General features: G+C 57.2%; 79 protein-coding genes and 1 pseudogene (2 of these 80 running past the window's edge). 31 read left to right on the top strand and 49 right to left on the bottom strand.

Annotated elements, in window-relative coordinates:
* The 13 genes from NMB39_RS14110 to NMB39_RS14050 all read right to left on the bottom strand — a co-directional run.
* A protein-coding gene (locus tag NMB39_RS14110) for a phage tail tape measure protein (protein ID WP_494339010.1) crosses the window boundary here: on the bottom strand, positions 1–420 show its start. 2,634 nt of this gene lie to the left of the window's left edge; only the first 420 of its 3,054 coding nucleotides appear in the window; the start codon lies at positions 418–420; its stop codon lies off the left edge, out of view.
* Positions 421–447: 27 nt separating this feature from the next.
* Positions 448–750: a DUF1799 domain-containing protein gene (locus tag NMB39_RS14105; RefSeq protein ID WP_122300144.1), complete on the bottom strand. Its 303-nt coding sequence runs from the start codon at positions 748–750 to the stop codon at positions 448–450.
* A 17-nt stretch (positions 751–767) separates the two neighbouring features.
* A complete protein-coding gene (locus tag NMB39_RS14100; RefSeq protein ID WP_494339011.1) occupies positions 768–1,148 on the bottom strand; it encodes a phage tail assembly chaperone in 381 nt (126 codons plus the stop codon).
* Positions 1,149–1,151: 3 nt separating this feature from the next.
* Complete coding sequence (locus NMB39_RS14095; RefSeq protein ID WP_494339012.1) at positions 1,152–1,808, bottom strand: phage tail protein; 657 nt, start codon at positions 1,806–1,808, stop codon at positions 1,152–1,154.
* Positions 1,809–1,886: 78 nt separating this feature from the next.
* Entirely contained in the window at positions 1,887–2,147 is a 261-nt protein-coding gene (locus NMB39_RS14090; protein ID WP_267864082.1) for a hypothetical protein, read from the bottom strand.
* A 52-nt stretch (positions 2,148–2,199) separates the two neighbouring features.
* The gene (locus tag NMB39_RS14085; RefSeq protein WP_494339013.1) at positions 2,200–2,616 is read right to left on the bottom strand and encodes a phage tail terminator-like protein; all 417 of its coding nucleotides are present in this window, start codon (positions 2,614–2,616) and stop codon (positions 2,200–2,202) included.
* Positions 2,613–3,269 (bottom strand): hypothetical protein, encoded by a 657-nt coding sequence (locus NMB39_RS14080; protein ID WP_076954204.1) that lies wholly within the window; start codon positions 3,267–3,269, stop codon positions 2,613–2,615. The genes NMB39_RS14085 and NMB39_RS14080 overlap by 4 nt, the downstream gene beginning before the upstream one ends.
* Complete coding sequence (locus tag NMB39_RS14075; protein WP_494339014.1) at positions 3,266–3,634, bottom strand: hypothetical protein; 369 nt, start codon at positions 3,632–3,634, stop codon at positions 3,266–3,268. Before NMB39_RS14075 ends, NMB39_RS14080 begins: the two co-directional genes overlap by 4 nt.
* A gap of 46 nt (positions 3,635–3,680) precedes the next feature.
* Complete coding sequence (locus NMB39_RS14070; RefSeq protein WP_494339015.1) at positions 3,681–3,854, bottom strand: hypothetical protein; 174 nt, start codon at positions 3,852–3,854, stop codon at positions 3,681–3,683.
* A 32-nt stretch (positions 3,855–3,886) separates the two neighbouring features.
* The gene (locus NMB39_RS14065; RefSeq protein ID WP_494339016.1) at positions 3,887–4,390 is read right to left on the bottom strand and encodes a DnaT-like ssDNA-binding protein; all 504 of its coding nucleotides are present in this window, start codon (positions 4,388–4,390) and stop codon (positions 3,887–3,889) included.
* A gap of 59 nt (positions 4,391–4,449) precedes the next feature.
* Positions 4,450–5,055, bottom strand: coding sequence for a hypothetical protein (locus tag NMB39_RS14060; protein ID WP_494339017.1), 606 nt, complete (start codon positions 5,053–5,055; stop codon positions 4,450–4,452).
* A 26-nt stretch (positions 5,056–5,081) separates the two neighbouring features.
* Complete coding sequence (locus tag NMB39_RS14055) at positions 5,082–6,047, bottom strand: major capsid protein (protein WP_194438079.1); 966 nt, start codon at positions 6,045–6,047, stop codon at positions 5,082–5,084.
* 12 nt (positions 6,048–6,059) lie between these two features.
* Positions 6,060–6,788 (bottom strand): hypothetical protein, encoded by a 729-nt coding sequence (locus NMB39_RS14050; RefSeq protein ID WP_494339018.1) that lies wholly within the window; start codon positions 6,786–6,788, stop codon positions 6,060–6,062.
* A gap of 142 nt (positions 6,789–6,930) precedes the next feature.
* Here NMB39_RS14050 and NMB39_RS14045 point away from each other — a divergent pair, with 142 nt between their 5' ends.
* Entirely contained in the window at positions 6,931–7,449 is a 519-nt protein-coding gene (locus tag NMB39_RS14045; protein ID WP_494339019.1) for a hypothetical protein, read from the top strand.
* On the opposite strand, the gene NMB39_RS14040 is transcribed toward NMB39_RS14045, so the two are convergent.
* The 5 genes from NMB39_RS14040 to NMB39_RS14020 are packed head-to-tail and all read right to left on the bottom strand — an operon-like array spanning position 7,446 to position 12,328.
* Positions 7,446–8,534, bottom strand: a complete 1,089-nt coding sequence (locus NMB39_RS14040) for a minor capsid protein (RefSeq protein ID WP_494339020.1) — start codon at positions 8,532–8,534, stop codon at positions 7,446–7,448. The two genes, NMB39_RS14045 and NMB39_RS14040, sit on opposite strands and share 4 nt — an antisense overlap.
* The gene (locus NMB39_RS14035) at positions 8,509–9,927 is read right to left on the bottom strand and encodes a DUF4055 domain-containing protein (protein WP_494339021.1); all 1,419 of its coding nucleotides are present in this window, start codon (positions 9,925–9,927) and stop codon (positions 8,509–8,511) included. Before NMB39_RS14035 ends, NMB39_RS14040 begins: the two co-directional genes overlap by 26 nt.
* Positions 9,924–11,225, bottom strand: a complete 1,302-nt coding sequence (locus tag NMB39_RS14030; protein ID WP_494339022.1) for a terminase large subunit domain-containing protein — start codon at positions 11,223–11,225, stop codon at positions 9,924–9,926. The genes NMB39_RS14035 and NMB39_RS14030 overlap by 4 nt, the downstream gene beginning before the upstream one ends.
* On the bottom strand, positions 11,212–11,673 hold the full coding sequence (locus NMB39_RS14025) for a DUF2280 domain-containing protein (protein ID WP_494339023.1): 462 nt from the start codon (positions 11,671–11,673) through the stop codon (positions 11,212–11,214). Before NMB39_RS14025 ends, NMB39_RS14030 begins: the two co-directional genes overlap by 14 nt.
* A gap of 31 nt (positions 11,674–11,704) precedes the next feature.
* Entirely contained in the window at positions 11,705–12,328 is a 624-nt protein-coding gene (locus NMB39_RS14020) for a putative metallopeptidase (protein WP_494339024.1), read from the bottom strand.
* A 75-nt stretch (positions 12,329–12,403) separates the two neighbouring features.
* Here NMB39_RS14020 and NMB39_RS14015 point away from each other — a divergent pair, with 75 nt between their 5' ends.
* Positions 12,404–12,835 carry a hypothetical protein gene (locus tag NMB39_RS14015; RefSeq protein WP_494339025.1) on the top strand — a complete coding sequence of 144 codons (432 nt, stop codon included), beginning with the start codon at positions 12,404–12,406 and terminating at the stop codon, positions 12,833–12,835.
* A gap of 166 nt (positions 12,836–13,001) precedes the next feature.
* Positions 13,002–13,403, top strand: coding sequence for a hypothetical protein (locus tag NMB39_RS14010; protein ID WP_494339026.1), 402 nt, complete (start codon positions 13,002–13,004; stop codon positions 13,401–13,403).
* A 26-nt stretch (positions 13,404–13,429) separates the two neighbouring features.
* Here the strand turns inward: NMB39_RS14010 and NMB39_RS14005 are convergent, their stop codons facing one another.
* The 3 genes from NMB39_RS14005 to NMB39_RS13995 form a co-directional block, all read right to left on the bottom strand.
* Positions 13,430–13,684, bottom strand: coding sequence for a hypothetical protein (locus NMB39_RS14005; RefSeq protein ID WP_494339027.1), 255 nt, complete (start codon positions 13,682–13,684; stop codon positions 13,430–13,432).
* On the bottom strand, positions 13,681–13,872 hold the full coding sequence (locus tag NMB39_RS14000; protein WP_068967234.1) for a hypothetical protein: 192 nt from the start codon (positions 13,870–13,872) through the stop codon (positions 13,681–13,683). The genes NMB39_RS14005 and NMB39_RS14000 overlap by 4 nt, the downstream gene beginning before the upstream one ends.
* 201 nt (positions 13,873–14,073) lie before the next feature.
* Positions 14,074–14,349, bottom strand: coding sequence for a hypothetical protein (locus tag NMB39_RS13995; RefSeq protein ID WP_068967235.1), 276 nt, complete (start codon positions 14,347–14,349; stop codon positions 14,074–14,076).
* Between the two features lie 122 nt (positions 14,350–14,471).
* On the opposite strand from NMB39_RS13995, the gene NMB39_RS13990 reads away from it, so the two are divergent.
* Positions 14,472–14,810: a YceK/YidQ family lipoprotein gene (locus NMB39_RS13990; protein ID WP_068967236.1), complete on the top strand. Its 339-nt coding sequence runs from the start codon at positions 14,472–14,474 to the stop codon at positions 14,808–14,810.
* A 70-nt stretch (positions 14,811–14,880) separates the two neighbouring features.
* On the opposite strand, the gene NMB39_RS13985 is transcribed toward NMB39_RS13990, so the two are convergent.
* The 13 genes from NMB39_RS13985 to NMB39_RS13925 form a co-directional block, all read right to left on the bottom strand.
* Positions 14,881–15,225 carry a hypothetical protein gene (locus NMB39_RS13985; RefSeq protein ID WP_068967237.1) on the bottom strand — a complete coding sequence of 115 codons (345 nt, stop codon included), beginning with the start codon at positions 15,223–15,225 and terminating at the stop codon, positions 14,881–14,883.
* Positions 15,222–15,560, bottom strand: a complete 339-nt coding sequence (locus NMB39_RS13980) for an MFS transporter (RefSeq protein ID WP_068967238.1) — start codon at positions 15,558–15,560, stop codon at positions 15,222–15,224. The genes NMB39_RS13985 and NMB39_RS13980 overlap by 4 nt, the downstream gene beginning before the upstream one ends.
* 188 nt (positions 15,561–15,748) lie before the next feature.
* Positions 15,749–16,255, bottom strand: a complete 507-nt coding sequence (gene llpB, locus NMB39_RS13975; RefSeq protein WP_487383170.1) for a lectin-like bacteriocin LlpB — start codon at positions 16,253–16,255, stop codon at positions 15,749–15,751.
* An 8-nt stretch (positions 16,256–16,263) separates the two neighbouring features.
* Positions 16,264–16,449 carry a zinc finger domain-containing protein gene (locus NMB39_RS13970; protein ID WP_370589388.1) on the bottom strand — a complete coding sequence of 62 codons (186 nt, stop codon included), beginning with the start codon at positions 16,447–16,449 and terminating at the stop codon, positions 16,264–16,266.
* A gap of 511 nt (positions 16,450–16,960) precedes the next feature.
* Positions 16,961–17,506, bottom strand: a complete 546-nt coding sequence (locus tag NMB39_RS13965) for a hypothetical protein (RefSeq protein ID WP_494339028.1) — start codon at positions 17,504–17,506, stop codon at positions 16,961–16,963.
* Entirely contained in the window at positions 17,503–17,829 is a 327-nt protein-coding gene (locus NMB39_RS13960) for a Lar family restriction alleviation protein (protein WP_145916471.1), read from the bottom strand. Before NMB39_RS13960 ends, NMB39_RS13965 begins: the two co-directional genes overlap by 4 nt.
* Positions 17,826–18,470: a recombination protein NinG gene (locus NMB39_RS13955; RefSeq protein WP_068967242.1), complete on the bottom strand. Its 645-nt coding sequence runs from the start codon at positions 18,468–18,470 to the stop codon at positions 17,826–17,828. Before NMB39_RS13955 ends, NMB39_RS13960 begins: the two co-directional genes overlap by 4 nt.
* Complete coding sequence (locus tag NMB39_RS13950) at positions 18,467–18,982, bottom strand: hypothetical protein (protein ID WP_494339029.1); 516 nt, start codon at positions 18,980–18,982, stop codon at positions 18,467–18,469. Before NMB39_RS13950 ends, NMB39_RS13955 begins: the two co-directional genes overlap by 4 nt.
* On the bottom strand, positions 18,979–19,776 hold the full coding sequence (locus tag NMB39_RS13945; RefSeq protein ID WP_494339030.1) for a hypothetical protein: 798 nt from the start codon (positions 19,774–19,776) through the stop codon (positions 18,979–18,981). Before NMB39_RS13945 ends, NMB39_RS13950 begins: the two co-directional genes overlap by 4 nt.
* Positions 19,763–20,740 (bottom strand): phage replication protein, encoded by a 978-nt coding sequence (locus NMB39_RS13940; protein ID WP_494339031.1) that lies wholly within the window; start codon positions 20,738–20,740, stop codon positions 19,763–19,765. Before NMB39_RS13940 ends, NMB39_RS13945 begins: the two co-directional genes overlap by 14 nt.
* 1 nt (position 20,741) lies before the next feature.
* Positions 20,742–21,590 (bottom strand): BRO-N domain-containing protein, encoded by an 849-nt coding sequence (locus NMB39_RS13935; RefSeq protein WP_494339032.1) that lies wholly within the window; start codon positions 21,588–21,590, stop codon positions 20,742–20,744.
* Positions 21,591–21,725: 135 nt separating this feature from the next.
* The gene (locus NMB39_RS13930; protein WP_069868611.1) at positions 21,726–22,151 is read right to left on the bottom strand and encodes a phage regulatory CII family protein; all 426 of its coding nucleotides are present in this window, start codon (positions 22,149–22,151) and stop codon (positions 21,726–21,728) included.
* 80 nt (positions 22,152–22,231) lie between these two features.
* Positions 22,232–22,444 (bottom strand): transcriptional regulator, encoded by a 213-nt coding sequence (locus tag NMB39_RS13925; RefSeq protein ID WP_069868613.1) that lies wholly within the window; start codon positions 22,442–22,444, stop codon positions 22,232–22,234.
* A gap of 82 nt (positions 22,445–22,526) precedes the next feature.
* Here NMB39_RS13925 and NMB39_RS13920 point away from each other — a divergent pair, with 82 nt between their 5' ends.
* The 5 genes from NMB39_RS13920 to NMB39_RS13900 all read left to right on the top strand — a co-directional run bounded on the left by NMB39_RS13920 (position 22,527) and on the right by NMB39_RS13900 (position 24,746).
* Complete coding sequence (locus NMB39_RS13920) at positions 22,527–23,195, top strand: LexA family protein (RefSeq protein ID WP_494340591.1); 669 nt, start codon at positions 22,527–22,529, stop codon at positions 23,193–23,195.
* A gap of 19 nt (positions 23,196–23,214) precedes the next feature.
* Positions 23,215–23,448, top strand: coding sequence for a hypothetical protein (locus tag NMB39_RS13915; RefSeq protein WP_494339033.1), 234 nt, complete (start codon positions 23,215–23,217; stop codon positions 23,446–23,448).
* The gene (locus NMB39_RS13910; protein WP_494339034.1) at positions 23,445–23,663 is read left to right on the top strand and encodes a hypothetical protein; all 219 of its coding nucleotides are present in this window, start codon (positions 23,445–23,447) and stop codon (positions 23,661–23,663) included. The genes NMB39_RS13915 and NMB39_RS13910 overlap by 4 nt, the downstream gene beginning before the upstream one ends.
* Positions 23,664–23,755: 92 nt before the next feature.
* Entirely contained in the window at positions 23,756–24,253 is a 498-nt protein-coding gene (locus NMB39_RS13905) for a hypothetical protein (RefSeq protein WP_494339035.1), read from the top strand.
* 274 nt (positions 24,254–24,527) lie between these two features.
* A complete protein-coding gene (locus NMB39_RS13900; RefSeq protein WP_494339036.1) occupies positions 24,528–24,746 on the top strand; it encodes a hypothetical protein in 219 nt (72 codons plus the stop codon).
* Between the two features lie 68 nt (positions 24,747–24,814).
* Here NMB39_RS13900 and NMB39_RS13895 read toward each other — a convergent pair whose 3' ends face one another.
* Positions 24,815–25,072 (bottom strand): hypothetical protein, encoded by a 258-nt coding sequence (locus tag NMB39_RS13895; protein WP_494339037.1) that lies wholly within the window; start codon positions 25,070–25,072, stop codon positions 24,815–24,817.
* 221 nt (positions 25,073–25,293) lie between these two features.
* Here NMB39_RS13895 and NMB39_RS13890 point away from each other — a divergent pair, with 221 nt between their 5' ends.
* From NMB39_RS13890 to NMB39_RS13830, 13 genes are all read left to right on the top strand, one after another.
* The gene (locus tag NMB39_RS13890; protein ID WP_494339038.1) at positions 25,294–25,869 is read left to right on the top strand and encodes a hypothetical protein; all 576 of its coding nucleotides are present in this window, start codon (positions 25,294–25,296) and stop codon (positions 25,867–25,869) included.
* A gap of 165 nt (positions 25,870–26,034) precedes the next feature.
* Positions 26,035–26,286, top strand: a complete 252-nt coding sequence (locus tag NMB39_RS13885) for a DUF1654 domain-containing protein (protein WP_494339039.1) — start codon at positions 26,035–26,037, stop codon at positions 26,284–26,286.
* A gap of 738 nt (positions 26,287–27,024) precedes the next feature.
* The gene (locus NMB39_RS13880) at positions 27,025–27,222 is read left to right on the top strand and encodes a hypothetical protein (protein ID WP_058410608.1); all 198 of its coding nucleotides are present in this window, start codon (positions 27,025–27,027) and stop codon (positions 27,220–27,222) included.
* A 21-nt stretch (positions 27,223–27,243) separates the two neighbouring features.
* Complete coding sequence (locus NMB39_RS13875; protein WP_494339040.1) at positions 27,244–27,669, top strand: hypothetical protein; 426 nt, start codon at positions 27,244–27,246, stop codon at positions 27,667–27,669.
* A 19-nt stretch (positions 27,670–27,688) separates the two neighbouring features.
* Positions 27,689–27,955 carry a hypothetical protein gene (locus NMB39_RS13870; RefSeq protein ID WP_494339041.1) on the top strand — a complete coding sequence of 89 codons (267 nt, stop codon included), beginning with the start codon at positions 27,689–27,691 and terminating at the stop codon, positions 27,953–27,955.
* Entirely contained in the window at positions 27,933–28,169 is a 237-nt protein-coding gene (locus tag NMB39_RS13865) for a hypothetical protein (RefSeq protein WP_494339042.1), read from the top strand. The genes NMB39_RS13870 and NMB39_RS13865 overlap by 23 nt, the downstream gene beginning before the upstream one ends.
* Positions 28,159–28,386 (top strand): hypothetical protein, encoded by a 228-nt coding sequence (locus NMB39_RS13860; protein WP_494339043.1) that lies wholly within the window; start codon positions 28,159–28,161, stop codon positions 28,384–28,386. Before NMB39_RS13865 ends, NMB39_RS13860 begins: the two co-directional genes overlap by 11 nt.
* Positions 28,387–28,443: 57 nt before the next feature.
* Positions 28,444–29,574, top strand: coding sequence for a coiled-coil domain-containing protein (locus NMB39_RS13855; protein ID WP_494339044.1), 1,131 nt, complete (start codon positions 28,444–28,446; stop codon positions 29,572–29,574).
* A 54-nt stretch (positions 29,575–29,628) separates the two neighbouring features.
* Entirely contained in the window at positions 29,629–30,609 is a 981-nt protein-coding gene (locus NMB39_RS13850) for a RecT family recombinase (RefSeq protein ID WP_494339045.1), read from the top strand.
* Positions 30,606–31,274: a lambda exonuclease family protein gene (locus NMB39_RS13845; RefSeq protein WP_494339046.1), complete on the top strand. Its 669-nt coding sequence runs from the start codon at positions 30,606–30,608 to the stop codon at positions 31,272–31,274. Before NMB39_RS13850 ends, NMB39_RS13845 begins: the two co-directional genes overlap by 4 nt.
* 2 nt (positions 31,275–31,276) lie before the next feature.
* Positions 31,277–31,519: a hypothetical protein gene (locus NMB39_RS13840; protein ID WP_494339047.1), complete on the top strand. Its 243-nt coding sequence runs from the start codon at positions 31,277–31,279 to the stop codon at positions 31,517–31,519.
* Positions 31,516–31,986 carry a hypothetical protein gene (locus NMB39_RS13835; RefSeq protein WP_494339048.1) on the top strand — a complete coding sequence of 157 codons (471 nt, stop codon included), beginning with the start codon at positions 31,516–31,518 and terminating at the stop codon, positions 31,984–31,986. The genes NMB39_RS13840 and NMB39_RS13835 overlap by 4 nt, the downstream gene beginning before the upstream one ends.
* A gap of 69 nt (positions 31,987–32,055) precedes the next feature.
* Complete coding sequence (locus NMB39_RS13830) at positions 32,056–32,397, top strand: hypothetical protein (protein WP_274358462.1); 342 nt, start codon at positions 32,056–32,058, stop codon at positions 32,395–32,397.
* Here the strand turns inward: NMB39_RS13830 and NMB39_RS13825 are convergent.
* Both NMB39_RS13825 and NMB39_RS13820 read right to left on the bottom strand, forming a co-directional pair.
* Positions 32,366–32,620 carry a hypothetical protein gene (locus NMB39_RS13825; protein ID WP_274358461.1) on the bottom strand — a complete coding sequence of 85 codons (255 nt, stop codon included), beginning with the start codon at positions 32,618–32,620 and terminating at the stop codon, positions 32,366–32,368. The two genes, NMB39_RS13830 and NMB39_RS13825, sit on opposite strands and share 32 nt — an antisense overlap.
* Positions 32,621–32,971: 351 nt before the next feature.
* Positions 32,972–33,157: a hypothetical protein gene (locus NMB39_RS13820; protein ID WP_056847740.1), complete on the bottom strand. Its 186-nt coding sequence runs from the start codon at positions 33,155–33,157 to the stop codon at positions 32,972–32,974.
* 442 nt (positions 33,158–33,599) lie between these two features.
* Here NMB39_RS13820 and NMB39_RS13815 point away from each other — a divergent pair, with 442 nt between their 5' ends.
* Both NMB39_RS13815 and NMB39_RS13810 read left to right on the top strand, forming a co-directional pair.
* Positions 33,600–33,743, top strand: coding sequence for a hypothetical protein (locus NMB39_RS13815; RefSeq protein WP_494339049.1), 144 nt, complete (start codon positions 33,600–33,602; stop codon positions 33,741–33,743).
* Positions 33,744–33,799: 56 nt separating this feature from the next.
* A complete protein-coding gene (locus NMB39_RS13810) occupies positions 33,800–34,033 on the top strand; it encodes a hypothetical protein (protein ID WP_056847738.1) in 234 nt (77 codons plus the stop codon).
* 211 nt (positions 34,034–34,244) lie between these two features.
* Here the strand turns inward: NMB39_RS13810 and NMB39_RS13805 are convergent, their stop codons facing one another.
* Positions 34,245–34,514: a hypothetical protein gene (locus tag NMB39_RS13805; RefSeq protein ID WP_494339050.1), complete on the bottom strand. Its 270-nt coding sequence runs from the start codon at positions 34,512–34,514 to the stop codon at positions 34,245–34,247.
* Positions 34,515–34,632: 118 nt separating this feature from the next.
* Positions 34,633–35,298 (bottom strand): hypothetical protein, encoded by a 666-nt coding sequence (locus tag NMB39_RS13800; protein WP_494339051.1) that lies wholly within the window; start codon positions 35,296–35,298, stop codon positions 34,633–34,635.
* 48 nt (positions 35,299–35,346) lie between these two features.
* Here NMB39_RS13800 and NMB39_RS13795 point away from each other — a divergent pair, with 48 nt between their 5' ends.
* The 3 genes from NMB39_RS13795 (at position 35,347) to NMB39_RS13785 (ending at position 39,153) form a co-directional block, all read left to right on the top strand.
* Positions 35,347–37,389 carry a DNA cytosine methyltransferase gene (locus NMB39_RS13795; protein WP_494339052.1) on the top strand — a complete coding sequence of 681 codons (2,043 nt, stop codon included), beginning with the start codon at positions 35,347–35,349 and terminating at the stop codon, positions 37,387–37,389.
* An 826-nt stretch (positions 37,390–38,215) separates the two neighbouring features.
* Positions 38,216–38,944 carry a hypothetical protein gene (locus tag NMB39_RS13790; RefSeq protein WP_494339053.1) on the top strand — a complete coding sequence of 243 codons (729 nt, stop codon included), beginning with the start codon at positions 38,216–38,218 and terminating at the stop codon, positions 38,942–38,944.
* Positions 38,941–39,153 (top strand): hypothetical protein, encoded by a 213-nt coding sequence (locus NMB39_RS13785; RefSeq protein ID WP_078468267.1) that lies wholly within the window; start codon positions 38,941–38,943, stop codon positions 39,151–39,153. The genes NMB39_RS13790 and NMB39_RS13785 overlap by 4 nt, the downstream gene beginning before the upstream one ends.
* 345 nt (positions 39,154–39,498) lie before the next feature.
* Here the strand turns inward: NMB39_RS13785 and NMB39_RS13780 are convergent, their stop codons facing one another.
* Positions 39,499–39,690: a hypothetical protein gene (locus NMB39_RS13780; protein ID WP_494339054.1), complete on the bottom strand. Its 192-nt coding sequence runs from the start codon at positions 39,688–39,690 to the stop codon at positions 39,499–39,501.
* 176 nt (positions 39,691–39,866) lie between these two features.
* Here NMB39_RS13780 and NMB39_RS13775 point away from each other — a divergent pair, with 176 nt between their 5' ends.
* The 4 genes from NMB39_RS13775 (at position 39,867) to NMB39_RS13760 (ending at position 41,866) form a co-directional block, all read left to right on the top strand.
* Positions 39,867–40,085 (top strand): hypothetical protein, encoded by a 219-nt coding sequence (locus NMB39_RS13775; RefSeq protein WP_494339055.1) that lies wholly within the window; start codon positions 39,867–39,869, stop codon positions 40,083–40,085.
* A gap of 2 nt (positions 40,086–40,087) precedes the next feature.
* Positions 40,088–40,297 (top strand): DUF4224 domain-containing protein, encoded by a 210-nt coding sequence (locus NMB39_RS13770; RefSeq protein ID WP_056847731.1) that lies wholly within the window; start codon positions 40,088–40,090, stop codon positions 40,295–40,297.
* Entirely contained in the window at positions 40,298–41,332 is a 1,035-nt protein-coding gene (locus NMB39_RS13765; protein WP_494339056.1) for a site-specific integrase, read from the top strand.
* A 357-nt stretch (positions 41,333–41,689) separates the two neighbouring features.
* A complete protein-coding gene (locus tag NMB39_RS13760) occupies positions 41,690–41,866 on the top strand; it encodes a DUF3606 domain-containing protein (RefSeq protein ID WP_494339057.1) in 177 nt (58 codons plus the stop codon).
* 33 nt (positions 41,867–41,899) lie between these two features.
* Here NMB39_RS13760 and NMB39_RS13755 read toward each other — a convergent pair whose 3' ends face one another.
* The 9 genes and pseudogenes from NMB39_RS13755 to pstS form a co-directional block, all read right to left on the bottom strand.
* A complete protein-coding gene (locus NMB39_RS13755; RefSeq protein WP_494339058.1) occupies positions 41,900–42,811 on the bottom strand; it encodes an ADP-ribosylglycohydrolase family protein in 912 nt (303 codons plus the stop codon).
* A 461-nt stretch (positions 42,812–43,272) separates the two neighbouring features.
* Entirely contained in the window at positions 43,273–43,581 is a 309-nt protein-coding gene (grxD, locus tag NMB39_RS13750) for a Grx4 family monothiol glutaredoxin (protein ID WP_057023954.1), read from the bottom strand.
* A 363-nt stretch (positions 43,582–43,944) separates the two neighbouring features.
* Positions 43,945–44,970: pseudogene (locus tag NMB39_RS13745) on the bottom strand (IS66 family transposase).
* Between the two features lie 285 nt (positions 44,971–45,255).
* Entirely contained in the window at positions 45,256–45,882 is a 627-nt protein-coding gene (locus NMB39_RS13740) for a hypothetical protein (protein ID WP_057024100.1), read from the bottom strand.
* Entirely contained in the window at positions 45,882–46,580 is a 699-nt protein-coding gene (locus NMB39_RS13735) for a hypothetical protein (RefSeq protein ID WP_057023955.1), read from the bottom strand. Before NMB39_RS13735 ends, NMB39_RS13740 begins: the two co-directional genes overlap by 1 nt.
* A 55-nt stretch (positions 46,581–46,635) precedes the next feature.
* On the bottom strand, positions 46,636–47,397 hold the full coding sequence (pstB, locus tag NMB39_RS13730; RefSeq protein WP_043047778.1) for a phosphate ABC transporter ATP-binding protein PstB: 762 nt from the start codon (positions 47,395–47,397) through the stop codon (positions 46,636–46,638).
* Between the two features lie 75 nt (positions 47,398–47,472).
* A complete protein-coding gene (gene pstA / locus NMB39_RS13725; RefSeq protein WP_057023956.1) occupies positions 47,473–48,366 on the bottom strand; it encodes a phosphate ABC transporter permease PstA in 894 nt (297 codons plus the stop codon).
* Positions 48,363–49,331 (bottom strand): phosphate ABC transporter permease subunit PstC, encoded by a 969-nt coding sequence (pstC, locus tag NMB39_RS13720; RefSeq protein ID WP_057023957.1) that lies wholly within the window; start codon positions 49,329–49,331, stop codon positions 48,363–48,365. The genes pstA and pstC overlap by 4 nt, the downstream gene beginning before the upstream one ends.
* A gap of 75 nt (positions 49,332–49,406) precedes the next feature.
* On the bottom strand, positions 49,407–50,039 hold the 3' portion of the coding sequence (pstS, locus tag NMB39_RS13715; protein ID WP_494339059.1) for a phosphate ABC transporter substrate-binding protein PstS. 399 nt of this gene lie beyond the right edge of the window; the window shows 633 of its 1,032 coding nt (coding positions 400–1,032); the start codon falls outside the window, past its right edge; its stop codon occupies positions 49,407–49,409.

Genomic DNA, 50,039 nt, shown 5'->3' with positions numbered 1-50,039 from the left:
GCTGATCCGCCCCTCGTCCAGGTGCTTGCCCAGTTGCTCTACCTGGGTATCGAGCTTGGCGAGTGCCGCGCGCGCCGGATCAATCGCCCCCAGCAGACTGTTCAGCGCCTTCTGCTCATCCATCGCCGACTTGGCCAGGGCCACCTGCTGCTTGTCGAGCTGCGCGGAGATCTTCGCGGCCTCGGCCTCGCCATAGGCTCTAGTCTTGGTCAGCTTGGCGAGCGCGTCACGCTGCTTTGCCAGGTCCTGGGTGGTTTTGGCGTTAGTCGACAGCGACTTTTCCAGGGCCTGCATTTCGTTCATCAGCGAAACGGCGGACTGCTCGGCCCGGCCGCCGGCCTTCGCCATCTCATCCAGGCTCGTTTTCGCCTGGACTGCATCGGTCGAGTCGATCTTGACGCCGAGCTCTGCAATGTTCATCGACTCACCTTGAATAAGTGCCCGTCGCTACGGGCTGTTTTCCCTTTCCTCCGCCATAACGCGCAGGGCTTCGCCTTCCAGCACCTGAAGGTCAGGAAAGATTTCAGCGAGTTTCTTTTTCTTGATGCCGAGGAACCCGGCCACGTCGCGGATGCAACTGTAGTCGAGACCGATCGCGCCGCCGGCGCCTGCTCGCCACTGGGTGGACATGCGGTTGAATAGGAGGAAGGCCGGCCAGTTGCATGGCCACACCTCCACTTCTTCAACCAAGTCACCAGGGGCAAGGCCGAACATGCCGATAACCGCATCAGGCACGCTCGGCGAATACATCGCGCGGGCGGCGTCGGTCAGTTTCCCAGGCGGGCCTGGTTGTATGCACCCTCGTGAGCCTTAACGACAGCCTCGGCGGCCCCCTGGCAGGACTTCACGAATGCGACGATGTTGTCGTCGCTGTATTCGTCATCGAAGCCCCAGCCGACCACAAGATCTTTGATCTGCTGGGTTTGCTGCGCGGTATCCACGGCCACAATTTCCGACCAAGACGGCTTATCACCCAATGCGGCCTGTGCGTTCTTACGCTTTTCGTTCCATTCATCGAACAGAGCGGCAAGCTCGGCGCGATCGCGGTACTTGAAGGTGAACTCGACCTTTTCGGGCGTGCTACCGACGATAGGGATCAGCACGGGCGCAGTGAACGTCGCATTCTGCGCGATACGGATCTTTGCCATGAATTACACCACCGCAGTCAGGTAGCGAGTCGGCTCGGATTGCAGGGCCAGGCTGACGGTTCGGGTCAGGAGGTTGCTGCGGGACACGGCCGGCTGCTTGGAGAACGACGTGTAAGTGCCATACAGCAACATGTCGTTGCCTGGGAGATTCAGGCGCGCGGCTTCGATCTGCTTGCCGGCGTCAGCCTTCATCAGCACGCCGTTGAACGCCTGGGCCGGGTCATCCGCGATGGTCAGGGTCATGCTGGCCGCAGCCTTGTCGGTCGGGATCTGCTTGCCCTGGTCGTTTTCGAGAAACACCACATCCAGGTAGTTCTGGCCGCCGCCAGAGAAGGCTACATCGGTGATTTGCGGAATCTGAATCCAGGTCAGAATCTTGCGCATGGAGCCAACGCCGCCGGCCGCCGGGTAAATCTGCGTATCGGTGGTGTCGATGCCTTCCAGGGTGATCGCCGTTGCCGTGGCAGCCTTCACGCGCACTACCTTGCTGTCCAACTTGCTCCAGCCAGAGCTGAGCAGGACGATATCGCCCGCAGAAATGGTGCCGCCAACAACGGTAGCGATCGCCTCGCTCGCATTGCTGAGTGCGGAAAATGGCAGAGCCGCAGCGTACGTGGCGGCGTGCTGGAAAGTGCCGCCGTTCGGGATTTTGTAGCCCATGGGTATTTCCTCTTTGCAGATATGAAAAAACCCGCTCGATGGCGGGTCTTTGGAGTTGCCCAATGGGCGAATTTTTAGTTACTCAGGAATACGACAGTTTTCGTAAGCCTCAAGCGGCAGCCCAGACTTGGAACCAACAACTACGCCGGTAAGGCCGCAGGAAGGGCAGCAGGCATGCTTTTCCAGATACCACTTCGTAATTTGACTCGGCGTAGACCATTGCCCGCAGGCAGTGCAGATGCACCTTTCGCTGGCGCTAATCTCGTCTCGGTTGTTCCAGCCGTGATCGTCGGCAGATTCATCCAGCCACTGCAATCGTGCCTTTGTATCTTCATCCATGGTATCGCCCCTACCTACCCATATACGTGCATCGATTCTAGCGCGATGCCGCTCAATTGGTGTCGGCTCGATATAAGAACGAGACCGAGACGGTATAGGTGGAATCGCCGTTGATGCCTGGCCCAGGGTCAACTGGCGACATGGTTACCGCGGTGAGCGCAGCCTTAGTGTCCCTGGCGTATAGCGGGAACAGGGCCGTCAACTCGGCCACAATCGGGTTGGTTTTGGTCTTGCCGCTCCCCGCCGGCGCGATGATGCTGACCTGAAACACGCCGGTGTACAGCCGGTGATCGCCGCCGAGCGTGTTGCTCGCGGTGTCGCCTGGGATCGTGAACGCCCGCAGATACGTTTCGCCCGCCGCCGGCGTGTAGGCCGTGTTCTCGAAGACGATCTTCAGCTTCTCCGACCTGGCAGCGTTCCAGGCGATGAGCTTAGCTTCGTAGATCGAGGCGATGATTGCGTGACTCATACCTGGTTGTTCCTGATGGCCTCCAGCACGATCTGCTGAAAGCGAGCCACGGTGACCCGGACCATGCCGCCGGGGGCCTGAGTCGAATGGCCGAACTCCAGCGGGATAGCGTAGGGCAAGTTGTTGACGATGAAAGCGGTTTCGCCTGCATTGAACTCAATCGCGCCAGCCACCAGTCTTGCGGTCGCTGCAGCGCCTGTCGGATCGGGGTGAATGCGGATGCTGTTGTCGGCCGAGCCAATGGAGAGGTTCCAGTTCGCCCGGAATCGGCCGCCAACATAGTCCTTGCCGGCAACCAACCCATTCACATTGAAATTCTGGTCGCGCTCGGTCTTCGTCAGAGGCTTGGCGTATTTCACTCCACGCTTGAGGTTTCCCGCCTTTGTGAAGTTCGATTCGTTCAGGTTGATGATCGTGTTGCGGACCGCGACCTTGAAGTCGTAATCGTCGGCTGCCCGAGTGTTTGCCTGGCGGTGCGCGACGTTCGCCGCCCATATCTCAGGGTTGCCCACGGGAGACATGCGAATCAGGCTGCTGCCGATCTCGATGATGATCTCGCGCAAGCTGGCGTCTATGGCCTCACTTGTCTGAGCGGCGAACTCAGCCAGGCTCAGGGCGAAGCTGCCGGACTGGCCGGCACCCGCCCGACTCATGACCGCACCTGCAGTTCATACAAGATGGGCGTTCCGGCCGGGTTGATCTCTTTCAACGGTGGCACGATTGACCAGGTGCGGCCTTGGGCGACCACCTTGTCCAGCAATCCAGGAACCCATGCCAAACCCTGAGCGGCAATCTTCAGCTTCTTGTCGCCCTGCCTGATAAGGCTGTTGTTCTGGAATTCGATACCGGTGAAGTCGAGCAGGATGCCTTGGGCGATTTGCTCGACGGTCGCGCCCGGCGCTTCCCCGCCCGTCTCCGGGTCGTACTCGCCGGGCTCCGTCTTGCTGATGGTCACGGGCTGGCCGAACTCTGTGATCATCTCCAGTGCCATCACGGCCATTTCATCGTAAAAGGCCATGGTGGCTCCAAGTTATTCAGCCTGAGCTCAGGCCGCGGACGAATACTCAGTGAAGGGTTTTCACCGGTTCTGGCTCGCCTTTCATTTCGGCGATTCCCTCCCTCAGGATCATCCTCAGGTACTCCTGCGCGTCCATCTTCATAACTGCAGCTTGGACTTCGATTTCTAGCCACTGCTCGTCCGTGAAGCTCAAGCGCAATTTTTCGTCTTCGCTGCTCATTTTGGGTCACCTGACTGGATCAGATCACTTTATCAGGCCCGAATAGCAAACAGCCCGCGTTTTTGCAGGTAGTCGGCGAATTGCGTAGCGCTGGGTCGGTCCGGCGCCGCCGGCAACAGCCGACCGCTGGTGTTGGAGATCGTCGCGTACTCGCGAGTTACAGCGCCTTCGACGCGCTCCAGTGTTACTGCACCCTTGCGCTTGTCGATTGGGTCTATGTCGTCCTGATGGATCTCGGCAGCCAGCGCCATCTGCCCGTACTGAATGCGCGCTGGCAAGTAGTTGTTCGGCTTGATCTCGTGATCCAGCAGCACTTCCCTGCGCGGCCAGGACAGGGCCTGCTCGCTATTCGACTTGCGACCCTTCCAGGTCATGCCATCCATCACCAAGGCGGCCCGGCGAAGCAACGCCTCTTGCGCGGGAGCGCCCGCAGGGATGACCGTGCCGAATTTCGCGGCATACAGGGCCAGGTCCTCGGCGCTCGCGTAGCTTTCGGCGTCAGGCTTGCCGGTGCCGTCCTCGATGATGAGTGTCATGCGTCAACTCGCTGGAATGGTTTGAAAATTGGCCACCGGGTCGCCGGCAGCCAGCAGTATTACGCCTTGGGCAGCTCAGCGACGAGCTTTTCCAAGGATTCTTTGGAGGCGTTTGCCCGATACTGGACCTTGGCTTCGTCGAGCGTTGCTTTCAGCGCCGCGATTTCACCGGCCTCGTCAGCCGGCGGCGTGAGGGCAGACTTCTTGAGCGCTTCAACCTCTCCGCGAAGTGCGTCGACAGTCAAGGCCAGGTCGTCACGTTCAGTGGTCAACTCATCAACCGAAGCATGGACGGTGCCCAGCACGTCAAACAAGCGCAACGCCAGGTCGCCGGACTCTGGACGATGGATTTCGCCAGCTTCCAGGCCCTCAACAAGGATCTGGATCGATCCATGCTCAGCACGCAAAGCCGCGATCACCTTTTCCAGTTCGGCTTGATTGCCCGCACCAACAATTTGCACCCGTTTAGCCTCTTTCACCGACACGTCGATACCGGCCACTTCATACGCATCGACCACGCTCGGCCAATCGCCAATCACCAGCACGCTGGTCACACCAGCTTCAGGCTTATCGAAGTGTTCCGGATTGCGGTAGCGCTTCTCCGGGTCGAAGTCGTTGAGCTGGTTGCTGTAAGTCAATTCCATGTGTTTCTCCAGGGCGGCCATCGCTGACCGCTCGTTGAGTTCGAGGCTTAGCCGCCGGTGGCAGGAGGCGTTGCAGTGAGCGTGATCATCACGCCAGCGGTCACCTTGTTGCTGCCTGCGTGCTTGACCCAGTTGGCAGCAGAACCGACCGCAGCCAGGGTTGGGTTGGAACCGCCAGTAGTGGCTTTCCAGCTGTAACCCAGCACATCGATGTTCACGGTGCCTTCAGCGCGGTAGCCGATGCTCAGGTTTTCTTCGTCGTTCACTTCGTAGGACCGGAAGCCCGGCGCCTGCGACTCGGTGATGGTTACCGCGTTTGGCAGCAATCCGAAGATCACGTCCGCCGGCGCGGTGTCGGTCACCAGTACCGGCTTGCCCAGGGTGCCAGGCAAACCGCCATAGATCACGACGCCAGCTTCCTCGTAGATCTTGTTGGTGATGGCTTCGTCGACGATGTCGAAGTAGGCGCTGGAGTGCATGACCCAAAGGGCGATGCGGCCGAACTTATCGCCGAATTTGCGCATGCCACGGGTCAGCGTCTTCTTGCCGTCGGTTTCGATGTTGGCCGAGACCACCATGTCAGCGTTGGAGCCGATGGCAGCGCGCAAACCAGCGGTCGCATACTGGATGAAGCCTTCCAGGGTCGCATCAGCGACGTCGGCGCCGACGATCTGGGAGAACTCCTCGACCGGGCGACCGCGGCGTTTGAATGCCTCTTCGGTGGTCTGGTACGGTCCGTACTTCCAGGGAGCCTTGACGCCGACAGCTTCGCCGGCGGTGATCTTCTTGGCAGTTACCTTGCCGTCAGAGTTGACGTCACGGTGTTCCAGAGAGCCGTTCAGCTTGTAGAGGGCGCGCTTGCGGAAGTCACCTTCGATCAGCTCGTTGTCCAGCACCATTGCGCCGTTGGACGATGCGTTGAACACATCCAGGTTGTCCTGAACACGTTCCAGGTATGCGGTTTGCGCCTCATCGTTGTAGATGATCAGGTCGCTGTTAACGGTTGTAGCCATGGGTCAATCCCCTTACTTGGGCAATGCGAGATATGCGGTTTGGCCGTGCTTGCGCTGAAAGTCGCGCTTCTGCTCGGAGGTCATTTCGGAGCGCTTGAATGCAGCCTTGCCGCCACCCCCGCCCGGGGCAAATGTCCCTGAAGCCCTTGGCCACAGGTGAGGTGCGCTTTCACGCAGAGATTCCGCCCATTCGAGCGGAGTCAGAGGGGTCTTGCCATCTTTACCGAGGATGACCTGGCCGGATTCATCAACGGCGACGGCATCGCCATCTTCGTTAAGGGTGAACACGCCTTTGGCGCGCAGGATGATGTCGTCGGTTGCTTCTGGCAGAGCGCCGGCCTTCAGTGCGGCGCCGCGTACCGAGTCGCCCAGGACTTTGCCCTGGAACTTGGCGGCGAAGGATTCGGCCTTCTCGGCGCGCTCGCTGATGGCCTTCAACTGCTTGTCGTAGTCACCGCGCAGGCGCTCAGTGCGGCGGTTGAAGACCTCGTCCACCTTGCCCTCGGTCAGCAGCTTGGTTTCTTCGTCCTGGCCGGCACGACTGAGCAGGCCTTTGACGGCGTCGATGTCGATGCCTTCAAACCGGGTTTCGAACTGGGTCAGCTTGGTGGAGGTGTCCTTCAGCTTGCCCAGCAGTTCCGAGTTCTTGGTTTTCAAGCCGGAAACAGATGCTTCAACGGCAGTCGCGATAGCGGCCTTGATTGCCGGATTTTCCAGGTCGATTTCGTTTTCTTCTGCCACGTTTATGCACCCCTCGGGTATGTTTTGCCCACTTCGCAGGCAATAAAAAACCCGCCTTAGCGGGTTCGTTTTCAGATCTAGGTCGTTAAGATCAGTCGGCCTGATTACGATCTAATGAGCAATTCACGGTAAAGGAACCCGCATGACTAACAGACATCCACCCTCGCCAAGCTCAAAAAGCCGCATTCCCGAGGCGATATTCGCAGCTTGCATTGCCGCATTGGCGGCGATTTTTGTCGCGTTTCTGACATGGTATTCCGCAGAGCGAGCTTTGCGCCTATCCACCACAGAAAGCTGCATCAGGAAAATCGATCAACGAGAGGATGACCTTAGGGACAAAACCGGCAAGTTCCTGGCTCTGTATGCTGAGTGGCTTACGACTTCTGAGAATCCAAATTTCAATATCAATGACTACTACCAATCCGGCGGGAAGGCGATTGCCGCCGCTCAGGAACTTTCCGTTAATGCACCTCTTCGATTCGGATTGGCTGCGGTTATGGCGGGTGACTCCATAAGGCAGCGCATGACCGCCAAAACCGAAGAAGAAAAAACGGCCGTATTGAAAGAGCTCAAAAATCCCAACTATGATCTCTTTAAGTTTTTCTTTGATGAGCTCAACACCTTTGAAGAACAACGTGCAGCGTGCAATTCGCAAAGTTAGGTGATACCGGACTTCTCAAACGCCAGCGGCTCTAATCTCTTCATCTGCGCCAGGGTCAGCGGAGCGAAGTTGCGATCAAGCTGCAACTCAGTGAAGCGCTCGACGGTCAACCCGCCCTCCCGGAACAGCTTGGCCCGTACAGGTCCGATAGCCTCGTCCTGGAAGGATGCCGGTTGCTGTTGGAGCCAGTGGTAGTAGTCGAGGTCGGCACTTACCTGCTTGCCGCCCTCTGCGCCCACCGAGGCACGAGTGACTCCCTTGGCGAACATTGCGCTGAGCTTGGTCAACAGAATAAAGGTGGTCCGGCAGTTCGGGTGGAACGGCGGCCTTGGGCCGGAATCCACCGGAAACTTGCGCTTATCCATTGAGCGGCATTGCTGGCTGGTCTTGCTATCCAGCGTGGCCACCATTTGAATCTCTTCGACGATGTCCGTGTTGGCCTTGGCCACCGCTATGCGCGCCTGGGACGACACATGCTGAATAGCGGTGTGCACCACCGTGCTGGCATTGCGATTGGTCGTGGCAAGGATGCCGTCTTTATACCCTGCCGCCTTGGTGCCGCGAATGTTGCGGATGATCTGGAAGTTCGTCTGCCCTTCAAAGAAGCCTTGCCGAATGGTGCCGGTGACGCGCTCTCGCTCAGCGCCGGCCCAGCCCTTGATGAAGGCTTTCAACAGTTTCCCGCCACCGGTGCCGCGCACACTGAGCGGGTTCGTCAGCACTGCGGTGCGGATTGCTGCTGCCGTCGGCGCGACCACATCCAGTGAAACTCCAACCGGTGTCGACCTGGCAAGACTGGTCGCTTCGAACTCAGCCTCGTAATTGGCGATGTCCACCAGGTCGAGATTCAGTTGCGCGCTGTAGCGGTCGAAGATGCCCAGCAACAGGCTATCCACTTCCTTCAGCAGTGCTTCCAGACGTTCAACGTTGTACTCGGTCAGGTCCGACTGGGTAAGACGATCACGGATCGAGCGGTCAATCTCCTTGAGAAAGGGAGCGAACTTGCCCACCTCTCCGGCCTTTAGCTTTTCGAGGAAAACCGCGTGGCGAATCGTGGCATCAAGGATTGCTTGGTTTGCCGCCATTTGGTTTGTCCTCGTCATCCAGCCCCAGACCATCGCCCTGCTCTTCCAGCTCGCCGTCGATTTGCACGTCAGTGCGCTCTGGTGCGATCAATCCAAGCTTGCGCAGGTAAGCCCGCAAGTCAGCCTTGGCGAATCCGCCGTTCTGCCACAAGCCAACCAAGGCCGTGATCATCTGCGGATCAGCAGTGAGCTCGACGAATTCCTGATTAACTTGGTAGGCGACCTTCTTGTCGGCAATACCCATGTACATGCAGCACCACATAATGGCTCGCGTGTAGGCCTCGCTGACGTTGGCAACACAGCCTGCCAGGACTGATGTGGAGGCCGATTGATCACCGCGTGACTCGGTAGCGGTCTTGGTGGCAAGTGACGCCACCACCATCCGCGCACCCAGTTCGATCATCATCTGGTTCTTGTCAGCCATGGCCTCCTTGACCAGCGTATTCGGTGCAGGCTGGGCGTAGCCGAAAGCGCCTCCGACCGGCAACATCATCGGGGCTCTGGAACCGACATAGATGCCGTTTTCCTCCATCCAGTCGCGCCAGGACTCATCCAGCCCGCTGATCCATGGCTGGGCCTGACCGCACCAGAACACGCTGTCTTCGTAGTCGGCGCTGTTCCGGTAATGGCCCAGGTTGATCATAGCGATGTCGTAGAGAGGCGACTCATCGATGCTTGGGTCGTTGTTCTGTGCGCCGACGAAGGTGAACGGGATCTCCTTGAGGCGACCGGTTACGCCTTCGGGCTTGAACTCTTCGATGACCGCCAGCGGCCCGCCGCCTTTCGGACCGGATCGGCGCCAGACGCGGCAAACAAAGCCGTCATCCTCCAGCGCCAGTTCACGGTACTGCTCAGCTGTCTTGTAGCCAAAACCATCCGGTATCTCCGGCGACTCGCGCAGCACCACCAGCGTCAGCACGCTGTGACCGTTCACCATGCCCGTGCGCCAGTTGATGATGTCTTCGGCGCAATAGGACAGGATCACCGAGTGCCCGCCGATACCGTCATCCTGGTGATAGTCGATGTACAGGCCGTGTCGGCCAGCCTCCAGTACCTTTTCAAGCGTGCCTTGTGAGTGCTGGTAAATGCTCACCCCGGAGCCGTTGGCATTGTCCTGAAGGTATTCCAGCTTCTTCGGCACCGTGAGTGTCGGGTCTTTATGGAAGGCCAGGCCCAGCAGCCCGTTACGGGTGTGCCCGGTGGCGTTCTTGAACACCGCCCGCTCACGGTAAGCCCGGTTGCGATCCACGTTCTCTGGCGACTTGTCGTGTGCGTTGATGTAGGGCAGTCGGTCAACAACCCGGTGCTGGCCGGCGCAGACGTCGCGAACGGTCGCCCAACGGTCCAGCACTGCCGTGTATTCCGCCCGCTTGAAGGAGACGTCGTTGCTCATCGGGCGTATCCCATTTTGATAGCGGTGACCGGTTTGATGATCGGGTACTCGCGGTGGATGAAGTAGCCGCCGGCGTCGTTCGCGTGATCGATGCCTGCGGTTTTGTCTGGCTCCCCGTTTGCGCCCCACACCTGCTGCTCTAGGCCATCGGCATAGGTCGGACAGGTGAGCGAATTGACCAGGTAGCGGCGCTCGCCCTGCGCATTGCAGAAGACGGCGTTCATTGCGTTGATTCGATCTTTCACCGGCGGGTTTGCCGCTGGAGCGATGACCGAGAACCCGGCCTGTTTGAGCATGGCCAGGTCGGTAATGCTGGCGTTTACGGACTTACGTGAATCGCCCGAGGCATCCGGGTAGATCCTGATCTCGCAGGTCTTCTTGAAGTCGTTGCCGTCGTGCTGCCAGTAGCGCTCCTTGATGCGGCGGATCATGTCGGGCGTGTCGTAGCCGTCGATGAGCTCATCCACCGCCCTGGGCAGCCCCTGGTCACGCTTGACGTGTGTGATCGCGGCCATCTTGCCGACGTTGAAGTCCATCCCGATGAACAGGGGCTCGCCAGGCTGCACGGTGTCGAAGCATCCGTTTAGCTTGCGGTCGTAGGCGGTGTAGATCGTGCCGGACGTCAGGTTGACGAACTGTCCTTTGAGGTACGCCATAATCAGCTGTGGCGGATACGACTCCATCAGGGAGGCGATGTAGTCATCCGGCAAGTTCAGCTCATTGTCGAAGGTGCTGGCCTGCACCAGGCCATACATCTCCTTGAGCGAAGGCTTGTCGCGCAGCTGCTTCACGAACTGCAGGAAGACGAACTTGAAGCCTTCCGGCGTCGTCGTGACATCCACCCCGTTCTTCAGCCCGGGCAAGTTGTAGCGCATCCGGGCAATGATCTTGCGCCAGGCCTGCTGAGCCTTGACCGCGGTCAGCACGTCCAGCTCATCCACAAGGGCATGACCGATCTTGAAGCCGACGATGGTCTGCGGTTTCTCCATGGACCGGCAAATCACGGTGCCGCGATACTGCCGGCCGCTGTAGAGGTGAACTTCGTGGTTCGCCTGGTTGATCTTGGTCTTCAGCCCCCAGTCGTAGGCCACCTCATCCACGGTCGGATAGAAGATGTCCCGGATCTGCGGGTAAGTCGGTGCGAAGTAGCCAGCGTTAACGCCGGGCCACTCCATGAAGTGCTTGCTCAGTGCCGAGCAGCCCACCCAGGTCTTGCCTGAGCCGAACCCTGCGACGAACGCGCGGAATTTGTGGGGCAGCGTGAGGAACTGAGCCTGGGGAACGTTAAGGCTCGGCATTCGGCTTCCTCGCATCCACCACGTCGACCTGAATGCGGGTTGGGATCACTGGTTCGTCGCCGGCTTCTTCCTTCCTGGCCCGGTTAACGTAGATGTCACCGGTTTCTTTTGCAGCCTGCTCGAGGATCTGCATGGCCAGGCCGATATTCTTCATCGTCTCGGCCTTTTCCACGAAACGATTCATGGCACGGAGGCGGTAGGCACGGTTGGCAATCGGGATGTCTGCCGTCTCTTCGCGGAACCGCTTGCGGGTGTCATGGAACAGGGTTACCCACCTCTTTGCCAGGTCTCGCCCAGCACGCTTGGTTGGGTCTTGGGCCTCGCACTGCTGGCGGGTCACCTCGATACCGAATTCTTCTCGGACAGCTACTGCAACTTGGGAGGGAGTATCGAAGCACGCCAAGGCCTGAACCATGAAGCCTTTCACCTCATTGTTCAGGGCTGCCATAGGGTAAATTCCGTCTTAGGTCTGTCAGGGGTCAGGCCAATCTGAGCAGACAGGTTCCGCAGGCCCTCGATATGTTCAATTTCCCCACCTGAGCAGGACTGTTTGCAGCATCCACCAACGCTTGAACGTCAGGGCTTGCACCGTAGCGGCGGACCACACCGACGAACTCTTCCACGTCGTGGCCCTGCAGCTTGATCTTCGGTGCACCGTCTTGGGTGAATGCTGGTTGACCGTACTTGTCGGTCGCATGAGACAGGTGATAAAGCTCATGTTCGATCAATGCGCAGAATTCAAGGTCGCTGCATTGGGCGCAGTAGTCAGCCGCCAGGGTGATCATGAAGGCCGGTACATCGCCGAACCAGTCACGCACCTGTTGCTCCATCCGAGCTTTCTGCCAGCCGCCGGCGCGGAACGCTACCTGTTCGGCCTGGCCCAGGACTGTGCGCCCCTGTTTCTCGAAGCTCGACGAAGCCCACATCACACGGACGTCTGCATCCAGTAGGTGGGCATGGTCTTCGTTGTGAATGCTGCCGGTGTCGGCAAGGATCTCGGTTTGGAGCCACTCCCACACCTCTGGCGCTGGAGTGAGGCGGATGCCGAAGCCGCTCAGATCGGACAGCTCAAGCATTGACGCTGGAGGGTATGGCCTGCCCATGAATCATCCTGAAGTTGAAATTATGGAGTGTTACAGGTATTGGTGGCGGCTTTAAAAGTAAGGAAGCTCAATTCAATGCCCCGCACTAAATCCATCTGCCTTATCGCTCTTGCCACAGCAGCTCTTTCCGGGTGCGTTACTGCCCCTACGTGGACCAACCTCGGACCAGTTGATCTGGATGTCTCGAACGGCCGGACCGCCTGCCATATCGACGCGAATATCATCGATGGAGAGCGAGTTGAGGGCACACTCTGCTCCACCTACGAATCCGGTTTCTTTGGAGGCGGAGAACCAGAAATTTACTTCGCACCACAGAACCGCAGATTCATGCAAGAGCCTGCGAGCACAACCACCGCAGGAGTTGCTAAGGACTGGAAAGGGAAGAGAGTATTTTTACAATGCGACCCTACACTCGCCGCTGACGGCAAAACAGTTGAGAAGCGCTTTTGCAAGGTAACCATCAACGATCAATTGGTTGTTAGTGCAACCGTAAAATACGTGAAGTAAACCAAGCCTTCTCAAAATAAATGGACAATGACCCGACGTGATAAACGATCGATCGCTTCCCAGTCGGATTGTTTGATTGTCATGTCGTCTCTCTGATGCTTGAAATAGTGGCGCGTTGGCGGTTATAAGACCGCCCGATAACGCTATAGAGCTCAAGGTGTAGGAAATGGATAACCTGATAAAGCTGCGTATCGGGCTGACAATTGCGGCGGTTGTCGGGCTTGTACCAATCACCATCCTCTTCGCGGTCGGCGTAGTGGCGTTCTTTATTCCGCTCATTTTTGTCGCCAAGAGTACTCCGCTTGGGACGCTAGCACTTATAGGGGCAGCAATCGCCTCGGCATTCGCGATATGGTCGGCATGGAAGATCTATGCACTTTCAATGTCAGCGACACCCAATGTGCGCAACTCACGCTTGCTGGCATCGGGAGCGGTGATTGCAATGATTTGGGGCATTGTCCTCGCGTACTGGACGCGCGATCTGCCCGAACTCACATACATATTTCTTATGCCAGGAATAGTCTCGACCTCCATGCTCGCCCTTACATTGAAAAGAGGGAAGGCTTGAGGCGGGCGATGAGTTCGGTCAGCAATTTACCCTTCTGAATTTTCCACCAGCACATCAATCAGCTTCTGCTCGCCCAGGCGCATCGCACCGAGGCATTGCAGGTCGTCGCACTTAGGGCCGAGGCCGAACACAGCGACCTCACCCTTTGCGCCGATCAGCGTTAAAGCGCCCACGGTGCATTCAGGATGCTCCCCGGCATCGAGGTCATCGGCGATCTTGCGCAGGGTCTTGGCGGCGTCGCGCCAGTCTTCCCGCTTGAACTCCAGTACCTTGACGGTCATTCGGTCACCATTTGGTGTGTCTGTGCGTTGGCATGGCCGTGGAGCAATCCAACGATAAGGCCCTGGGGCAATCCGGCAGACTTCGCAGCGCCCACGGCATCAGCAATGGCCTTGTCGAGAGCGCTTACCGCAACGCTGATGTCCTGGCTCATCGGGAGCGCGTGGCGCAGGCGGGTTACGTTACTCATTGAATACCAGCCCCTCACCCATGCGGAATGTTTTGTTGGTGTCGGTATAGCCGCCACAGTAGATGACCCTGATGTCGCCCCATACAGGGTGGAAGTCGACCGTCTCACCATCGGTGGCCTTGATCGGCTGGTCGGCAACAACGGCGATACCGGCCTAGGCGTCACACCAGATCATGCGGGTCACAGGATGGCCGTCGATAATCACTTTTCGCTGGCCCCGGCCATCATCCGCCCAATGGACGTATTCGCCTGATTGGTCGCTCGTGTGTTGCGCCCTTCCAGCGGCTGAGTAAAGGCGAACGTCACGCCGTCATCCGGGCAGTAGGTCGAATAGGTGGCATTCTGAAGGATCAAACCGTCAACCAGTATCTGGGCAGCCGTGTCACCGTACTTGGCGATCAGCGCAGCTTTCAGGCCATCCGCAGACAAGGTCATTGTGATGTCGTTGAAGCGGATCAGTGGTGTTTTGGTGTCCATGAGCTATCCAGTGTCGCGGCGCAATTTGCTGACTCGCGAAACGTGTCGCAACCTATAAGATGAATGACCACGCCACCTCCTACTCGGCTACAATCCAACGTTATTCTAAAGGACTTGAATTAATGAATTTCAAATACATTCTGCTGGTGCTCGCGGCCGCTTCAGCGTCGGGATGTGGAACGATCAATACAACCTTTCGGAATGATGCCGTGGCGAGCAGCAAACTGGCTCGCTGGCACTCCCACTGCGACTCGGTGCCTCGAATCTACAGCGGTGCCATCTTCGATTTCTGCACCCTAGATGCGGAACCACGTAAAAGCACTGGTTTTGCCGGATACCCTGCTCCCGCATTGATCATTCTGGACATGGGAGCATCAGCGGTAATAGATACCGTCTTACTGCCTTACACCATCCACCTGCAAAACAAGCACGGTGATATCAAGAAGGCTCGTTACGAATAGCAAGGCAACTGATCCCAGGCAGGTCATTTTGCACCTGTCTCGGCTTCACATATGAGAAACATGTCGCGATTTACTTGCCTCGCCGCTTGACCCCGTCGGGCACCTTTTCACGTCCCATGCAATGCTCACAGTTCAGATGCCGGCAGAGCCAGGCTTTCACAGTCTGCCAGTAGGTGACCATGAAGATGTGGCGGGCGCCGGCCAGGGCCAGGGCGACATGCAGTGTCAGACCTGCAGTGGTCGGCCCGAAGAAGATGTTCTGACTACGCACCATTACGACGAAACCGGTGATGGAGATTGTCGAGTAGATCAGCTTCCCGAGGATGCCGTCCCTCACCTTCCCGCTCAGTACGCACCAGGCCGCCCAGGCGGCGATCAGGCCGCAGGCGATGGAGTTGATCAGTTCAAGATTCATGGTGGATTGCCTCCCCCGAACCGTTGGCGAATGAGCGCCCAGAGGTCAGCGGATTTGATGGCTCGATTGATGGCCGCCAGGAGCGAGCCGCCGAATGCACCAAGCAGGAAGCCGATACCGGCGACGATCTTCGGCTCGGTCACGCCCAAGTAGGTGCTGACCATGCTCGTCAGGTAGATCGAGCAGGCCATGCCGGTCACCAAGAACACCATCCAGGCTCGCCAGTCGGACAAGTCGTCCTTGTGCCACCAGCTCGCAACAACAGCCCCAATCAGGCCCGCAATTAATAATTCGAACCTGTCGATCTTGTCGAGCAGGCGCTGTAGAAACTCCATGCGCTCGACTCCGTGGGGCATGTTTAAAATAGGTCAGCCCCAGCAGCACTCCCAGCCTTAGCGATGGGTGTGGTGGAGCCGAAAACGAAAAGGCCCCAGCAAGTGCTGGGGCCTAAAAGGCACGCTGCGTGATCGCCGCTTATGCCTTGGGCCAAAGTTTATTTCCCTCGGGCACACGATGGCGAGCGTTAGAACGTCCAGCTCCATACCGGGAAGCTAGGAAGAGGGCCCGTACCGTGGTCTGGATAGAAAACACCACGATTCGGACGAGCTGCTGGAGTGAAGCCAAACCGAGCCCAGCGGGGTACGTCATCTACAATTACAACGTTGCCGTCATCCTGAACTTGCAGGTAAGCACGATCTGCGGAACCTGGAAGCCAGTCACCGCTGGTTGCCCAGGTACGACTACCTACACGGTCGACCAAAAAGGCAGAGCCTTGCATGTAGAAGCAAGTGACCAAATCTGTATTTGGACGGTTGTCTACATACGTGTAGGGAACACTGCTATCAGCCACCCAGATTGGAGCGCCGTTATCGTAGAGTCGTAGATTTCCATCAGCCTCTAGGATCAGCTTGTATCGTTTGCTTGGAGATTCGAGATACTGCCCCGCCACCAGACAGTTACGCGGAGGCAGGATAGCGGTGCCATTATTGGCGCTGTTAAAGAGGATAATACGAAAGCCACTATGGGACATTTTTTCACCTATTGAATCGAATGATTGATAGCGGAGGATTCCGCATTCATGTCGCTCAAAGGCGATTGCTCGAGGCTCGCGGCCTTCACATGATTCAGCGTCCCACATCGGGAACATTTGATCTGGAGCTCTGTAAACCCACCCGTTCGGGCGAGAAGTCTTTTGCAGTTACCGCATCTGAATTCTTTCAACATCTGCAAATTCCTTTTGCTGAATTACCCGTTCATTTGGGCAATAAAAAGCCCGGCACTAGACCGGGCTCTGGGATGTAACTTGCTCTCACTGGATTCTACTTCGCGCCGCCGTTGTCGCGATCAGTCTGAGCATCTTGGTCAGATCCGGGGTTGCCCGGCGGTGGATTCCAGTCCTCCGGCTTCTCACCAGTACCCTGCTTGGGCTCCGACTCAGCTTGCTCAAGACCGGAGTCATGACCCTCGCCCGTCTCGGGCATATCCTCTTTTGGTCCAGGATATGGCGCTGCAGGACCGTTATTGTCATCCACCATAAATCACCTCCTGTCTGTAGCGCGGGGTTGCGCATATAACTGGGAGGGACTGATTAGACAGAAAGTGCTTCTGCCTCGACGAGCGGACGAAAAAAAGCCCCGTGCAGTGACGAGGCTTTCTAGTGTCAATCCCTAACGCACAAGATCGACAGGATGGGTAAATACTCTCTCACTTTCTCACTCAATGCAATGGCTATTTACTATGCCGCGCAAGTTTCTATCAATCCCTCGGCATCGAGCAGCTCTTGAGCGGAAGTCAGCGCCTCATTCACCTGGTCATCCAGCGTCTTGCGTATCGACGAGCGCCACCGATATCGAGTCGACTCTGGCTTTCCGTCATTGTCCCAATTGGTGATGTCGTACCATGCCGCTGGCAGCACCGCGGCGAAGCGTTTGCCGTCGGCGCCTGCTACCTGAGGAATAGCCCAGGTCAATACGGCGCATTCCCGAAAGCGCTTCGGCGCTGGAGTCTTTATCGAATTCAGCAGCTCCAGAATGGCGCCGTGCTTGCGTTCTTCGTGAGTGGAGTACTTCGCTACCAGTGCGCGCCAGTGTGCAGGGGAAAGCGCCTTGTGCAGTCGGCCGAATACCCAGCAGTCTTGGAGAAACGCCGCCTCCTTACCGACGATCTCCCCCTTCTGTTTGACGCACTGCACCTTGGGTTCAAAGTCGCAGCCGCCGGCGGAACTGATGGTCTCGGCCGCAAGGGCGCGAACTACTGCTGAAACAACGTTGCGATAGGTCATGCGCCAGCCCTCGGGTATAGGTTTCGGCCAGCATGATCGCTGGACTCGTACAGGCCGGCATGCCGCTTGTCTCGGAGATTCCACTTCCCAATGGCATCGAGCATTACGTGGTCGTAACTCTCTGCGTCGTATATCTCATCTTCAGCGATCTCGCCGCTGGCGCCGCACTCATGGCAGTAGACTCGAGCCTCAACGCTAAGGCCGTCCTCGCCATAGTTCGCTACCCTCTCAACGTGCTGGCGCGGGAAGAATGCGGTAGTAATGATAGTCACTGGAGGGCCACCGCAGAACGCGCATGGCCCCATCTTGATTGGCTCGTTCACGCTGCATTCCCCCTCTTCAGTTCTCTGGTCTTTGCCCGGTATTCGGCTGTGATGGCTTTCAGTTGCTCTACGGTTTCTTTGCGTGGCGTGTGGTCGGCTTCCAGCGCCTCGACAGCCTCAAGGCCGATTCGAGCGATGAGGCCGGCGCGGAAGCCCTGGGAAACGGTGTAGCCCTTGCGAGCGTGCATGTAGGAGCCCGAGTTACACGCTTTGCACTGAAGCCATATGTTGGTTGGCTCCAGGCGCAGCTCTGGGCGAGCTCCCTTGCCGAGGAAGTGGCCCGCATCGAATGCCCCGCCAGTCTTCCAACCCTGGGCCGCAAGAATCGATTCCTGCGACTCACCACAGCTCATGCAGCCACTGCCAATACTCAGCTCGTAGGTGCGCCGGCAGTCCCGCACAGCCTTCTCGGCATCCTTCATGTGGTCGGCGCGACTCTTCAGGGCCTCCTTACGGACCTTGATGTCCTTCCGCTCGATTTGTGCCAGCGCCTTGCGCGCCTTCGGCTCATGCCTGGGCGCGTCGATCATTGCGCAGGCCGGGCTGCACACCGCCTGACCGATGCGCGCCGGGACGAATGAGGTCCTGCACGTAGCGACGCGGCATTTCTTCGGCTTTGGCTGTTTCCGTTTGATAGTCATGCGGCCTCCTTGAACGCCTCAAACTCTGCCATTTCGGTCAGGCGCTCTTCCGTGAGCGTCGGCCAATCGTGTAGCACCAAGTACGCGCAGCACTGGCGCCAAAAATCTTGGAATGTTTCCTCCCCCATCGAATCGTAGGAAAGGCTGCGCGGTGTCTTGCGGGTGAGTTGGCCAAGGCCAGGAATGTCGAAAAGCTCCTCGTCGCAGTACACGCCCGACTCCAGTTGCAGGGACTTGATCGCGTCGTGGGACTGCTTGCCAGAGAAGCGATCGATGTTCTGACTCAGCACCCGACCCAAGCCATGGACCAATCCATTGAACCGTGGGTTACGCGGTTGCTTGAGGTCGGCGCGGATCTTCGTGTTGATTCGGAAATCGCGCTCGCGAAGGATCGATCGGTCAGCGTCGGAGGACGGCACAAACGCAGCCACCTCCTTTCCGGTGGCTGGATCAACCAGGCGGCGTAGTACCAGGTACACGGGCATCGGGCGAAGCTTCGCTGGCTTGGTCATTGCGCCGCCCTCTTCTCTTCCAGTTCCTGGGCCTGCTTGATCAGCAGCGCTCGGCGATCCGCCAACCCATTGGCTGCCTCAATGCGCATCTCGTCTTTTTTCTCGGCGCTGGCTGCACGCATCTCCAGCATCGACGACTTCACCAGTTCGAGCTTTTCGCGGAGAGCCGGCGCTGGCCGCGTAACGGTGCCGGTGAGCAAACCAGCAATCGCCCGACCGTCTTCGGTGACTGGCTCGACACTCAGGTCCGCCAGGTACTTCTGGGCGTGTTCGCGCGGGATACGCTTTAACTCCATCGCCTTGGTCACAGCCTGGATACGGCGGTCGGCGTCGAAGCCTACGGATACGTGCCAGTTGACCGGCTTCGCATCCTCGCGGGCCTGCCCTACGAAACGCTGGTAGGCATCGATGAACGCCATGCGCGCACCGATCTTGTCGCCGCCATCCAAGATGGGTTTCGCAGCAGCCAGAGCCAGCTGAATTTCATCAGTCAGCACCACAGTTTCGAACTCATCGTTGGTCATAATGGCGATGGCCCAGGCCTCGTCCTTACCTGGACGTCCATCGGCGGTCTGGACGCGCTGCAAGATGTCAGCCATAGCCAGCTTGCCCTTCACCTCAAAGCGGCAGGCCTTCAGGGCGGCTTTGACGACGGGCACCGGGTACGCGCAGAGGTCTTCGGCCATCATCGCGGCGGTGCCGGGGTTCATCTCCTGACCCATGGCCTCGGCGGTCGCGCAGATGGCAGCAGCCAGCCCAGCGACCTGCTGGTCGTTCATTTCAGAGGTATTCATTGCGGTCACCTGCTTGGCGTTTGGCCAGAACCATCTGGGCGGCCTGCTCCGCTGCGGAGTGGTTCGCCTCTGTCCGCTCCATCTGGCGGGCTGTCGTGCCGTTGATGCGCTGCCCGGTAACCCATTGGGTGTGGTAGCTCTCGGCGTTGGCCAGCAGTTCGTTGAGGCTGTGGCACTTGCGCAGCACAGCGGCGTCGCTGGTTTTCAGGAAGTGGGCAGCGACGTGGTGGGCGACATCGGCGCCGAGGCGGTCAACCAGTTGGCCGAGCTGGCCGCCGACCTTGGCATTCCACACCGGCCAGGCGCTGTAGCGTTTGCGGTAAGCCATCGCGTAGTTCGCCCAGACCTTGAAGGTTTTGCAGGTCTGGTCTTTGGGGCCCGGCATGTCGGCGGGAATCTCGACCCGGGGAGTATCGGTGCGGTCAACCACCAGCACCAAGCTGCGGGACTGAGCCGGCTTGCCGGTGGCGTCCTGCAAGTCCTGACTGGTTTCCTGATTGGTACCCTGATGATTGGTATCCTGATTTGTCGGAGATTTTTCCGACCCTTGCCCGGATTTTTTTCCGACCTTGCTCGGAGATTTATCCGAGGTAGATCGGATTTTTTTCCGACCCTTGTTGTTTGGCGGGGTCGGATATTTTTCCGACCCGTCGAGCTTCTGGTTCCACTCGACGGCCTTCTCTGTGAGGCGGAAAAGCGTGATGTTCGAGGTGCTGGAAAGCTCAATCAAACCGGCCTCTTCCAGGGCCTTCAGCATGCGGTAAGCGGTGTCCGGCTTATCGGTGAGCAGCGGCAGCTCCTCGATGATCTTGGCCTTGCTCAGTGCGAAGAAGATCCCGTCATCAGTCTTGATTGGCTTGGTCCAGCTCGGGCAGCCGTAGACGAAGGCGAATAGCAGGGCTTGCTGAGAATTCAGCCTCCACTCCAGCGCCTTCACCTGGTTAATCGTGACGGTGTATTGCATGTCAGGCCTTCCCGACCTTTGCGGCCAATTCAAGGAAGCGATCCACGTACCAATGAGGCTGCGTCTCGCGGGGGCATTGAGGGCTGGTGAGGTTTTTGCCGTAGGCCATGCCCTTCTCGGTCACGGACCAGAAGTCGACCATTTCCTGCTTGGAGTTTTTGCGCTGGAGGACCTTGAGGAAGTCGTGGGCCTCAAGTGCAATATTGAAGGCACGGGCAGTACTGGCGATGGCGTGATCTTTGATAAGGGCGGTGATTGCCTTGGTCGGCATCGAAGACCCGCCAGCGGCATCTGGTGCGGCGTCCACGGCGTAGCCTGGGAGGAACTTGGCATCCAGCCCGTTGTTGGCGGCGATCTTGGCCAGCATCATCATCTTGCTGGAGTTGGCCGGCTTCAGCAGGCGGTCGAAGCATTCCAGGATGGCCAGCTCGCCGACGATTTTGGAGTTGTTCGGGCCCTGGGCGGAAAAGGTGCCGGTCTTGCGGATACTCGGTAGGACCTGGCCCACCACCCACTCTTCGAACTTCTCGGCAGCCGGCAGCTTGGACTTCATCACCAGCCGGTACAGGTCGCGCTCAGGAATAATGGTCATGAAACCACCACCCTGTTTCGGGGTAGTGGTCGCGGCCTTGCAGTGACGAGCCACGGCGTTCTCAGGCTTGGAGTAGCCGAGGGCGTCAGCGACATCGCGGGCAACAAACCACGGATCGCCGAGCTTGTCGGTGATGACCCGGATCGCGGCGCCGTCGAAGTCGAACCGAATCACTGAGGAATTGCGCGCCACGTTTTCAGCTTGCGGAAAACGTGGCGCGAGATTGGTAGCGCTATTGATATGTGGCGGGGTTTGCATATAATCGGCCTCACAAAGTGTTATCGAATTAGCCGACCTCGACCGTCGGCTTTTTTGTGCCTAGGTTTCTGGTCCGCTCAATTGATAGTGCGAAGCCAAAGGGCACTGATTTCCGCGCATGCGCGGGAATTTTTGCTATGCAGCCTTCACCGACTGCTTGAACACCTCCAGGCTGACGATCACCTCCTCAGCCTCTTTGAGCAGTTCCGATTTCTCGCGGGTACAAACGCGACCATCGGCCTGGGCATCGAACGCAAGGCGGGTCACGTCAGCAAGATCGGCGTGGAGGCGCAGAAGCGCGGAGTTGAGGTTGATACCCTCGGGCTTGTCCTTCGGCACCAGGTCAAAGCCAAACGTCTCAGCCCACGCCTTCAATGGGCGGAAGTCCTGGGTGAACTTCATAATCCGGTGCAGCTCTTCCACATTCATGCGGTGGGTTTCGTAGTGCGGGTTCGCCTTTTGGGAGACCAGCGTGCGACTGGTGAAGTCGGCACCCTCTGCAATCCGCCCTGCCCCATGGTCGTCAACCACGTCATAGATCGCCTTCATCAGTTCCTGCATGTAACACCTCGAATTTCTTTACGTGGCGCCCTGCCGGTGCAGAGGCGATCATTTGCTCAACGGACTGGCGGACCGGGATATCAGGCAGCTGATCTGGCAGCCTTCTGACGCGTACATAGCTCACGAGCGGTTATCTTTCCGTTGGTCAGCTCTTCTGCCAGGAATGCCTTTTCGGCACGCATCGGGTGAATCCCGGAAACCCAGTACGAAACTGCGGCCTGAGAAACGTCGAGTGCTAAAGCGGTTTTTGTTTGCCCGCCGAAAAAGTCGACGAGCCTTTCGATAGGGGTCATATGAGAGCCCTCCTGATAAGCCTGCTTATATCCTAAGTAGAAGCACGCTTATTTGCAAGCCGATAAGGGAACTTATAAATTCATGTGCATGAGCACACTTGCAGAACGTCTAAAAGAAGCGCGGAAACACGCGAAGCTGACCCAGGCAAAACTGGCGACGGTTTCCGGTGTTGAGCAGCCCCTGATCTCCCAGCTGGAGACAGGCAAGAACCTTCAAAGCGCACACCTTCCAAAATTCGCCCACATATGCGGCGTGAGTGCTATTTGGCTGTCGGACGATATTGGCCCCATGGTCATTGACTCAAAAAAGGAAGAGTCGAACGTATCGCTGGCTGCCCAGAATCCTCAGAGCTTCCGCTATCCAGTGATCAGCTGGGTGTCTGCCGGATCTTGGGCTGAGGCGGTCGAGCCCTACCCTGTTGGTATTTCGGATCGCTACGAGTTTTCCGAGTACAACTCGAAGGGCCCAGCGTTCTGGCTCGAGGTCAAAGGCGACTCAATGACGTCGCCCGCTGGACAGAGCATCACCGAGGGCACGCTGATCCTGGTGGACACTGAGGCCGAGGTTGCCCCAGGTAGATTGGTCGTGGCCAAACTCCCGGACAGCAACGAAGCAACATTCAAGAAGCTGGTCAGCGACGGCGGCCGGCTGTTCTTGAAGCCGCTGAATCCAAGCTACCCCATCGAGGCGGTCGATGAGAATTGCCGGATCGTGGGCGTGGTAGTGCAGGCGCTGCAGAAGTTTTACTGACAATCCTCGAGGATTAGCCATGCCCCTCACCAAACCCAACCAGCAGCTACGCCGCGACCTCAAGGCTATTTCTTTCAACCTTGAACAGTCCTGCATCGACTTAGGCAAGCTTGCGAAAAAGCTGAGCGATGCCGACGCCATAGCCCTGATGGGGTTGGTAGGTACGCTCTACGAAGAAGCGGATAGAGTGGTGGGTTATGCCGACGAGGTGAAGGCCGGCCGGATAACTAGGGCTGCGGAACATAAAAAATGACCGCATGGCGAGAGCAGAGCTTCTGGAGCAAGGTTGGGGTTTGGGCCTGGCTGACGTTGCTCATGGTGATTCCTGGCGCTTCCGACGCGGGCTGGCTGGGCGGAGGCTCATCCAATCGCAAGCGCGTATTCAGCCCCGGCTTCGTTGTGCTGTGCGTTTTCGTGGCTGTGGTTGAGCTGATAGCACTGAACCACTTCTACGGCGCGCGGGGATGAGGTGGAGGCGGCAGGGTTTGTGCGGGACCCATAAGCCGCTTTTTCAGTGAAGGACCGAGTCCCTAATCAAAGCACCTCCCAAAAGGATATTCATGCGCACTTTTCTTCGTTTGCCAGTTTTGCAAATCAGTGCTCCGTTTTGCTCACTCGTCGCTCTACCGCTTGTATTGAGCTTCAGCAGTTCCATATTGGCCTTTGAATATTCGTGCGAAAGCTTCATCGGAAGTTTTGCCAACAAGCCAAATGGAGAAGCGGTATTGAAAGTCGTAAAAGATGGCAATGGCTTTGCAGCGCTTGCCCCGGGTGACGCTCCAGACTCTTGGGAGCGCATGCCAGTGCAGGTTGGACTGCCTGATGAAGTGAAGAACGAGATGCTCGCTGAGGGAGGGAAGGTGACCCCACTGAAATGCGCACTATGGGGTGAGGGTTTTGTACTCTGGCAGTTCGCGGCCGGGAGCCCAGACAACCCCTCCGAAAGCGAAAGCAGAAGTCGCTCCAAATACCCGAAAAAGACGCCTTACATGATGTTCATCCGCGACGGTTTGGCTGCCGGAGAAAGTGGCCTTTACCGAGTTAAAACGCAAGATTAGCCATGCGCCAGGCTTCTTGACTCCGCCCGCCCTCAGATCTAAATCCACAGCATGCCAACGATGGCTGTACGCGACGAATTGAAGTGGGGCTCAATTACTGGAGAAATCTAATGGAGGGCTTTCTGCTTTTTCGACATCCTTTTCACTTGGCATTTACACGACGGGGGGTAAGGTCGCAATACTCCTTTGAAGAATTCCCATTAGGCCCGCACATAAGCGGGCCATTTTTTTGTCCGCGGCTATGCTTTCCATTCCGTCTACTGGAGACCACGCAATGCCCTCCCGCGAATATTCCCTTACCGACACACTCGAACGCATCTACGAGAACCAGCTCGCTCTGGAGGCAGCCATCATGGAGCTGTCGATGTGGACCGCTAACCATGGCGGCCCCCACGTAGACGAGAATGTCCGCGGGGCCCTGGAGACCATTGGCGACAACGCCGGCCACATCAAGCAAGGCTTGGCCAAGCTGAAGGCCCAAGGGCCGGACTGACGCCCTACCCGGTCTAATCCTCAGCCCAGCTGATCGGGATTTTGCTGCCTATTGATCGCCAAGCCGCTTCATCCTCGGATCACCTCGAGGCGATCCCGACCTGCATTTGTGATCGCACTCTCCCCTTCATCGCTGATGCGATAACGACCGGACACCATCTTCGCAATTGAAAACCTGACCAACCCGCTTCTAGATAGGGCCTCGCCTACTTCAAAGCTCATTGCCTGCTCCAGATCGAAGATTTTTATCTCTCCGATTTTATAACGGGCAAACGCTACCAGGGCTGCATCCAATTCTTCTTTCTTGATCTGTCGAGTAACGTCCATTTGACCTCCATGCCATGAGTGTCCCGCTCCGTGGTCTATCAAGCGACGGACCGGGCAGTTTGTTGAAAGCCGACCGTACTACGCTCCTACTTGGGTCGCTACTGGCTTTCTATCCAGGCCAGTCAGCGAGTGTCCGCGATCTACCTGGGGCGGTCCTGATCGCCAATGGTGGCTGTAAGCCACGGATGGTAAAGTGCTGACTCAATTATGGGAGGGATCCAATGAAAGGATTTGGGACGTTCGCACTGATCATCGGCGCGTGCTGGCTGATCTTCGCGCTGAGCATGGACGTGTCCGTGCCGACTGGTGCCGGCGGCAGAGTGAATAACCTGGGGCTCATGGCGGACCGACAGATCCACACCATAGTTGGCGGAGTGATTGGGATCGCCGGCCTGCTCATGGTTTTGCTGGGCGGTAGAGGCTCCCCTGCTGCCGCCCAGGTAGAGAAAGATGCTCGCCCCTGCCCTATGTGTGCCGAGAGCATCAAGACTGCTGCGATCAAGTGCAAGCACTGCGGAGCGGATGTTGAGCCGGCAGTCGCCCCAAGGCTAAAAAATGGATGGGTCGCCTCGACTACCTGCCGGGACGAGGAAGAGCAGCAAAGCACCATTGAAGCCATTACCGGCACCGGACTCCCGGTTGTTTCGATGATCGGCCTGGCTGTAGGTGCCGGCCCATTTGAAACTAAGGAAGAGGCCAAGCAAGCCCTTGTGACGATGCGCGACGGACCCAGGCTATTCAGCGAGATCGTCTATAGGGACTCGGTGAGCGGCAAATACCCACCGATTAGCGATTGACACCAGCAGGCTACCAGAGCCCGCTTTTGCGGGCTTTTTCTTGCGTGGAGGAAAGTCCCCCTTAGACCATCTATGCATAAATGCATTATGAATCCAAATGCAGCTTGCCAAAATCGCACGCCATCAATACTGTACATATATCCAGTATATGACCAGGAGAGTCACATGCAAAATCCAGTGTTTACCACCTCGAAACCGCCATCCTCGTACGAGGCGGCCGGCCGTCGCCTACAAGCCCTGATTGCCTCTCCAGGCGTTCAGAAGTACCAGGCGGTGACCGTGTGTAGGCTGGAGCATGAAGCGCCCGAAGACTGGCAACGCCTTCTGGATGAGATCAGCGAAACGGCCGGCGTCCGGGTCGAGACCCTGGAAGGAGGAACAGTCAGGATCGGCTGGCGAGAATACTGCGACGCATAAGTGAGCCCGCCATTGAGCGGGCTTTTTATTGCCTTCGATTAAAAATATAAGCGAGCTTATTGACGAATAAAATAAGCTCACTTATATTTACTCCATCGAGTCACCCAACAGGGACTCGACAGGGCCTCAGGGCCTGGCCGCTCTTTAGTCACACAGCTTCACCCTTGCCGGATCACCACCGGCCCAGATTCAAAGGCAGCGATGAACCGGCCTAAACGGTTCAGAGGGTTGGCAACTGGCCCGGGCGTGCAGCGTAAAGCGCCAAGAACAGTTATCCAGCGGGAGAACAAGCCGAAAGGCCCGCGGCTGGAGTGACATTTGATTCAAGCCGGTGACCGACGCCAGTAGCGGGTCACGGCCAGCTCCACAAGATTTGAATTAGCGATCCCGATAGCCTCGGCTGGGAACGCCGGACCTCATGCACCCTGCCCACCTAACCGGGCAAACGAGCTGCAGCGTGCATGTTGTAGGGACCTGTGATCCAAGGCGAACAGATGCTGATTGAAGCCCTGGGGAGGAAGCTCACCGCCAACCAACGAAGACGACCGGCCAGCCCTGCAATAAGCAGCGGGCAACGGGCCACACCGCTGACGCAACAAACCCAGGCCGTCGCCAGTAGCGGGCCTGGGCACCCTTCCCCACCTCTATTACGTCAGCACTCCTCCCCCGCGCCCATCGGCAACCAGCGGGAGGCATGAGTGTTGACGAATACAGGTGAACCAACGAATGGAGAGAGTCATGCCTGAACAACGAGCGCCATACCCGCGATCTGCCGACAACGCCGACCAGATGAACCTGCCAGAGGGCAAGACCTGCGGCGACTGCGTGCACTGCAACCGCTGCACAGCGATGTTCGGCCACATCCCTGCTGACGAGTCTTGTGACTGGAGCCCTTCGCGCTTTCGTGAGGCTGTGCCCATCGCCGCTTCCGCCTAACCCCAAACACTGGAGGTCGCCATGAGCGATTTCGGATATTGCGAAGGCGATACCTGCCGCCGCAAGTGCTGTAAAGGCTTCATCCAAATGCGCAAAGCAGAAAACTGCAGCTGCCATATCAGCCCGCCCTGCTCCGCTTGTACGGCGCCGCGCCACTTCTGTGATGCATGTGAATGGGATGAGGCGGACGACGAGATTATCAACGACTTCATCGTCAACGTGGATAAGACGACCGGCAACTATCGGAGCTGGGAGCCAAGGCCTCTTGACCCGACAAAAATCGACTACAGGATTAAATCACACACCAATTCATCGCAGGTCTGTGAGGGCACTTATCCCAAAGGCACGACCCGGGAAGAAGTGCAAAATCTGGTGATTGGCACCTTCGGTGGTCGCTTCGAACACTTCGGGAACGGGAAATTCAGGTACATCGCTTACACCGACTAACGCCACCCTGGAGGCGACTATGCACCCTGACATCCAATCGCGCCGCGACATTGTCGATGGTCTGCGCCAGCGTTCCCGTATCGCCACTGCTGAGTTCTACCGGCTGATTGATCGGCCGGAGCCGGTGGTTACCTTCCGGATGATGGTCAAGCCGGCGGGCCGCGACTTCTTCCATGTGGTGGACAGCCAGACCGACAGGGTCATGGGTTTCCGTCGCGATCACAACGAAGCATGCGCCCTCGCCCGGCACCTGGAGACTCGCCATGCCAACCAGCTACGCGGATAGCGCCCAGGCCAGGGAATCAGACAGGCGCTGGGATCTGCCGAACTTCGGGAAAAGGCAGCACGTCGACCTGTTCCACGAATACACCGCAGTAGAACTAGCAGAGCGCGAGGCGCGGCAACTCAAGGAGCGGGCCAGTCTCAAACTGCGCATCGGTCTGGCCATGGCTCAGATGGAACTGATATGTCCGCCCATCGAGGTGAAGCATGGAACTTAATCAGCGAAATCACCAGACAGCCGTGAGCTGGATCGAAGGCGAGATCGAAAACATGATTCTCGACTTGGGTAAGCCAAACGCCAGCGCGGCGGCCACATCTTGCGTAACCCTGGCTTTCATGTTGCGGGTTATAGACGACAACGAGCATCGGTACTTCCGCTCTCGCATCGACAAGATTTACGCCAACTACAACGCCTCTATCGCTTCCGCTGCTTAACGCCGCCACCCCACCACAACACTTTCAATGCTGCGCCAGGCGCGGCGAGGGATCGTCATGTCCAAAAATACCAACCAAGCACTCGCACAAGAATCGCTCGAAGCGAGTGAAACCAAAGACTCCAAGAAGTCCATTGCCCCTGCTGTCGCTGTGACCGACATCGCGGAGTATCGGCCGCATGAAGAGCAAATCGTTCGCCTGGAAACAACCTACGCGAAGCTAGTCGTTGACTGTTCGACGAGCGAAGGTTTGGCGAGCGCGAAGGAAGTTCGCGTCGACATCCGTGATGTGCGCTACGCCCTGGATAAGACCACCAAAACCGCGTTGGTGCCATATCAGCAAAAGGTCAAAGAAGCTCAGGCTCGCGTCAATCAAGTAAAGGAGTTCGGTGAAACGCTCAAGAGCCGTGTACTGGCAATTGAAGAGCCTGTCGATGAAGCGATCAAGGCCGAAGAAAAGCGTATTGCTGATGCCAAGGCAGAGCGCGAGCGTGTCGAGGCTGAGCGTGTCGAAGCCATCCGGGCCAAGATTACCCGCTTCAGCTCTGTCGCTGCCGCATACGCAAGCCGCAGCGCTGTCGACGTAGCCGGAATTCTGCAGGGAGTTAAGGAGTCGGTGATCCTACCCGAAGAATATGGCGAATTTGAAGCCGAAGGCACCATCGCTCGCGACAACGCAATTGAGCAGCTGGAAGCGCTACACAAGGCTGCCATTGACCGAGAAGAAGCGGCTGCCAAGCTGCTGGCCCAGCAGAAAGAGCTGGATGAGCTGCGCGAGAAGCAACGCCTCGCCGACGCAGAGGCTGAAGAGCTGCGTAAGCAGCGCGCCGAGGAAGACCGTCTGCGCTTGAAGAAGCAGCAGGACGAGTTGGACCAGCAGCGCCGCGACATGGAAGAACAACAACGCCAGCAGCGTGAACGTGACGCGCAGTATCAGCGTGACCAGGAAGAGCTGGTCCGTCTGCGTGCCCAGGCTGCTGCGCCCTCTCCAGCAGCGGCTGTCGTTACGGCTCCAGTGATTGCTGCCCCAGCACAAACGGTTGTATCGGCGGTTGATCCGGCCCCAGCGGCGGACGCACTTGCTGATTCGAACATTCCAAGCGCCAGCGAAGTGGTCGAGGTCGTAGCCATGGCCTTCTGCGTCACCAATGACGAGGCCTCTGCCTGGCTGCGCGCCATGTCGTTCTAAAGAACCCTGAAACCACCCCGGAGGCCGACCAAAGTCGTCGGCTATGGAGTTGCAATGAACGCCCAAACCCAGATTTCTACCGTACCAATGGACACCAGCCCGACTGGGCTGATCCTAAACCGCGACAGCATGCAGTCGATGACTGAGCTCGCGGGCATCATGGCAGGGGGCAAAACCACCCTGCCGAAGCACTTTCACGGCAACACCGCTGACTGCATGGCAGTGATAATGCAGTCCATGCAGTGGGGAATGAACCCATTCCAAGTGGCGCAGAAGACCTTCATCGTTAACGGCGGCCAACTAAGCTATGAAGCTCAACTGGTCAACGCGGTCATCACCACCCGGGCCCCTACCATTGATCGAATCCACTACGAGTGGTTTGGCGACTGGGACAAAATCATTGGCAATTTCCGCGAGATCGAGAGCAAAAAACAAACGGATGACCACGGGCAGCCAAAAAAGTATCGCGTCCCAAACTGGAACATTAATGACGAGAAAGGGTTGGGCGTCCGCGTTTGGGCTACGTTCGTGGGCGAGGATACCCCGCGCGAACTGACCACCTTGATGACTCAGGCACGAACCCGGAACTCGACGCTGTGGGCAGACGATCCTAAGCAGCAGATCGCCTACCTCGCCCTCAAAAAATGGGCTCGCCTGTACTGCCCTGACGTGATCCTGGGTGTGTACACCCGCGAAGAGCTGGACGACGGCTATACGCTTCCGGAAACAGACGTTACCCCGAGATCTACCAGCGAAAAGCCCGCTGACGTAGGTGCCGCCTCAGTACCCCAGGGCGACACAACAGATGCGACGTCCGACCTTTTTGAACAGCTGAAAAAAATCGCTCAAGAGCAGGGCATTGAGGGGTATGAAAAAGCTTGGAAAGCCCTGAAACCACAGCAGCGCGGCGCCATTGGCGTGACCCGTCACGGCGAACTGAAGACCATTGCACAAACCATCGACGCCGAGTTCACAACTGTTAGCGATAGCGCCGACGCTGCTGCCGTCGTCAATAGTGAGGACGATGCTCAATGAACGCCTCCGTAGAGCTTCAGCGCACCGAGCAGTGGCACCAGGATCGCAGTGGGCGACTCACCGCCAGCCGGTTCAAGGATGTGATTGCATGGGGCGACCGTGATAAGCACGGTAAACGGAAGCCGCTTGCGGCCCGTACCACCTACATGCGGGAGCTCGCTTTTGAGCGCCTGGCCAACCGATCGAAACATTCAGTCAGCAGCAAGTCGATGGCCTGGGGAACCGAGGTTGAGCAGTCGAGTCACGACTTCTACGAAATCCTGACGGGCAATAACGTCATCAAGTCGGGCTTCGTAGTTCATCCAAAATACGGCTGGCTGGGCTGTTCGCCGGATGGCTTGATTGGCGAGGACGGGGGTATTGAGTCGAAATGCCCATTCAATGAGGCCGTCCACGTCCGCACCTGGCTGGAAGGCATGCCCGAGGAACATAAGCCGCAGGTTCAGGGCTGCATGTTCGTCACAGGCCGGGAGTGGTGGGATTTCCTGTCATTTGATCCACGCCAGGATGAAGACTGCCGGCTGTATATCGAGACCATCGAGCGCGATGAGGAGTACATCGCGATGCTTCATCAAGAGCTGGTCCAGTTCAATCTGGAGCTTGGCAGGATGGTCGATGAAGTCGCGGACAAAGCCCGGGCGCAAGCCCATCGCCTAGGAGCCTGATCATGATCAGTAACCTGAAATCAGACATCGAGTTTCGGCGCGAGAAAGCGCTGGAGCTTTCCAGTCAGGTCCGTCGACACCTGGCGGCCGGCGGGAAACTCACCATCGGCGATAGCCCGCCGATCAATCCAAACCCGGCGAAGCGTTCGGAAATCATCGACCCGACAACCATCCTCAAGCGCCGCAAGCCGCCCATCACGCGGGCCGAGCGTGAAGCGCTGCGCAAACTCGCGGAGGCTTTATGAGCAAGCGTAAGCCGCACAACCTCAAAGCCCGCATTGACCGGTCCTGCCGGTCGCTGCTGGCCACCAACCACGTAGCAGTGGTCAACATCGACCCCAGCGGCCGCCAAGGCATGATCAATTACAAGTCGCTGAAGAGCATCGCGCCGGGAAAGATTGGCCAGGCCGTCTGCGGTATCCCCCACCACTGGACGATCTATCTCAGCGCGCTTTGCATCGACGCCCGCGGCGACCGCTACAGCAAGTCGGTGGAGGTAGCGCCCGATGGCGTTTACCTCTCCGACCACCTGGAAGGCGTGATCGAGCATTGCTACAAGAAGCTGCGCAACGAGGCCAATCAAAGCCAGATGGTGGCTTCGGGCTGGATCGCCATTCCGGAAGCGATGTCGCTGGATGAGGCGCACGCCGCGCGGATCTTCGAAGCGGTCGGCGCCTGGAGCCAGGTGAAGGTCGATTCATGCGTCGCATAGCCCGCACCCAGCAACGCAAACGACAAACCTGGCTCGCACTGCCGGCCAGCGGAATAGAAGAGGTAGGCCATGGCAGCAGTACCGCAGGACAAGCGCTCGGCCAAAACTGCCAGGAAGCGCGTGGCGAATGCAGAAGAGGAATTGAGGCTCAGGGTTCGCCCCGGCACGCGCCAAGCCTTGGCCGACCTGATGGAGTGGTCAGGCATTACTGAGCAGGGCGAGGCGTTGACGCTGATGATTCATCACCTGCATGCGCTGGGCGACAAGGCCAAGGCTCTGCTGGAACCGCCGCGCCACGAAATCGACATATCGCAAACCGTGGCGCGGGAGTTTCACCGAAAGAGTATGCAAATGATTCAGCAAGACCCAGGCGATGAGGTTATTCCTCCTCAGCCCTATCGAAATGCCTGATCGTCCACTGCTGAGCAGCAGAGAGAGCCTCTTCCTTTGAGTGCCACTCACCACGCAGCGTATAGATGCGCTCTTCGCCATCCGCATCTTCGAGTTTAGCGTCGATATCCACGCCGCCCACAATTCCGCTTATGGCATCAACTCGATATGTGTATCGAATCAGCCTGTCTCTAAAACGGAAAGCATTTGCTGGGAATTCCGGACCGTCTAGCGGCACAAACATAGCGTTTCTCCTTGATCCGGCTCCATGCCGGTCACCCGTAATACCCCATATCAACGAATCACGCCAGCCAGGCATGACAGGCCGCGCCTCAGCGCTTGTCGTGAACTATCGAGGGCCAAGCACTAAAGAAAATTATCACTCCTGGAATCAATACGTAGATCCAGTTGTTGCTTGGATACAAAACAAGTCCGCTGATCCATGTAATCAGAAAAGCACCACCCACTCGACGCCGATGCTTGGGGATGAACCACTCGCGGAACGCTTCAAGCTTTTTACTGGCCATTACCACTGTCCCTGTTTGATAAGCAGCAAAGCATACCACCCACTTAAACGAATCAAACCAACCACGCACTATCGCGCCAATGGCTCCGAATACTCGCTAACCTCCTTTCTATATGTCGCCAGATCAATTATTTGCCGCAAGCAAATTACGATCTCCAGTTTCTGCCTGTCGTCTGGAAGACCAATCCACTTGAGCATCTCGCCTGCATCTTCCTCGATTGCTGCGAGTGCATCGATATCGCTTTGCAGTCTCATATAGGCCTCCTGCCTGGATGAGTTATTCAAATACCAATACTCCTAAAACCAACATCAAGCCAGCCGACGAGGTTCCCATATGTCCGATATCAGATACGGTTCTATGTGCAGCGGCATCAAGGCTGCGACACAAGCGTGCACCCGCTGGGCGTGCGCACCGCCTGGTTCGCCGAGATCGAGCCGTACCCCTCGGCGGTTGTTGCCCAACACAAACGAGGACACGACCATTCTGGCAGCTAATGTACGAGCAAACGCAGTCGAAGGCATTACAACAAGCATGGCAGCAAAGAACCTGGGTACTTACATCAAGCGCGTGACGCTGATCGCTCAGGAGAACGGCTTCAAGTTCGCCCCCCCATGAGGCGCATCAATAACCAAGTGCGACAGCGTCGCCGTCAGACATGGCTTGATTTGCCAGCATATGAAATAGAAGAGGTAGGCCATGGCCAAGACTGCTCAGGAACGATCGGCCAAAGCTGCGCAGAAGCGGCTGGCGGGCGACGAATATTTTTGCCAGTCTGAGCTCGTCAGCCGTACCATTTCATTTTTTGAACCCCGCCTTACCGGGGCAGTCATGATTTTTTAGAGGGCTAAAAGCCCCGCGTGGCATAAAGCCTCAGAACCTTGTGTGTGGAGTCGATGATGACCAGTGACAGTTTCGACTTGCCAGTCGCAGCGCTACGTCCTGCAGAAAAAATTCTTAGAGAGATAGAGACTGCTGGATCAATGATATTGGCTGTTAAATACGGTGCGAAAGCTCACGGCTTTGTGATCGGCCTGACATGCGTAGGCGCAATCACAGAAGAGCAAGGCGAGGTACTTATCCTTCAGTTTGACAGGGCAACGGAGCGCAAGCTCAGGGAGTTGTCGATATAGCCCGCGCATCCGCTCCAGAAGATCCAGTATCGCTAGACGGGTGCAATGGCATGAACAACACCTTTTGTGGTTACTGAAAAGGTGTCGCAGATCATCATGGCAGCGGGCCTGAAGTCGCTCGTCGACGACCCACCCGAGCCTGACGACGAAATCGAAACACCAGCATAACCCACCCTACTCGATGCATGCGGTAACCGGAGCATATGCAGAGTTAGCGTATACCGACGTCTACCTCTCGAATAATCTCACCTTCATCAAAAGCCTCAGCGCGCACGAATGCCACTTGAATGTGAAGATTGTTCTTACGGAACTCTTCATCCAAGTAGGCTTGGGGCTCGCAAAACTCCAACACCTGCAGATCATCTCCGCGACGCTTGATACGGTTGAAGGTCACCCCGCCATCGAATTGAAGCTCATCCTCTGGATTTAGGTTTTTCAATTGGTACTGCAGGTCGCCAACAGTAAATTTTTGATCGCTCATTCTACTCTCTCCTTGATCCGGCTCCATGCCGGTCACCCGTAATACCCCATATCACGCAGGGCTACCACCGGCAAATACAGATGGAAAATCGTAGCAATCACTAAAACCTGACTTTACATTAATCTTCAATTTTTCTCTTCAATTCGAAAAGCTTAAAATATTGTTCCAGCGCTACTTTTATCTCAGCCCGAATCTCATCGAATGACTTCGAGCGGGATTCTGCGTACTCCTTAATACCAACCGGATCAAGAGCAATAGCAGTTAGTTCGACCGGGTCTAGAGTGTCGCCAAGTCCACATGTTGCACGAAGTTCAGAATTTGTGCTTCTTTGATGAATTACGGAAATTTGCCCCCTGAGCAGCACAGCTACTCCAAGTAACACTTCCGATTTTAATTCACCCAAACATTTGTACTCAGTGGCGAGGTCAATCAAGCGCCAGAAGCCGGGAATTCTCGGATCTATTTCGGCTTCGTTTGCAAACCCTCCTTCCGTTCTCAAGGCCAGCCCGAGCAGAACTCGGAGTGTCTCTACTCTGGATTTATTAAGACTTTCGATGGCCCGAAGAGCCTCTGCTTTGACTTCTTTTAACTTTACAACGTTACCCGCAATGGAAACTTCTTGAATCTCTGGAGCAAAACCTACTGCTAGAGAAAGCACCGCAAACGACACAACGAAAGCGGTAAATTCAGCTCCTGTGAATTTCCCTATCCATAGTAAGTAAAAGGATAGGGATGCCAAAGTACAAAATACTAGAGCCCCAAATATCGCTAACGCAGCACGCATGTATAACTCTCCCTGTAAAGCTGGAACTATACATCCAGAGGATCCCCTATGTCCGCACAACAGAAGAAACACGCCTTCGATTTCAAAACCCAATACGGACTCGGCTTCAACCCTCAGGACGATGAGATCGTTGTCGACTTCTTCTGCGGTGGCGGCGGCGCCGGTACCGGCTTGGAAATGGGCCTGGGCCGCACCGTGAACGTGGCCAAGAACCACAGCCCGCAAGCGATCAGCATGCACACCATGAACCACCCGGGCGCCCAGCACTTCACTACCGACGTGTTCGAGGGTGATCCAGACACCGAGTGTGGCGGCAAGGCCGTGGGCTGGTTCCACATGTCGCCGGACTGCACGCACCACAGCCAGGCGGCCGGCGGACAACCGCGCAAGCGCGAGATCCGCAACCTTTCGTGGATCGGCCTCAAGTGGGCGGGCATGAAACGGCCGCGCGTGATCAGCCTGGAGAACGTGAAGCAGATCCTGCAGTGGGGCCGACTGATCGCCAAGCGCGACAAGGCCACCGGCCGTGTGGTGAAGATCGGCGGCGAGATTGCGGCACCAGGTGAAGTTGTGCCGGTGGGCCAGCAGTTCCTGATCCCTGATCCGAAGCAGCGCGGCCGGACCTGGCGCCGATTCGTGGCCCTGTTGGAGGGCATGGGGTACGCCGTAGAGTGGAAGGTAATCAGGGCATGCGACTTCGGCGCGCCGACCAGCCGGGAGCGCCTGTTCATGATCGCCCGGTGCGACGGTCAGCCAATCGTGTGGCCTGAGCCAACCCATGCCAAACATCCCGGCAAAGGCCAGCAGAAGTGGAAAACCGCCGCTGACTGTATCGACTTCACTGACCTGGGCAAAAGCATTTTCGGTCGCAAGAAAGACCTGGCGCCGGCCACCCTGCGCCGTGTTGCCAAGGGCATGAAGAAGTTCGTAATCGATAGCGCGGCGCCGTTTATTGTGCCGATTGCCAACTGGTCAGGCGAGACTGTGCAATCGGCCGACGAGCCGCTGCGCACCGTCACCTCCTACCCAAAGGGAGGCGCCTTCTCGGTGGTCAGCCCTATCATCGCACCGGCTACGCATCAGGGCAGCGATCGCATCAATGACCCGCTTGACCCGCTGCCGACAGTTACCTGCGAGAACCGCGGCGAACTGACACTGATCAGCCCGTTGATGGTTGGGGTCGGTGGACCCGAGTATTCAGGCAAACCGGTGGGCATTGACCAGCCGGTGGGCACGCTGATGACCCAGAACCACCGCGCGATCGCAGCGGCACACCTAGTGAAGTTCCGCTTCGATGACGCGGGCAAGGCGCTGGACGAACCACTGCCGACCATCACCAGCGGCGGCAACTATCAGCGCCCGGCCGGGGCCGCTCACGCCATGGGCATCTCCACGGTGTTCATGGCGCAGATGAATGGCGGCTTCAACACCACGGCCGCCAAAAGCATCGAAGACCCATTGACCACGGTGACCAACACCGGCAGTCAGCAGCAACTGGCGGTGGCGAACCTGGTGCACTTGCGTGGCAACTGCGATGCGCGGGACGTAAACGACCCGCTGCACACCGTGAGCGCCGGCGGCCAGCACCACGGGTTGGTCAGCGCATTCATGGAGCGGGCATTCGGCGGTAGCGTGGGCCAGCGCCTGGATGATCCGGCGCCGACCATCACCGCCGGTGGCGGCGGCAAGAGTTCACTGGTGTCGCTCACCCTCTCGCCAGAGCATGAAGCAGGCGCCCTGCGCGTTGCCGCCTTCCTGATCAGCTACTACGGCACCGAGAACATCAGCGCCTGTGACTCGCCGGCGCCGACGATCACCACAAAGGACCGTCTGGCCATGGTCACGGTGATGGTTCAGGGCACGCCCTACGTAATCGTCGACATCTGCCTGCGGATGCTGAAGCCGTCCGAACTATACAAGGCCCAGGGCTTCCCGGCCGACTACATCATTAGCCACGGTGCCGACGGCAAGCCGTTCACCAAGACCCAGCAGGTGCACATGTGCGGTAACAGTGTCAGCCCGCCGCCAATGGCTGCACTGGCTAGGGCCAATGATCCATGGCGGTTATCTCAGCTCCACGCCGCTGCTTAAGAGCGGGTCTTGTCGATTTCGGCAACCCTATAACCTTCCCACTTGGCATAACAGGCAGGAGTCAGTTTAAGACGCAGGAGATTCTTCTCAATGCAATGATCCAATATGTGTAGCGCAAAGGAATAACTGCTTTGAGTTTCATAGGGGTACGCCCGCCTCCTTCCATTCGTAAAATAGAAGACGATCTTGCGTTCCCCGTCGGACCTCAAAATCTCAGACACATGCTCAAGATTGATAATGCTCTGGCCGAAATGAAGAAGCCTCCGGTTCGGCAAATTTAAAAACTCGTTCTGTATTTCAGCTTCTGAGAACATCCGCTTTCCTACTCCATTGCTAGTTATCGATCGCTCCTGCACAAAGCGGAACTCAACGAAACCCTACTCATTATTAAGGCAAAACGCCACACCAGTGAGTGGATGCGTCCTCCCGATAACGCAAATCCTGTAACCCCTCCCCCTTCAAAGTCAGCCGCTATAGCTCATATCAAGGGCAGGCGATCGGCTTTCGAGACTGCTCTTTCGTCCACATATTCTGGCCTTTGATAGACCCTTTCGTCCAAGACTCACTAACCAGTGAGCAGTTGTCGTTTAGTTTCTCGACAAAAGTCCTGGGATAGCCTTCGGGTTCGTCGCCTATACGCAGCCAATTTGGATCTGTGGATGTAACAACCGATTTATTTGAACTGCAGGCTGCCAGTGCAGCTAACGAGAGCATCAGAACTACTTTTTTCATGGAAATCCTAGGCAATCCGACAAATCGTCGGGCCATTATCTTGCCACTAATCCTTTTTAAACACAGCCCGCTCTAGGCGCCTGATGGTGAAGCCATGTCTGAAATAAAGGAACGCCCCATTCTATTCTCGGCGCCGATGGTGCGCGCCATTCTGGAAGGCCGGAAGACGGTCACGCGCCGGGCAGTGAAAGGTTTCCAAATCCCTACCGAGGACACCGCCATACCGATTGGCGATCGTCAGCGCTGGAGCGCTATAGGCCAGCGAGACCCACGCTATGGCTTCTGCGTATTCGGATCTACCGAAGCAGAGTGCGCCAAGGAGCTGGAAGAGTACGCACCTTGCCCATATGGCCGACGCGGCGACCGGCTGTGGGTGCGGGAAGCTTGGCAAGCTGACGCTCAGGTGGATTTTATCGCTCCGCGAGAGCTGAGCAATGGCGAACCTATCCGGTACCCGGCAGATTGGGACTTCCGGCAAACCGGTTGCGCGATGATCAAGCCAGGGAAAATTCGGCCTTCAATTCATATGCCTCGCTGGGTCAGCCGCATCCTGCTGGAGATTACCGACGTGCGCGTCGAGCGGTTGCAGGACGACGAAGGTGAGACGGCCTACGAAAGCCGCTACATCGCCGAGGGCATTAACCGAATCCATCAGGGCGACGGCGATTATGCTTTCCACCCTTTCAAGTCCGAGCCAGGCCCAGGCAACTGGACTGACCCTTTCGACGCCTGGCGAGAACTGTGGGTGGGGATCAACGGCGCCGAGTCGTGGAACTCCAACCCGTGGGTCTGGGTGGTCGACTTCAAGCGGGTGACGCCATGAGCCTCCGCCAACGAATCATCACCTACATGAGCGGCGTACAAGGCGCTGGCGGTTGGTTCTGCACCTGGTGGTTTCGGTTTCACATTGAGCCGTTCACCACCAAGCAGATCCGACGGGAGCTGGAGCTGATGAAGCGCGATGGCCTCGTTGAGTCGGACCACAGCCAGAGCAACAACACCAAATGGAAACTGGTCGAGGTGACGCCATGATCGCCACCCTCTGGTTCGCCTACGTCTTCATCTACCGAGGGCCGAGGCCGTGAGTAATTTCCACTGTAAATAGTCGGGAAACCGACACTTCAACGCGCCGACCATCAAGGCTCACCAAACAAGGAGAGCCACATGAGAGCGTTCGCACAAGCAATTATCACAATTGCACCAGTGACCAACCGCAAATCCAGGAATCGTTTCCTCCGTGAATGCGACAGATGGTCCAACCGCCTATACAGGCGGGATTTGATCAGCCTTCAACAACGCCAGGATCTGCGGCGGCAAATCGCAGCAGCGTGCTTGGTGGCGTTGATGTAACCCCTACATGCCTGTCGGTGGGCGGATTCACGGCAACTGACTGTCGATCCATCGTTCAGCTGCCGCCATCGCCTCATCAAGCGCTGCCGGATAGTCAGGCCAAGGGCCTTCCAACTCTGCAGCAAGCTCACCCAGGCCATTGATGGGTGCTGGCTCAATGATCTTTGCTGCAACAGGGCTCTCGTCGTTCGGGCGGCGCCAATCGAACTTGAGAAACATCACGTGGCCCCGGTAAGCGTGCGCTATCGGAGCATCGAAGTTGTGTGACACGTCCATGCCTCATCACGAACTTAGTTGAACCCTTTTGTACACCGCTTCGGTTCTGTTTGAAAGATAGGCAGAAAGCTATCACTCCAATCCCCTATACGCCGCCCCGCGCGGCTAGGACACACCCCATGTTCGCTATGAAACTCACCCTGATACTGCTGGGCGCTTTGCTGTACCTGGTAGGAACCCTTGGCTGGTTCTTCTGGGCCGGGCCTAACCTTGTTGCCACCGGCACCAACGGTGCACTGATCTACGCCTTCGTCGGCACCTGCGCTTGGCTGCTGATCAGCTTCGCCATTGCCATCCACATCATCAAGACAGCGCGGCCCACGGTGGGCGGGAGGTAATTATGGAAATTCACTTTCTGTCACATGAGGAGGTTTGCACGCTCACCGGCGCAAGGACAAAAGCCGGGCAGGTGCAAGTGCTCAGGCGAAACGGGATTCGCCACACCATCAAGCGCAGCGGCTGGCCTTGCGTCATAGCCAATGCGCTAACCGGAGAGGCGATCATCGAAACTACGACAAAACCAAAATGGCAGCCGCGGCTGGTGAGTTAAATGGGAAGGAAACCAACACAGCCTGACAGCGTTACGCGCTTAAGGAAGCGGAAGCAACGTAGCGGAACTATCTATTACTACTACGACCTCGGGGGATCGCCAAGGAAGGAACTTGCCCTGGGCAGCGACTATGGAATAGCTATCGTGGAGTACGCAAAGCTTGAGAAGAGCCGCGCGTCCTCGGCCCTGGCCCAAGACGTGCTGACCTTTGCCTACGTGGCAAACATCTACATGCACGAGGTGGTGCCTACCAAGAGCTTGGCCACTCAAAAGGACAACACTCGGGAGCTGAAGCAGCTGCTGAAATTCTTCGATGATCCGCCCGCGCCGCTGGAGGCGATCGAGCCTCAACACGTCGTCCAATACCTGCGGCAGCGCGGCAAGACAGCTCCGGTGCGCGCCAATCGTGAGAAAGCTCTACTCAGCGCCATCTGGAACTTTGCCCGAAGCAGCGGTTATACGGCCCTGGCCAACCCGTGCGCCGGCGTTAAGGGGCACAAGGAGTCCGGGCGTGATCAGTACATCGAGGACGAGATGTTCGCCCTGGTTTATCAGCACGCTGAACAACCGCTACGGGACGCGCTCGATTTGTTCTACCTGACCGGGCAGCGCATCGCTGACACCCTGAAAATGGATGAGCGAGATATCCGCGACAATAGGCTGTCCGTGAAGCAAGGTAAGACGAATGCAAAAAGGAGGATTGAGATAACCGGGGAGCTGAAGGTGGTGATTGATCGAATCATGGCCAGGAAGGACGGGCATAAAATCCGGACAAGCAGGCTCATCGTTATGGATAACGGACAGCCTATGACCAGCAGCATGTTGCGAGGGAGGTTTGACGCGGCCCGTGAGGCGGCCGGTGTTCAGAAAGGAGACTTTCAGATGCGCGATCTACGCGCCAAAGCCGGTACCGACAAAGCAGAATCCAGCGGTGACATCCTACAGGCTCGCGACCAACTTGGGCACACAACTGTCGTCATGACAGAGAACTACATCCGTAAGAGGATCGGCAAGAAGGTCACGCCGACGAGGTAAATTATGCACCGCAATAATTTTAACCCCCTTGAAAACAAAGGCCTGCAAGGGAGGTAAAATTTGCCAAAAGCGGTGCAGAATATAGGCTAACTTGTTGTATTTAAAAGAATACCTTGTGGACTTAAAATCCCCCGCTCGTAAGGGCGTCCCGGTTCGATTCCGGGTTCGGGCACCATAGATATCAAGGGCTTGCCGGGGAAACCTAGGCGGGCCCTTATCTTTTCCGCTCCGCAATCCTCTCCTCCGCGTTTTGTCATATCCAGCTCCCTCCTTAAATCTCAACCGAACTACCCGCGCTTTCAAATGCTCTACCGAAAGACGCCTGAACATCTCCAGGCCAACCCGCAGGAGTGGACTATGTCTGACGATCTGAAAAACCGTGGCCCTCAAGACCGTGCTCGAGTGAACACTTCAGAAACTTGGGAGTTGAAGTATTGGACGAAGGAGTTTGGCGTGACTGAGCAACAGCTCAAGGATGCGGTAAAAGCCGTTGGCCCGATGGTTACAGATGTGCGTAAGAAACTCGGCCAATAGCATCAAACTCGCCCTGCGCTTTTGCGGGGCGCGTTAGTGATCGTCACCCATCTGCATTAAGGCATCGGCCGTACTCTGGATATGCTCACGCATCCACACCTTGCCCAGCCAATCCTCGGGAATACCTTGCACACCATAATAGGCGCCGGCCACCTGCCCAACGATTGCTGCGGTAGTGTCCGCATCGTCTCCCAGGTTCGCAGCCATCAGCACGGCCTCGGCAAAGCTATCCGTCTGGTGCAAGCACCACAGTGCCGCTTCCAGCGAAGCGACTGCATAACCTGAGCCGACAATGTCAACGCAGGCCTTTTCTCGATAGTGCCCTTGGGCAATGGCTATCACTTTTGGCTCGGTCAAGCCGGAGCATTCCACCTGCAACACCTGCGCTTTGGCATCACCACGTAGCGCGCTGGTAAGCACCCTCGAAAGTACCAGACAACACTCAACCGCTTCTAGAGCGGCGTGTGTCGTACGAGAGCTATCGGCTGAAAAGGTCTGGATTCGACTGCTATCAGGGAAGTAGAAGAGCACGACAGGGGCGAGCCGCATGATTGAACCGTTGCCCGCTGAGTAGCGATCCGTGGAACCGGCATAAGGATCGCCGCTGCGTTGAAAGTCGGCCAGTGCCTGACGCACCGTCAGGCCAATATCAAAACAGTCCCCCGTAGAGCTCAAGTACCCCGACGTCCACCATTTCAAGTAACGGGCCATCTGATCGCCAGCGTCAAAACCACCTTTGTGCAGCAGGCTCTCAGCCAGACAGAGCGCCATGGAGGTGTCGTCAGTCCATTGACCAGGCTGCAGATTAAAAGGGCCTGCGCCGATCATGCCAGTAACAGCCTCAAATGAACCACGCGGCATAAACTCAACCGTGGTTCCTACGGCGTCACCGCAGGCCAGGCCCAGCAGACAGCCACGAAAACGATCCGACAGAGAGATAGGCATTTGTAATCAGCTCATTGATAAATCAGGTCGCAGCACTATTGCAGTTCCACTCTGCTTGGTATGTAAGAAGTGACCGACTAATTTGTGTGACATGCTGCACTGCAATAGATACGAGGCTATCGCCCACCACAAGACAGGCTGATGACGCCAACACAAATGAGGCCATATCAGCCTGCAAAAAGAGCACGAATTTATTCATCAAAACACATTCATATAAATCTGACACCTTTTTCAGTCATTTTTTGTAGGCACTTCAGCGAGTTAGCCGCTAGGCAAGTGCCATTTAAATCCTCCCCACTTTTTCGTGCATTTTCTTTTTTTCGATATAAACGGGGCGAAGCAATTAGGTATTAGGCGTTAAGCCAGTTTCTGCTGCTCTAGCAAGCACTGGCTTAGCCATGCCCTGCCTTTTTTCAGTTTGCCTTATTAAGAAAATCTTAGCGCTGGCGACAATACTTTGTTTAAGCGCCTAGCATTTGTTGTAACTCTCCGGTTCCATACATATCTATCATGATGTCGCTCCCGCCAACGAACTCTCCCTTAACATAAAGCTGCGGAATAGAAGGCCAACCAGAATACTCCTTTATCCCCTGTCGCAGCTCGGCATCTTCAAGAACGTTAACTGTTTTTATCACACCGACAGCGCAGTCATTTAATATTTTAATGGCTGCTGCGCTAAAACCACATTGAGGAAACTGTGCTGTACCCTTCATGAATAGAACGATATCGTGATTTTTTACGATATCATCGATTTTTTGTTGTGTGCTCATCACGCCACCTGTTTTAGAAGTATCAGAGAAAAGCATGTTGCGCGCATGCGTGTGTAGATTTATAACTGTGGTTTTATTTGATAGCTACTGTTAAATATGACAGTTTCTTGGTGTATTTTGTTATATGTACGCATTATTCAGAAGCTTTAAATATAATAAGCATGACTGGAGCACGTTAAAACTGAAACTCTACGTGAAATTGCCGCGAGCGCCGCGGCTGAAAGTACGTACCCTTGGTTGCCAACAGGGCAAGCACGGCTTCTTCAATCAGTTTATCGTCGTATTCCATGATCGTTGCTCCGCTCGTATTCTTTAAAGCTCACCGTAAATCCTGCCAGCCAGCAAGATGGATAGCGCGTTTAACTACGCGATACCCGGCGAGCAGTTCCAGGGCAGTAAAGCTTCGTAATCCTCAACCGAAGAAGCCGTAGGCAGGCGCTCAAGTGCGTGGCGCAGCCACGAATAGGGGTCTTGGCCGTTGGTTTTGGCGGTCTCGACCAAGCTGTAAAGTTGGGCACTAGCCGTCGCGCCTTTGGACGTGTCACTGAACAACCAGTTCTTTCTTCCGATCACGAAGGGCTTGATGGCTCTTTCGGCAGGGTTGTTGTCGATGGCATAGCCTTCCTCGACGTACCGCTCTCCTGCGCGCCCAGCGCGTTGCAACCGACGTAATCATCGGTCATCACGTAGCCGCGATAGCCATCAAGCAGGCGCGTCGGCACCTCCTGAGCCCGGCTGGTAGAGTAGTCGAAAAGGAACACTGGTTTATCGGGTCGGCCGCCGGTTTGCACCCATATCCAGGACTGGCTGCTGGGCTCCCGATCCTGCTGTTTCAACACCTGCATGCGGGTTTCATCGCAGTGGATGACGCGGCTTTCCAATAACTGGTCGCGCATTAAATTCAGCAGTGGTTGCAAGTGTTCACCGCACTGGATAACCCAGCGGGCCCAGATCCGGCGGGGGATATCGATGCCATGGTGGCCCAGCACTTTTTCAAAACGGTGAAGCGGTAAACCGTCCACGTATTTGGTGGTCAGCAGCATCGCCAGCACGCTTGGGCTGTCCATACTTTTTTTCAATCAACTGAGCGTGTTTGCGGCAGTCGCAGGCACAGGTCAGTTCATGTTCGGGCAGTTCGTGGATGACTTCGATGCGGGGGAGATCGGCCGGCAGCACTTTGCGTTTGCCACGCCGCTGGGTCGGCGCAACAGCCTCTTCTTCTGCCGCTTCATCAATGGGCTCGACGACGCTTTCCGCCTCATTGAATAGGGCCAACTGCGGCGTTGCCGGATCAACCGCCTGTTCGGACTTGCGTCCGACCAGGCGCTGACGCAACAGCGCATTTTCTTCTTCGAGGAAACCGACTCTGGACTGCATCTTCGCAAGCATCTGCTTGAGCAATTCAGGCCAACGATTCCCAGACAAAAAAAGCGGACAGCAGGCTGAACCCGGTCCGACGCAGTAAACGCCACATTCTCTAGATCCCTCTATGTGGCCTTAAGCCACCAATGAAGGGCGATCATAGGATGTCATTTTGATGGCGTCAATTAAGCGTGCAAGTTTGTTTGATCTCTAACACTCGGCGAATAACGCTGAAAAGTATGACTTTTTCATCTGCACACTCATCATCGGCCACGGGCATTCAAGCGTTTTTTGCGTGACACCCGTTTGACCTCAGGAAGAAAAAACCTCAGCGCCTTGACGTGCCGGCTGGTGATATCGAGGCATTTGCTGCCTGACCAATTGCGCCTGAACCCCCGCCACCGCATCGAGCACTCTCTGCGCCCACTGCTCATCCTGCGGGTCAACCACGACCACACGAAAGCCATGATCGTGACCTTCAATGCGCACGCCCTCGGAGTCATCCACGTGCAAATCAATATCGAAAGCCGGCGGGAACTTCGACGGAGTATTGGCCAGCCCGTGCGCACTGAGGGCGTCGTTATGCAGGGTGCTGTTCACCACCCCGTCAACGCGGATGCCGTACAGCATCAACCAACGCCTGATATAGGAAGGTGCCCGACCCGACGAGGTATAGACCCAGATGCTGCAACCCTGGCGCCGCAGCTCGCGGGTCAGGGAACGGGTGCCGATACGCAGCGGCTCGCCCCACCAGCGATGGGCGCAGGCTGGTAGCCAGCTGCTCTCCACGGCGGAGTGATGGAGCTGGCAGGCCAGGGTGTCGTCTATATCAAACGAGATGCGTATGCGCGGGCGCGTGAACGCGCGCGTGGACAGGGCTTGTACGACTCGGCGGGCGGAGGTTCGGCATTTGCCCGCGAGTGTTGGATACCAACGCATCATTGGCCTTCCCCATGGATGGGCTGCGGTGTGTCGCTCAAGAAAAACGCCTTTGGATCAGGAGCCTGTTCCTCCAGGAAAGCCGCGTATTTTTTCTTGATCTTGGGCAATTCATACAACGCCTTGACGCCATGCTTGGCCGAGTTGCGGATCACCGAGGACGGGTTGAAGTAGCCCTCGGCATTTTCCAGTGTCAGCACGAACGGAGGCAAACCGGCGCGCATCAGCAGGTAGCTGACGATCAGCGAGCCGCTGCGGTTGTTACCTTCGATAAACAACTGCGGCTTGCTGAGGATACGTACATAGACACCCGCCGCACGCTTCCAGACGGACTCACTGCGATACGCGCAATACCAATTGAACAAGTCCTTGATGCCGCCTTCAACGTTGTTGAAGAAGTGCTCCTCGGTCGCGGCCAGGTGCTGGGAGTATTCCACCCGACGCGCCGGGTCTCGACCGCACAGGACCGTGGCATTGATCTCCAGCATCAAGTCCAGATGATGAAGATCAAACAGGTCGACACCCCGGGCCACATAGTCGTCAATCAGCGCGTAACCCTCAAGTACATTGAGCAGCACTTCGTCGGTCAAGGGGTCACGCGGCTCGGTAAATTGCGTGCTGAGCTCGGCAAAGCGGCCCTGCACTTTACGCAGGGCGCGTTCAATCGCTGACAAATCAAGACGATGGGTTACAGGCATTGATATTCCAGGGAAGACGTTGGCACAGGTACCGCCTTTATCGAACATGGATGGCTCAGCTGAACTTACCGCTGATGTAATCCTCGGTCATTTTTTCCCGTGGGTTGCCGAACACCTGGGTGGTCGGGCCCATCTCCACCAGGTAGCCAGTGCGCGTGCCCTGGGAAATATCCACCGAGAAAAACGCCGTGGTGTCCGCCACGCGGATGGCCTGCTGCATGTTATGGGTCACCAGGGCGATGGTGTAGTCCTTCTTCAACTCCACCATCAGCTCTTCGACCCGGCGGGTCGCAATCGGGTCGAGTGCCGAGCAAGGCTCATCGAGCAGCAGCACTTCCGGCTCGGTGGCGATCGCACGGGCAATACACAAACGTTGCTGCTGACCGCCGGAAAGCGACAGGCCGCTGACCTTGAGCTTGTCCTTGACCTCGTCCCACAGCGCCGCACCCTGCAAGGCGTGCTTGACGCGATCGCCCAGGTCGCCCTTGTAGCGGTTCAGACGCAGGCCGAACGCAACGTTGTCGAAGATGCTCATGGAAAACGGGTTGGGCTGCTGGAACACCATGCCGATGTAGCGGCGTACCACCACCGGATCGACGCCCTTGCCATACACGTCTTGGCCGAGGAAATGCACATGGCCTTCGAAACGAAAGCCCTTCACCAAATCGTTCATGCGGTTGAGGCTGCGCAGCACGGTACTTTTGCCGCAGCCCGACGGGCCGATGAAGCCGGTGATCTTGTTTTTTTCAATCGGCACATGGCTGTCACGCACCGCCATGAAGTTGCCGTAGAAGATCCTGTCCAGCTTGCAGTCCATGACCACAGGCGACTGGGTGACAAACGGAGCGGCTACTTGCGCAGTTGATACGTTCAAATTCAGATGCTCCCGTTCTTAATACTTGGGCTTGCCGAAGATACGGCTGACGATATTGACGACCAGCACGATCATCACCAACACCAACGAGGCCGCCCAGGCGAGCTCGAGTTGGTTGTCGAAGGGCATGCCGGAGAAGTTGTAGATCAGCACCGCAAGGGAGGCGGTCGGGTTCATCACCGACAGGTCGCCGTCGTGGAAGATCCAGTAGTTGCTGAACAGCGCGGTAAACAACAGCGGCGCGGTTTCGCCCGCAGCACGGGCCACGGCGAGCATCACGCCGGTGAGGATCGCCGGCAGGCCGGTGGGCAAGATGATTTTCCAGATCACCTGGGAACGGGTGCAGCCCATGCCGTAGGCGGCGTCCTTCATGACCTTGGGCACCATGCGCATCGACTCTTCAGCGGTCAGCACAACGATCGGCAGCATCAATACCGCCAATGCCACACCACCTGCGGGTGCCGAATAGGTGCCGGTAGTCATCACCACCAGCGCATAGGCAAACACCCCGGCCAGGATCGACGGCAGGCCCGTGAGCATCTTGGCGGCAAAGCGTGCGGTGTTCGCCAGTTTGCTGTCCGGCCCCAATTCAGCCAGGAAGATCGCGGCCAGGATGCCGACCGGCACCGCGATGGCGGCAGCGATGCCGACCATCACAAAGGTACCGGCCATCGCGTTGCCGAAACCGCCGCCGGTCTCGAAGCCGGTGGGCGGCAGTTCGGTGAACACCTCCAGGCTCAAGCGTGCGCCGCCACGGGTGATCAGCATGTAGAGCACGGAAATCAGCGGCACACTGGCGAGCAGCGCGCCAAACCACACCAGCGTAGTCAACACCAGGCTACGCAGTGCACGCCCTTCGAATTTGCGTTGCAGGCTCGGCACCGCGGTTATAGGGGACGTGAGGTTAGTCATTGTTTAGTACCCCGCTGGGCGTAGAGCATGATCATGGAGCCGATAACGTTCACCAACAGTGTGATGAACATCAGCACGAGGGCGGCGTACATCAACACCTCGATCTCGTTGGGCCCGGCTTCGGGGAAGTTCAGTGCCAACAAGGCGGCCAGGGTATTGGCCGGCGCGAACAGCGAAAGTGAAATGTTGTTGGCGTTGCCCACCAACATCGCCAGCGCCATGGTTTCACCCAGTGCGCGGCCCAGGCCGAGTACCAGGGAACCGAAGATACCGGTGGCGGCGGATGGCACCATCACCTTGAGAATCGCTTCCCAGTGGGTGGTGCCCATGCCATAGGCGGCCTGTTTGGTTTTCATCGGCACGCTGGTCAGCGCGTCCTGGGACACGGCGGCAATCGTCGGTAGGATCATGATCGCCAATACCAGCGCCGCCGGCAGCAGTCCAGGCCCGCTCAACGAGGTGCCGAAAAATGGTATCCAACCCAGCTCGCTGTTCAACCAGGTGGTCAGGGGCCGGATCGCCGGAATCACCACGTAGATGCCCCACAGGCCATACACCACGCTGGGGATGGCCGCGAGCAATTCGACGATGGTACGAAATACCGCGGCCAGCTTCGCCGGCAGGAAATCCTGGGTCAGGAAAATCGCCATGCTGACGCCGAAGGCGCCTGCAATCAGCAGCGCAATCAGGGCGCTGTAGAGCGTGCCCCAAATGGCCGGAAGAATGCCGTACTTGCCTTGGTTAACGTCCCAGACACTGCCAAACAGCACGTCGAACCCGTGCTTCTCCATGCCTGGAAGGGCCTTGCGTCCCACCTCGAAAACCAAGGCGACGACCAATGCCAGAATCAGCACCACACCGATTTTCGCAAGCGCACGGAAGGTGCGGTCAACCAGGAAATCCTTTGCCGAGGGTGGTTGGCAGGCAGAGGCCGGGTTAACCGGTACGACGAAAGGTTTGATCATTGGTCAATTCCGGAACAAAGGGGGAAACGCTCCCGGCATGGCTGGCAGCACACACCGGGAGCGGCCGCACGGGTGTTACTGGATGTTGGCGGAGGCTTTGCGCACCTGATCGACCACCGATTGCGGCAGCGGGATATAACCCATCGAATCGGCGATTTTCTGCCCTTCGGTCAGGCTGTATTCGACCATTTCGCGCATGGCCTTGGCCTTGGCCGGGTTACCGTTGTCCTTGCGGAAGATCATCCAGGTGTAGGAAGTGATCGGGTAGGACTTGGCACCGTCCGGATCCGGCAACCAGGCCACCAGGCTTTCCGGCATCTTCACCGCGGCCAGGGCCTCGGCACCGCTTTCGGCGTTCGGCACCACATACTGGCCGGCCTTGTTTTGCAACTGGGCAAAGTCAACCTTGGCCAGCTTGGCGAAGCCGTATTCGATGTAGCCGATAGCGCCCGGCGTCTGGCGTACGGTGGCGGTCACGCCGTCGTTCTTGGGCGATTTGATGAACTTGTCGCTGGCCGGCCAGTTAACGGTGTTGCCCTCCCCCAGCGCCTGCTTGAACTCAGGATTGATGGTCGCCAGGTGCTTGGTGAAGACCGCCGTGGTGCCGCTGGAGTCCGCACGTACCACCACGGTGATCGGCGTATCGGTCAGCTTCAGGTCCGGGTTGGCGGCCACGATCTGTGGGTCATTCCACTTGGTGATCTTGCC

The sequence above is a fragment of the Pseudomonas sp. FBCC-B545 genome (genome assembly GCF_059134095.1).
This window is presented reverse-complemented; position numbering and strand designations above follow the sequence as displayed.

Excerpts from the sequence above, each read along its gene's own strand:
- NMB39_RS14105 (WP_122300144.1), bottom strand. The coding sequence starts at position 750 with ATGTATTCGCCGAGCGTGCCTGATGCGGTTATCGGCATGTTCGGCCTT.
- NMB39_RS14100 (WP_494339011.1), bottom strand. The coding sequence starts at position 1,148 with ATGGCAAAGATCCGTATCGCGCAGAATGCGACGTTCACTGCGCCCGTG.
- NMB39_RS14095 (WP_494339012.1), bottom strand. The coding sequence starts at position 1,808 with ATGGGCTACAAAATCCCGAACGGCGGCACTTTCCAGCACGCCGCCACG.
- NMB39_RS14090 (WP_267864082.1), bottom strand. The coding sequence starts at position 2,147 with ATGGATGAAGATACAAAGGCACGATTGCAGTGGCTGGATGAATCTGCC.
- NMB39_RS14085 (WP_494339013.1), bottom strand. The coding sequence starts at position 2,616 with ATGAGTCACGCAATCATCGCCTCGATCTACGAAGCTAAGCTCATCGCC.
- NMB39_RS14080 (WP_076954204.1), bottom strand. The coding sequence starts at position 3,269 with ATGAGTCGGGCGGGTGCCGGCCAGTCCGGCAGCTTCGCCCTGAGCCTG.
- NMB39_RS14075 (WP_494339014.1), bottom strand. The coding sequence starts at position 3,634 with ATGGCCTTTTACGATGAAATGGCCGTGATGGCACTGGAGATGATCACA.
- NMB39_RS14070 (WP_494339015.1), bottom strand. The coding sequence starts at position 3,854 with ATGAGCAGCGAAGACGAAAAATTGCGCTTGAGCTTCACGGACGAGCAG.
- NMB39_RS14065 (WP_494339016.1), bottom strand. The coding sequence starts at position 4,390 with ATGACACTCATCATCGAGGACGGCACCGGCAAGCCTGACGCCGAAAGC.
- NMB39_RS14060 (WP_494339017.1), bottom strand. The coding sequence starts at position 5,055 with ATGGCCGCCCTGGAGAAACACATGGAATTGACTTACAGCAACCAGCTC.
- NMB39_RS14055 (WP_194438079.1), bottom strand. The coding sequence starts at position 6,047 with ATGGCTACAACCGTTAACAGCGACCTGATCATCTACAACGATGAGGCG.
- NMB39_RS14045 (WP_494339019.1), top strand. The coding sequence starts at position 6,931 with ATGACTAACAGACATCCACCCTCGCCAAGCTCAAAAAGCCGCATTCCC.
- NMB39_RS14040 (WP_494339020.1), bottom strand. The coding sequence starts at position 8,534 with ATGGCGGCAAACCAAGCAATCCTTGATGCCACGATTCGCCACGCGGTT.
- NMB39_RS14035 (WP_494339021.1), bottom strand. The coding sequence starts at position 9,927 with ATGAGCAACGACGTCTCCTTCAAGCGGGCGGAATACACGGCAGTGCTG.
- NMB39_RS14030 (WP_494339022.1), bottom strand. The coding sequence starts at position 11,225 with ATGCCGAGCCTTAACGTTCCCCAGGCTCAGTTCCTCACGCTGCCCCAC.
- NMB39_RS14025 (WP_494339023.1), bottom strand. The coding sequence starts at position 11,673 with ATGGCAGCCCTGAACAATGAGGTGAAAGGCTTCATGGTTCAGGCCTTG.
- NMB39_RS14020 (WP_494339024.1), bottom strand. The coding sequence starts at position 12,328 with ATGGGCAGGCCATACCCTCCAGCGTCAATGCTTGAGCTGTCCGATCTG.
- NMB39_RS14015 (WP_494339025.1), top strand. The coding sequence starts at position 12,404 with ATGCCCCGCACTAAATCCATCTGCCTTATCGCTCTTGCCACAGCAGCT.
- NMB39_RS14010 (WP_494339026.1), top strand. The coding sequence starts at position 13,002 with ATGGATAACCTGATAAAGCTGCGTATCGGGCTGACAATTGCGGCGGTT.
- NMB39_RS14005 (WP_494339027.1), bottom strand. The coding sequence starts at position 13,684 with ATGACCGTCAAGGTACTGGAGTTCAAGCGGGAAGACTGGCGCGACGCC.
- NMB39_RS14000 (WP_068967234.1), bottom strand. The coding sequence starts at position 13,872 with ATGAGTAACGTAACCCGCCTGCGCCACGCGCTCCCGATGAGCCAGGAC.
- NMB39_RS13995 (WP_068967235.1), bottom strand. The coding sequence starts at position 14,349 with ATGGACACCAAAACACCACTGATCCGCTTCAACGACATCACAATGACC.
- NMB39_RS13990 (WP_068967236.1), top strand. The coding sequence starts at position 14,472 with ATGAATTTCAAATACATTCTGCTGGTGCTCGCGGCCGCTTCAGCGTCG.
- NMB39_RS13985 (WP_068967237.1), bottom strand. The coding sequence starts at position 15,225 with ATGAATCTTGAACTGATCAACTCCATCGCCTGCGGCCTGATCGCCGCC.
- NMB39_RS13980 (WP_068967238.1), bottom strand. The coding sequence starts at position 15,560 with ATGGAGTTTCTACAGCGCCTGCTCGACAAGATCGACAGGTTCGAATTA.
- llpB (WP_487383170.1), bottom strand. The coding sequence starts at position 16,255 with ATGTCCCATAGTGGCTTTCGTATTATCCTCTTTAACAGCGCCAATAAT.
- NMB39_RS13970 (WP_370589388.1), bottom strand. The coding sequence starts at position 16,449 with ATGTTGAAAGAATTCAGATGCGGTAACTGCAAAAGACTTCTCGCCCGA.
- NMB39_RS13965 (WP_494339028.1), bottom strand. The coding sequence starts at position 17,506 with ATGACCTATCGCAACGTTGTTTCAGCAGTAGTTCGCGCCCTTGCGGCC.
- NMB39_RS13955 (WP_068967242.1), bottom strand. The coding sequence starts at position 18,470 with ATGACTATCAAACGGAAACAGCCAAAGCCGAAGAAATGCCGCGTCGCT.
- NMB39_RS13950 (WP_494339029.1), bottom strand. The coding sequence starts at position 18,982 with ATGACCAAGCCAGCGAAGCTTCGCCCGATGCCCGTGTACCTGGTACTA.
- NMB39_RS13945 (WP_494339030.1), bottom strand. The coding sequence starts at position 19,776 with ATGAATACCTCTGAAATGAACGACCAGCAGGTCGCTGGGCTGGCTGCT.
- NMB39_RS13940 (WP_494339031.1), bottom strand. The coding sequence starts at position 20,740 with ATGCAATACACCGTCACGATTAACCAGGTGAAGGCGCTGGAGTGGAGG.
- NMB39_RS13935 (WP_494339032.1), bottom strand. The coding sequence starts at position 21,590 with ATGCAAACCCCGCCACATATCAATAGCGCTACCAATCTCGCGCCACGT.
- NMB39_RS13930 (WP_069868611.1), bottom strand. The coding sequence starts at position 22,151 with ATGCAGGAACTGATGAAGGCGATCTATGACGTGGTTGACGACCATGGG.
- NMB39_RS13925 (WP_069868613.1), bottom strand. The coding sequence starts at position 22,444 with ATGACCCCTATCGAAAGGCTCGTCGACTTTTTCGGCGGGCAAACAAAA.
- NMB39_RS13920 (WP_494340591.1), top strand. The coding sequence starts at position 22,527 with ATGTGCATGAGCACACTTGCAGAACGTCTAAAAGAAGCGCGGAAACAC.
- NMB39_RS13915 (WP_494339033.1), top strand. The coding sequence starts at position 23,215 with ATGCCCCTCACCAAACCCAACCAGCAGCTACGCCGCGACCTCAAGGCT.
- NMB39_RS13910 (WP_494339034.1), top strand. The coding sequence starts at position 23,445 with ATGACCGCATGGCGAGAGCAGAGCTTCTGGAGCAAGGTTGGGGTTTGG.
- NMB39_RS13905 (WP_494339035.1), top strand. The coding sequence starts at position 23,756 with ATGCGCACTTTTCTTCGTTTGCCAGTTTTGCAAATCAGTGCTCCGTTT.
- NMB39_RS13900 (WP_494339036.1), top strand. The coding sequence starts at position 24,528 with ATGCCCTCCCGCGAATATTCCCTTACCGACACACTCGAACGCATCTAC.
- NMB39_RS13895 (WP_494339037.1), bottom strand. The coding sequence starts at position 25,072 with ATGGACGTTACTCGACAGATCAAGAAAGAAGAATTGGATGCAGCCCTG.
- NMB39_RS13890 (WP_494339038.1), top strand. The coding sequence starts at position 25,294 with ATGAAAGGATTTGGGACGTTCGCACTGATCATCGGCGCGTGCTGGCTG.
- NMB39_RS13885 (WP_494339039.1), top strand. The coding sequence starts at position 26,035 with ATGCAAAATCCAGTGTTTACCACCTCGAAACCGCCATCCTCGTACGAG.
- NMB39_RS13880 (WP_058410608.1), top strand. The coding sequence starts at position 27,025 with ATGCCTGAACAACGAGCGCCATACCCGCGATCTGCCGACAACGCCGAC.
- NMB39_RS13875 (WP_494339040.1), top strand. The coding sequence starts at position 27,244 with ATGAGCGATTTCGGATATTGCGAAGGCGATACCTGCCGCCGCAAGTGC.
- NMB39_RS13870 (WP_494339041.1), top strand. The coding sequence starts at position 27,689 with ATGCACCCTGACATCCAATCGCGCCGCGACATTGTCGATGGTCTGCGC.
- NMB39_RS13865 (WP_494339042.1), top strand. The coding sequence starts at position 27,933 with ATGCCAACCAGCTACGCGGATAGCGCCCAGGCCAGGGAATCAGACAGG.
- NMB39_RS13860 (WP_494339043.1), top strand. The coding sequence starts at position 28,159 with ATGGAACTTAATCAGCGAAATCACCAGACAGCCGTGAGCTGGATCGAA.
- NMB39_RS13855 (WP_494339044.1), top strand. The coding sequence starts at position 28,444 with ATGTCCAAAAATACCAACCAAGCACTCGCACAAGAATCGCTCGAAGCG.
- NMB39_RS13850 (WP_494339045.1), top strand. The coding sequence starts at position 29,629 with ATGAACGCCCAAACCCAGATTTCTACCGTACCAATGGACACCAGCCCG.
- NMB39_RS13845 (WP_494339046.1), top strand. The coding sequence starts at position 30,606 with ATGAACGCCTCCGTAGAGCTTCAGCGCACCGAGCAGTGGCACCAGGAT.
- NMB39_RS13840 (WP_494339047.1), top strand. The coding sequence starts at position 31,277 with ATGATCAGTAACCTGAAATCAGACATCGAGTTTCGGCGCGAGAAAGCG.
- NMB39_RS13835 (WP_494339048.1), top strand. The coding sequence starts at position 31,516 with ATGAGCAAGCGTAAGCCGCACAACCTCAAAGCCCGCATTGACCGGTCC.
- NMB39_RS13830 (WP_274358462.1), top strand. The coding sequence starts at position 32,056 with ATGGCAGCAGTACCGCAGGACAAGCGCTCGGCCAAAACTGCCAGGAAG.
- NMB39_RS13825 (WP_274358461.1), bottom strand. The coding sequence starts at position 32,620 with ATGTTTGTGCCGCTAGACGGTCCGGAATTCCCAGCAAATGCTTTCCGT.
- NMB39_RS13820 (WP_056847740.1), bottom strand. The coding sequence starts at position 33,157 with ATGAGACTGCAAAGCGATATCGATGCACTCGCAGCAATCGAGGAAGAT.
- NMB39_RS13815 (WP_494339049.1), top strand. The coding sequence starts at position 33,600 with ATGGCCAAGACTGCTCAGGAACGATCGGCCAAAGCTGCGCAGAAGCGG.
- NMB39_RS13810 (WP_056847738.1), top strand. The coding sequence starts at position 33,800 with ATGACCAGTGACAGTTTCGACTTGCCAGTCGCAGCGCTACGTCCTGCA.
- NMB39_RS13805 (WP_494339050.1), bottom strand. The coding sequence starts at position 34,514 with ATGAGCGATCAAAAATTTACTGTTGGCGACCTGCAGTACCAATTGAAA.
- NMB39_RS13800 (WP_494339051.1), bottom strand. The coding sequence starts at position 35,298 with ATGCGTGCTGCGTTAGCGATATTTGGGGCTCTAGTATTTTGTACTTTG.
- NMB39_RS13795 (WP_494339052.1), top strand. The coding sequence starts at position 35,347 with ATGTCCGCACAACAGAAGAAACACGCCTTCGATTTCAAAACCCAATAC.
- NMB39_RS13790 (WP_494339053.1), top strand. The coding sequence starts at position 38,216 with ATGTCTGAAATAAAGGAACGCCCCATTCTATTCTCGGCGCCGATGGTG.
- NMB39_RS13785 (WP_078468267.1), top strand. The coding sequence starts at position 38,941 with ATGAGCCTCCGCCAACGAATCATCACCTACATGAGCGGCGTACAAGGC.
- NMB39_RS13780 (WP_494339054.1), bottom strand. The coding sequence starts at position 39,690 with ATGTTTCTCAAGTTCGATTGGCGCCGCCCGAACGACGAGAGCCCTGTT.
- NMB39_RS13775 (WP_494339055.1), top strand. The coding sequence starts at position 39,867 with ATGTTCGCTATGAAACTCACCCTGATACTGCTGGGCGCTTTGCTGTAC.
- NMB39_RS13770 (WP_056847731.1), top strand. The coding sequence starts at position 40,088 with ATGGAAATTCACTTTCTGTCACATGAGGAGGTTTGCACGCTCACCGGC.
- NMB39_RS13765 (WP_494339056.1), top strand. The coding sequence starts at position 40,298 with ATGGGAAGGAAACCAACACAGCCTGACAGCGTTACGCGCTTAAGGAAG.
- NMB39_RS13760 (WP_494339057.1), top strand. The coding sequence starts at position 41,690 with ATGTCTGACGATCTGAAAAACCGTGGCCCTCAAGACCGTGCTCGAGTG.
- NMB39_RS13755 (WP_494339058.1), bottom strand. The coding sequence starts at position 42,811 with ATGCCTATCTCTCTGTCGGATCGTTTTCGTGGCTGTCTGCTGGGCCTG.
- grxD (WP_057023954.1), bottom strand. The coding sequence starts at position 43,581 with ATGAGCACACAACAAAAAATCGATGATATCGTAAAAAATCACGATATC.
- NMB39_RS13740 (WP_057024100.1), bottom strand. The coding sequence starts at position 45,882 with ATGCGTTGGTATCCAACACTCGCGGGCAAATGCCGAACCTCCGCCCGC.
- NMB39_RS13735 (WP_057023955.1), bottom strand. The coding sequence starts at position 46,580 with ATGCCTGTAACCCATCGTCTTGATTTGTCAGCGATTGAACGCGCCCTG.
- pstB (WP_043047778.1), bottom strand. The coding sequence starts at position 47,397 with ATGGACTGCAAGCTGGACAGGATCTTCTACGGCAACTTCATGGCGGTG.
- pstA (WP_057023956.1), bottom strand. The coding sequence starts at position 48,366 with ATGACTAACCTCACGTCCCCTATAACCGCGGTGCCGAGCCTGCAACGC.
- pstC (WP_057023957.1), bottom strand. The coding sequence starts at position 49,331 with ATGATCAAACCTTTCGTCGTACCGGTTAACCCGGCCTCTGCCTGCCAA.